A 54,449-nucleotide genomic window follows, 5' to 3' on the forward strand; every position below is an offset into this window, starting at 1 on the left:
ATTTCAACCCACAGCCCTCACGCGAAGGCCGACAGCAAACATAGCCAATTCTCCCATAACAAATCGCCTACATTTCATATAAACTATACAATATACTCTCCTATATTACAATCTATTATCTAATTTCGACTTCATTTTTCTAAAAAATCACAAGAAAACAGGTGCGAATCCCCCGGGCTTTTCATGTGCACTTCATATTCGCACCTACAGTGATAATTTTAATTTTAATATACTTAATAGATGATATATAGAATTTTACTTTCCATTCAGATGTAATAAACCTTAGACCCTTCACTCCATCTGACCGTCAATTCCCACCGCTGTATGTATCATTGACCTACGCGATTCTCTCCGCATAAGGTATAGTAAAAAAGAGACTACGATATCAACTTTACAATCCCCCCATCAATTTCCAAATAGGTATCTAGGTATCTTTATTATGTCTTCTGCTCTCTAAAAAACATCTCTGCTAACTCTCTCCATACTGCAGACTGCCTCCCTATCTCTTACAGCTATTTTCACTGAAACGGCAGTTCTTCCTCAAACAGTGTCAGTTGATGAAATCCATCTTTCCGGTTTTTCTCATATTCCCCCCAAGTATATCCTTTAAGTACTGCAGACGGAAAATCATTGCGCAGTTCCCGAAATAACTTATTCATCCGTTTAGTCAGGGAAATACCATTATCTTTAAAAAAATTAGAAATCCAATCAGAGTATTCTTGTTCCGTCATTCCAATGGCAATGCATTGAAGCAACTGGTCCATCAATTCACTTACATTTTCAGGCTTCCACCTACAATCAAATAATAAATGACTAAACGCTTTTCCATAAATTGGAAATTCCGACTTCCACTCTCCTGATGCCAAGGCATTCTGCAACGAGTCCCCAACCGTATAATACCATTTTACAGGATATTTGTTCCTTTTATGTAAGATTTCCTCTGCTGTTGCATTACAGAAAGAAGTGATGTATGTCTTTCCATCACCCAGTTCCGCAATCTTCCAAAAGTTCCAGCGTCTAAGCCGTTCAATAGTTTCATCAAACTCCATTTAAGAACAAGTTGGAATCATTATATCATCACATGACACACCATAAAAAAGTTCTCGTTCTATCACTCCATAGATTCCAGCCAGTGACAGCAGTGTATTTTCAAACGCACACCGCTTCTGCAAGTTAGCGTGAATACCATATTCTTTCCAGTTCTCTTTTCCGCACCTTACCTTCAGGTTTAAATGTTCTTCCGTCTCGTCTACATCAACCAGTCCAGCTTCTTCCAACCTACGTAATAAAATGATTTCTTCATCTCCAGTCAAGGGTAAATCCTTTTCAACCAGTCTGATCCACATCCGGTGAAGCAGGGCCGGTATCGCCAGCAGCCTTTCAACAACCACATCATCCGATTCATCAACAACTGTGATTACCAAAGCATCCGGTTCATCATAATCATTCTCATCATCAGTATCATCAATATCAGCATCATAAATATCGGTATCATCATAATCAGAATGTTCATCGTCATCAAAATGTTCGTCGTCATCATCGTAACATTCATCCTCTTCCCAGTCCGGATATTGCCACAAATCCCCTTTGCTCTTGATTGTTGAAACAGGTGTTTCCTTTTCAGTCTCTCTAATTCCGGTTACCGTGATATAAAACATCCATTCATCACCAAAATCATATAAATAAAGGTATTTATTTCTTACAACCAGCTTTTCATCCCTCAGGCGAACCTTATCCGCCGAAATATTTCTGTCTGACATCGGATGATAGTAACCCTTCGGATCATATGGCTTTCTGCTCTTGCTGAACATATACAGATGAGAGTGATCAAATTTAAACGCATTTAATATTGCGTCGCTTAAATCCGCAAATGTCCGATTGCCGTCTATCTCTATGACACGATATACCTGATTATTATATACTGGTGCAACTTTTAATTGATAGTATAAATATGGCATGACATTTTATCCTCTTTTCTCAGATTTATATAAATAATTCTGCTCCCATAGTTGAAATCTCCTACCACAAACATTTGTTTGTATTTATTATAATCCGCCACCCATATAAAGTCTATCTGTTCCAAGAGTTTCTTGTTCAAACTTCCTTTCTTTTTCAATATCATCTGGCGCAATAAAGCAAATCATATTCAATTTATATCTTGTTTTTCTTTAGTTAGTTAATTATATAATTGTTTAACGCCTCGTCTATACCGCAAACAAATCACAGCAAAAAGGAAGGCATATACGGGCAACCTCCCAACGCCTTCCTTTTTACTAAATCCTCCCCCATCCTCAATGCTCGATCATATTCTCCACAAATATCCCATACCCCCTGGTCGAATCCTGTATAAACACATGGGTCACCGCCCCAATCAGTTTCCCATTCTGTATAATCGGGCTTCCGCTCATCCCCTGCACAATCCCCCCAGTCAGGTTCAACAATTCCTCATCCACAACCTTAATCACCATTCCCTTGGTCTTATGGTTGTTGGAATAATCCACTTTCTGTATTTCAATTTCATAATCCTTTAACTCCCCTGAAACCGCGCTTCTGATAAACGCCTGTCCCTTCACCACATCCTGGCGGTAGCCGATCTCCATGGGTTCGCCCTGGATCTGCTTTTCAAGCCTTTCATTAGCAATACCAAAAATGCCCTCGTCCGTATTGCTTTCAATGGTGCCCAATGTGGATCCCGGCCCATAATAGATCACTCCGGACATGACGCCCGGCTTGCCTATGGTGCCCTTTTCGATTCCCATGATTTCCGTATCATACAGCGTGCCATTGGTAATCTCCACCACGGATGAGGTGTCCATATCGCTGATTCCGTGGCCCAGCGCGCCAAAATTTCCATTTAAATCCAAATATGTCATCGTGCCGATTCCCTGGGTGTCGCTTCTGACCCAGACGCCCAGTTTGTAGTCGCCTTCCGAAGTGGCGATTGGGCTCATCTTCACTTCTATGGGCTGGCCGTCCCTTCTCACCTGAAGGACTGCTTCCGAATTTCCAATCTTATTGACCGCCTCCACCAGCTCTTCCTTATCCTTTAATGGCTGGCCGTTAATCGATTCAATATAATCCCCGGATTTTAAAATTCCCATGGCCGGTTCCGTTTCCATTCCCTGGGTATCGGTCACCTTGCCGGTACCGATTACCATAATACCATCTGATTTTAAGTAAATTCCAATGGGCACGCCACAGGGAATTGCGTATCTGGTGTCCACCACGTCCACCTGAATCTCCTTGAGCTGAAGCCAGCCAAAGAGCTTAATCCCCAAACGGTAGCTGCCCTGGTTGTTGGAATAGAGGGAAAATGGTTCCTTTCCCTGGATGGTAATCTGATTCGATGGTATATCCGATCCGTTGTTCAGCACCACCTCTTCGCTTTCGCTGAAAAGAGTGGAACTGAGCGGCATCGTAAAATGAAACTGTTCTTCTTCTGAAACTACAATATTCAATTGATCGGGTATTACCCGCATTACATAGTAATATGAAAAAGCTGATAATAGCAGAAGGATCAGACCGCCAAGAGCGATCAGATATCTGCACACGTTCCTCTTTCCCGTCATCCCCACATACCTCCTTTTAAGTTCCTAGTTAGTATGTGTCCGACTTTGGGAAATCAGTCTGTTATTTTTTAGATGTTATTTTTTTGTGGTGCCTGCCAGTATTTTCATCTCTTTCGCATTTTGATAGACCGTATCCGTAATCTGAGCGCCGCCCAGAAGACGGGCCAGTTCTTTCACCATCTCTTCTTCATCTAATGGGCGGATTGTGGTAACTGTCTTCTTATCCGCCACATGTTTCGCGATTTCAAAATGTGTGTCGGCCATGGCCGCGATCTGAGGTAAATGGGTGATGCAGATCACCTGGTGGGTTTTCGAGATATATGCTAATTTTTCCGAAACTTTTTGTGCTGTCCTTCCGCTGATTCCCGTATCGATTTCATCAAATATCAATGTGGGGATTTCGTCACTGTCAGCCAGAACGGTTTTCACCGCCAGCATAATACGGGAAAGCTCTCCGCCGGATGCCACTGCGCCTAAAGGTTTCGGCGCTTCGCCCGGATTGGTGGAAATCATAAACTCCGCCTCATCAAAACCGCCGGACGTATAATGGTCCAGACGTTTAAATGTCATAATAAATTCCACATCTATAAAATTGAGGTCAGCCAGACTCTCTTTGATTTTTTTCGTCAGCGCAACAGAAGCTTTCTTTCTGATTTCTGATAATTTTTGACTAAAACCCTCTAATTTATGCTCTGTTTCAGAAAGTTCCTTTTCCAATTGACGGCAGATCAGGTCATGGTTTTCCAGCTCATCCAGTTTTTTCTTTTTTTCTTCCATACAGGAAAGGATTTTCTCCACCGTGTCCCCGTATTTGGCCTGGAGATTGTGAATCAGGTCGAGACGCTTTTCGATGCGGAAAAATTCTTCCTCATCAAAATTCATATCGTCCATATAGTTCATGATGTCCCGGGCCACATCGCTTAAAATAGCGTCCACATCGTACAACTGGTTCCTGATACTGGAAAGCTTTTCATCATAATCAGCAATCTGGTTCACTTCTTTTAACGCATGGCCGATTCCATCCCCGCCCACCGCTTCATATGCGGCGGAAAGTCCGGCAGTGATCTTCTGGGCATTGTTAAATCTCCGGTACTCCTGGGTCAATTCCTCTTCTTCGCCTTCCTTCAGTCCGGCATTTTCAATTTCTTCGATCTCAAACCGTAAAAAATCCGCCTCCCTCAGCCGGCTCTCCTGATCCATGGACAGGGATTCCAGCCGTTCTTTGATCTGCATGTATTCATGATACAAATCTGCAATATTCTGTTTTACAGGTAGTGTCTGGGATTTGGCATATGCATCCAGAATTTCAAGATGCTTAGATTTGTATAATAGAGACTGATGTTCATGCTGGCCATGGATGTCGATCAGAAGGCTGGTAATTGACCGCAGTTTGGCCGCTGTCACCGTTTCATCGTTGATTTTGCTTACACTTCTGGAAGGCATGATCTTCTTAGAGATGATCACCATGCCGTCGCCGTCGGGAATCACATCCATTTCTTTCAGCATTTCTGTTTTTGCCGGTTCGGTGACAGAAAAAACAAGCTCAATATAGGCATAGTCCTCCCCTGTCCGGATGATGTCGCGGGGCACTTTTCCTCCCAACGCAATATTCACCGAACCGATGATGATGGATTTACCGGCGCCGGTTTCTCCGGTCAGAATGTTCAGTCCATCACCGAATTCAATATCCGCCCGTTCGATCAGGGCAAGATTTTTAACATGTAAGTCCAAGAGCATATCATCACTCCTTCTATTCTGCTATGAGTTTTTTAATTTTATCCATAACAAGGATGGTATCATCCACGCTGCGGACCGCGCACATGATGGTGTCGTCACCTGCAATACAGCCCACAATTTCATGAAAATGAATGGCATCCAAAGCCGCCGCCACAGCCATGGCCATGCCGGAAACCGTTTTAATCACCAATATGTTCTGGGCCATATCCATGGACAGAAAACCGTCTCTCAAAATACGGATGTATTTGTCGCTGGGAGTGCCCTGGTTCTGGAGCACCACATACCGCTGTTTCCCATTGCCGGCCTGGACTTTTGTCAGCTTCAGTTCCCTGATATCCCTGGAAACCGTAGCCTGGGTGACGTTAAATCCCCTTTGGTTTAAGTACTCAGCCAGTTCCTCCTGTGTCTCTATTTCATATTTTCCAATCAGTTCCACAATCATGCTGTGTCTTTCAACTTTCATGCCATTCCTCCATGCCAGAGCGTTTTTCACACGCTTCTCTCCCCGCCGCCTTACACTATGGCCATCTTATTTCTAAGGGTGTCCATGAATGAGACGTCTTTCAGTTTTATCAATGTGGTATCAATCTCTGCCTGCTGTATCTCGATATAATCTCCGGTCAATAAATCCGTGGCCGTATCGCCGTCAAATACCGCCACCTGCCCTCTGGCGTCCGATCCCTCAATCCTGATCTTTATGCAGTCATCGGCAGAGAGCACAATGCTTCTGGCATTCAGGCTGTGGGAGCAGATGGGGGTCACGATGATCATCCGCGAATCCGGGACCACAATCGGCCCTCCGGCAGATAAATTATAAGCGGTGGAACCGGTGGGCGTAGCGATGATCATACCATCGGCCGTATATTCGTTTAAAAATTCTTCATTGACATAGAGCCGGAACCTCAAAACCTTTAACAGGTCTTTTCTGGTGATTACGATCTCATTCAGGGCAATATCCTGATAAACTCTGGCTCCCTCATGGTAAGCCGCCCCTGTGAGCATCATCCGTTTTTCCAACTGGTAATTATCGTCGACCAGGCCGTCCAGCAGGCAGCCGATTTCCTCTTCCCTGCTGATCTGGGTCAGATATCCCAGCCGCCCCATATTGACGCCGACTAAAGGAAGGCTGCTTCCCGCCAGGTCCCTGGCCGCCTGGATCAGGGTGCCGTCGCCGCCAAAGGTTATCACACACTGGGTCTTTGGCGGCAGGGCGGCAAGGTTTGTATATTTGTAGCCTTTCCCGCTCATACCTGTTCCATTCTTCTGGATCACACAGGCCGCCCCCCGTTCCCGCAGATAAAGGCTGACCGCCTCTGCCGCCTCACAAGCGCTCTCCTTTTCAGGATTTACAATCAGGTAAAAATACTCCATCTCTCCCTCTCAATCTGCCGCTTCTACAAGGCGCTGTGCGCCTCTTCCACCACAGCTTTCGCATCTACAGGTATTGTATCATAAGTTCCGGACAAATGATTCTGCAGATATAGTAAGTACTCAATATTCCCCTCCGGCCCCTTAATCGGAGAGAATTCAAGCCCCAGTATTTCGAAACCGATTCCAACCGCAAAATTGATTACAGCCTCTATCACTTCCAGATGGGTGCTCTTTTCACGCACCACACCCTTTTTTCCAACTTTTTCCCTGCCCGCCTCAAACTGGGGTTTAATCAGGCAGACGATCTGTCCATCCTCTTTTAAAAGCTGTTTTACCGGCCCCAGCACTTTGGTAAGGGATATAAATGAAACGTCAATGGAGGAAAAATCGATCCGGTCCCCGATATCTTCCGGGGTCACATAACGGATATTGGTTTTTTCCATGCAGACCACCCGCTCATCATTTCTCAGTTTCCAGGCCAGCTGACCGTGTCCTACGTCAACCGCATACACTTTTACCGCCCCGTTCTGCAGCATGCAGTCCGTAAAGCCGCCAGTTGAAGAACCAACATCCATACAGATCCGGCCCTCCAAAGCCACCCCGAAATGGGTCATGGCTTTCTCCAGTTTCAGACCGCCCCGGCTGACGTATTTCAGAGTCGCTCCCCGGACTTCGATATTCACCGTATCTTCAAATGTGGTGCCCGCCTTGTCCTCTTTCTGGCCGTCCACATATACAATCCCCGCCATAATGACGGCTTTCGCCTTTTCTCTTGATTCTGCCAGATTTCTGCTCACCAGCAGCACATCCAGTCTCTCTTTCATAATTTCCTCGCATCCTGCCGCACAGGCGGCACTTTTGGACTCCCCATCCGGAGTAGATTTTAAAAATCTAGTCTTCTTCCAGAGTATCCAGATATTGTTCTTTTAACGTCCGCAGAACGGAATCGCTGTCGATCTCCAATCCTTCCCTCAGCAGCGACACATTGCCATGTTCCACATAGGCATCCGGCAATGCGATATTGAGCACTTTAATCCCCGGATACTTCCTGTGTATATAGGCTGTAATCTGCAGCCCATATCCGCCCTGAAGCACGTTTTCTTCCAATGTAACAACAACTTTATGATTTTGCGCCAGTTTGTCCACCAATTGTGCATCAAATGGCTTGATGAACCGGCCGTTAGCCAGCGAACAGTGATATCCCTGGGATTTCAGTTTCATTCTCACATGTTCAGCCGTACTCACCATGCTTCCCACGGCCAGCAGCGCGATTTCATCCTCTTCATAGAGCATCTCGCCCTTCCCGTATTCCACAGGGCTGTCAAATTCCTTCAGTCCCCGGTACGCTTCCCCTCTTGGATAGCGCACTGCAATGGGCCCGTTGTATCTGACTGCAAATTCCAGATCCTGTCTCAGTTCCCATAAATTCTTAGGAGCCAGCACGCTCATATTGGGTATGGAAGTCAAATAAGACAGATCAAAAATCCCCTGATGAGTCTCCCCGTCGCTGCCCACCAATCCGGCCCGGTCAACTGCAAATATCACCGGCAGATTCTGGATGCACACGTCATGGAGGATCTGGTCATAGGCCCTCTGTAAAAAGGAAGAATACACAGCTACCACAGGCCGCAGCCCCGCAGCCGCCATACCGGCCGCTGATGTGACCGCATGTTCCTCCGCAATTCCCACGTCAAAAAAGCGGTTGGGAAATAATTTGCCGAAACGCTTCAATCCCGTTCCATCCGGCATAGCCGCAGTAATTCCCACAATTCTGTGGTTTTTCTGGGCCAGTTCGCAGATTTCCTTAGAAAATACATCCGTATAGGACGGGTATTTTTTCTCATTTTTCGCTTTTCCCGTAGCGATGTCAAATGGTTCCACGCCGTGGAATCCGGATGGATTCCTTTCCGCCGGTTTATAGCCTTTTCCCTTTTTTGTCAGCACATGGACCAAAACGGCATGATTCAGTTTTTTAGCTTCCCGGAATGTCTTGGTCAGTTGTTTGATGTCGTGCCCGTCCACAGGGCCCAGATAGGTAATTCCCATATTTTCAAACAGCATTCCCGGAATCACAAGCTGCTTGATTCCATTTTTCGTCCGGCTGATCTTATCCACGATGCTGTAGCCCACAACAGGAATCTTCTCCAGAGTAGACGCCACAAATTTTTTCAGGTCATTATATCCCTCGCCGGTGCGCAGCCCGCCCAAATACCGGGACATGCCGCCCACATTTTCGGAAATGGACATGTTGTTGTCATTGAGCACAATGATAAAATTCCGTTCCATCCGTGCAGCGTTGTTCAGCGCTTCATAGGCCATCCCTCCGGTCAGCGCGCCGTCTCCGATCACGGAAATCACAGAATAATCCTCCCCTAAGAGATCCCTGCCCTGGGCGATGCCCAGCCCTGCGGAAATCGAAGTGGAGCTGTGTCCGGTATCAAAGCAGTCAAATGGGCTTTCTTTTCTCTTGGGGAAACCGCTAAGTCCCCCATATTTGCGCAGTTCATCAAAACTGTCTTTTCTGCCGCTGAGGATCTTATGGGTATAGGACTGGTGTCCCACATCCCAGATCACCTTATCTTTTGGCAGGTCAAATGCCAGGTACAGAGCCATCGTAAGCTCTACCACCCCCAGGTTTGAAGCCAAATGACCGCCTGTACAACTGATCTTCTCTATTAAGAACGTGCGGATTTCTTCCGCCAGTTGTTCCAGTTGTCCGCCGGTAAGCGTTTTAATGTCTTCCGGCTGTTTTATCATATCTAATATCATGCTGCATCCCTTATTTTTCTCTCGTCACCAGCATGAGGATTAAATCTTCCAAAAATTGGTTTTTACCAGGCAGGGCATGAAGATATTCCACGGCCTGCCCGGAGATCTTCTCCACATCGGCTTTCGCTTTTTCTATTCCTTCCAATGTTACATAGGTGGTTTTATTATTCTTCTCATCGCTGAGAACTGGCTTGCCAAGCACGCTTGGATCAGACGTCACATCCAGAATATCATCCTGAATCTGGAATGCCAGCCCCACGGCCGCGGCCATCTTCTCCACAGTCCTAAGCTGCTCTTCGTCAGCTCCGCCCAGACAAGCGCCGATCATCATGGCCGCCTCCAAAAGCGCCCCTGTCTTCAAACGGTAAATGAAATCCAGCTTATCCTTGGGCACCGGCTTACTGGTCAGCTCCACATCCACCGTCTGTCCGCCGATCATGCCGTAAATCCCTGTTTTCTGTGCCAGGATTCCAATACACCTTCCCACCTTTTCCGGATGGGCTGTCATTAAAAATGCCTTGGATGCCGTTTCGATGGCATAGATGAGCAGGGCATCCCCGGCCAGTACCGCCATATCGTAACCGTATTTCACCCATGTGGTGGGCAACCCGCGGCGCAGGGTGTCATTGTCCATGCAGGGGAGATCGTCATGGATTAAGGATGATGTGTGTATCATCTCAATCGCAGCCATAAACGGCTCAATCTCTTCTCCCGTCCCTCCGAATAACCGGTAAGTTTCCCGCATCAAAAGTGGACGCAGCCGTTTTCCTCCTGCATTGACGCTGTAATTCATCGCTTCAAAGATGGTTTTCTGATGGCCCTCTTCTTTTGGAAGATAACGGGCAATCGCTTCTTCCATTTCCTGAGTATAAACCTCTAACTGTTCTTTTGGATTCATATTATCTCTCTTGCTCTCCTTCAGCCAGGATCATGATCTGTTTTTCTACCTTATCTATTTGATCATTGCATGATTTTACCAGTTTCATACCGGCTTCGTAATATTTAAATGATTCTTCCAGTGTGGTCTCGCCGGCTTCCATCTTCCCTATGATCTCTTCAAGGGCTTCAAATGTCTGCTCTATATTCATCTCTTCCCCGGTTGTCTTTTCCTTTTCAGCCATGAAAATTCCTTTCTGTCTCAGATTTTCCTAATTCTTCTTTATGAATCCGCTGTTGTCCCTGGTATCCTCCACCCTGGCGGTTATCACGCCGTCGGACAGCCAGATCTCAACCGGATCGCCTGTTTTTACCTGTTTTACCGTCTCAATCCTCACCCCGTCACCGTCTGTAAGAAAACCAAATCCTCTGCTTATCTTATCGAGAGGAGATAATCCCTGAAGCCTGCTGCTCAAAAGGGCCAGGCGGTGCTTTTGGCTCATCAGGCTGCGGTCTAAAAGGGCTTTCATCTCATCTTCCATATCAGCCAGCCGCTGTCTCTTTTCATTCATCTGCCGTCCCGGGTGATAGAGTTTCAAACGCAGCCGGTACTGTTCCAGCCTGTATTTCTTCTGCTCCAGTTTTCTCGCAAGATTTCTCTCTAAAACCTGCTGGTAAGACTGCACCTTCATCTCAAACTGCCGGTAATCAAATACCGCCAGTTCAGCGGCTGCCGACGGAGTAGGCGCTCTTAAATCTGCCACATAATCCGCTATAGTCACATCGGTTTCATGCCCCACCGCGGATATGACCGGCGTCCCGCATTCAAATATAGCCCGGGCCACCGCCTCTTCGTTAAATGCCCACAGATCCTCGATGGAACCGCCGCCCCTTCCGGCGATGATCACATCCACTCCCATGGCATCCAGCGTTTTTATTCCCGTGACAATGCTCTGCTTGGCGCCTTCGCCCTGAACCAGGGCCGGATACAGGATGAGCTGCACATAGGGGTTCCTTCTGTGTGTGATATTGATAATATCCTGAATGGCCGCTCCCGTAGGCGCGGTCACAATTCCTACTCTTTTTGCATAGGCCGGAATCGGCTGTTTATATTCCGGCGCAAACATTCCCATCTCTTCCAGTTCGTCCCTCAGTTTACAGAACCGTTCATATAATCCTCCGGTTCCGTCCAAAGTCACCTGCTGGGCGTAAAGCTGGTATTTTCCGTCTCTTTCGTAAACGTCCACGGTTCCGCGGACCACAACCTGCTGCCCTTCCTCTAAGCGAAAAGTGAGACCTCTCCGCTGGCTGGCAAACATCACAGCCGACAAGGTCCCTGACTTATCTTTGAGTGTAAAATAAATATGCCCGGAGGTGTGATATTTGCAGTTGGAAATCTCACCTTTTACCGATATGCGGTTTAACATATAATCCTGGGCAAACATATTTTTAATGTATGAATTTACCTGTGAAACAGAATAAACATTCGCCATAGTCTCTATACCAGTTTTGCCAGAATTCCATTGACAAATGCAGGGGAATCGTCTCCTCCGAATTTCTTGGCCAATTCCACCGCTTCGTTAATGGCTACCTTTTCCGGCACATCTTCATCATATAATATTTCATACAGGGCCAGCCGGAGAATGGTCAGTTCCACCTTGCCCATACGTTTCGTAGTCCATCCTTCCGCCACCGCGTTAATCTTTGCGTCCAGCTCAGAAATCTTCCCTTCGATGTCCTCCACTTTTTTGCGGAGATAATCACTGTCGTGAAGGTCAAATGCCGCCTTATGAAGGATTTCACAGACTCCTTCCGGAGACACCTCGTCTTCCTCCGGTGATTCATAATATAATTCTATCTGTTCCGGCTTCTCTTCGGCCGGGTAAAAGTCAGCAGCGAACAACATCTTAAATCCATGTTCACGCAATTCTCTTCTGGTCATGTGACATCCTCCTGATTTGCTAATCTAATGCTTAATTATAGCGTAAATCCATTTTTTTCACAATAGCTAATCCGATAAAAAAGGCTGGCAGGCCGCCAATGGGCCACGTTTCACCACCGTCCTGCCGTTTTCGGGCGCCGGGTACTGGAAACCGGAACTTAACAAGAACAGCCAGCCGCAGCCGCAGCTAAAAACTGCAACTACAACTGGCTGAGCATTACTTCATGTAAAATATGGCGTTTCCGCCTGCTTATTTGTCGCCTTCGATATTCACTCCGGCAATTTTAATATTCACTTCCAGCACTACAAGGCCCGTCATGTTCTCAATGGCTGTTTTCACCTTATCCTGAACTTTTTCACATACCACCGGGATATTATATCCGTATTTCATATTCAGGGATAAATCTACGGTTACATGTTCCTCTGTCACATCGATCTTAACTCCCTTAGACAGGTTTTTCATGCCCAGCTTTCCAACCAGTTCATTGGTAATATTTCCGGCCATGGAATCCACACCTTCTACCTCGGTAGCGGCCAGGCCCGCGATAATGGCTACCACTTCGTCTGCGATCTGAACTTCTCCGATTTTATCTTTTTCATATACTTTATGAGTATTTCTCTCTTCTAAATCTGCCACGGCAATACCTCCTGTGTTTCATATTATACCCATTATAGCAAAGTTATGAGTTTTTGCATAGGGGAAGATGCGGAATTACAGACGCCACCAGACAAGACGTTCTGTTTTCAATATGTTTCTTTTACCTCTTCTGATTATTTTGCTATACGCCTTTTGCCAATGCATACAGCCCACAACTTTATTAATACTTATTTTTCCATAATTTGTATTTATACTTAACAAATGATGCAGAAACAATTATTAGGGATACGGGTACATAAACAGCCAGCGGATAATCTTCTTTCCCGAATACGGCTATCACAAATGCACCTGTTACAATCAGGATAACCGAACCAAGGGCTTTTCTGATTATCGAGTAAATATTATTATCAATAATAATGGGAATAAATATAAAAACCAGCAGTATTGCAGATAGTGAAAATAACGCTTCATTTGATATTCCCAGTATTATACAAACCAGCAATGCAGCGAGGGACATTATAATACCTTTCTTTATTTCATCTCTTAACTTTTTATCTTTTGTATTATTTTCCATAACTTCCCCCATTCCGAAAAAGGGCCAGGCTTAAAGCTGGCTGGCGTTCTCTTGTTTAGTTGGAGCTTCACTTTTGTTATTATAATAATTATATCATACAAATTTAAAATTAACTTTATTTTTTCGCATTGAACCTCAAATTAAACCTCAGAGCATTTTTTATACAGAGCGTTACACAGAGCGTGAAGGCATTTTCAAAAATGCCTTCACGCTCTGTGTAAAAAAAACATTTACAACAGGCAATCCACAGCCGGTAGAACACGGAACGAGCAGCAGACAGCCGGCGGAGGCGGTTTCCATCCGCTCTTGTCCCACGCCCGCAGCGCCAAGCCCGCATTTTAAGGTCCACGGAGCGGCACAGCAGCCGGGAGGGAGCCGGCGGTTGAGGCTGGGACACCGGGAGGCTGGAACGCAGTTTGTGGTTTCAGCGATTTGTGCAGGCCGTCGGCATCTCTTGGGCTGAAAGTAAGGGAAAGGAAGGGGAAATCGCTGACCTCAAAGTCAGCGATTTAGAGAAACTGAATCGAAAATTTCTTCAGAAATTCTTAGATGAATGTTCTCGGTACCCTTTCTTTCCCTTACTTTCAGCCCTAGAGATGCCCCGGCCTAAACCATGAGCTGAAACCGCAAACTGTGTTCCGGCCTCCCGGTGTCCCAGCCTCAACCGCCGGCTCCTTCCCGGCTGCTGTGCCGCTCCGTGGACCTTAAAATGCGGGCTTGGCGCTGCGGGCCTGGGACAAGAGCGGATGGAAACCGCCCCCACCGGCTGTCCGCCGCTCGTTCCGTGTTCTGCCGGCGTTACTCCCGCCAGGAACTAAAATGAATTCTTTACTCCTCCAAATTAAGCAGTGTAATCACAATATTATCCGCCGTAACTTCCGTCTTCCTCTTCACGATATCCTCGATCTGTGCCCGCTGCTGGTCCGTAATGCTGACCGCATTGATCACCACGTCCACTTTTCCGGAAGTAACGCTGACTACAGGATCAGAAAATCCTTTTGCCATGAGCAGGGTTTCTGCTGCGTTCTCTTTCTCTGAAACTTCTGTGAGTTTTAACATATCCTGGATTGCCTGCTGCTTTGCGGCTTCTTCGATGTTGGTGTTGTTGATGATTCCAAGAAGGGTCTCTTTGTTTTTCGCACGGATCTGCTCACGGCTTAACTGCACATTGGCTATGTAGTCGGTCACGCTCATACCGCTGGTGAGAACCGCTTCTCCCGGATTTTCCAGTCCGGTTTCCGTTCCCTGGGACGCATCGGCCAGGCTCTCTCCTGTGGCCTGGGAATCGGCGCTGCCGTCTGTCTGAGCTACGCTTTCCGCCTCTTCCAGATCCACATCCCAACTGGGGATTTCCTGGAGATTATCATTGTTTTTCGAAAGCATTGCCTGGTTCTCAGCCAGGATGTCTTCATCTGAAATTTCCATCATGCCGGCTTCATAAACAGGATCTGCTGATGCCACCTCTTTTTTGCCTGCATAATTTAAGTACCCGGCTGCCGCAATCATAACGGCAAGTGTCGTAATGATGATCTGGTTTCTTCGGAAAAGTTTCTTCATGTTCACATTCTTCGGACTTTTAATATGTTTCATTTCTTACACTCCTTTTTATTCCACCCGCTTTAATACTTTATTTTATGATGGAATATCTTGAATATGCCTGTTCTGGGAAATTTGCTTCTTACTATATGTATTTTAAAAGTCTAGGGTGTGTTTGAAAATTGCTTTTTGGCATCTGTGCGTCACGGTTTGTGGGAGATTTGTCCCGAATGAGGGAGACATAGCGGGCTGCATTGACCGAATCCGGGACAAATTTTCTGTTTTTATTATTTATTTTACCAAGCAACTATGATATCATTTTCTTACAAGGAACCGCTCATATAGCTTCTGACAATGAAACTATAAAAATGCCATCTTATATTTAAAAACGATAAAACCGGCAAAACTATCCTTGAGAATATAGGATAAAATCAGAAAGGAAAAGCCTAATATGCCATTCCCCCAATCACGTACTCATACATCCGAAGACTACTGGAATCTGCCGGAAGGCAAACGGGCCGAGTTGATCGAGGGCGGGCTCTACGCCATGGCTCCGCCAGACTTCATACATCAAAGATTAGCCGCCCAATTAACAAAATTAATTGGAAATTATATCGACGCCCACAACGGAGACTGTGTAATTATTCCCGCTCCATTTGCTGTCAATTTAGATGCCAGTGACAAGAATTGGGTGGAACCGGATATCTCCGTCATCTGTGACAAACAGAAACTGACTGCCCACGGCTGCTTAGGAGCCCCGGACTGGATTGTAGAGATTGTCTCACCCAGCAGCCGTAAGATGGACTACAACCGAAAAAATGCACTCTACTCCGAAGCGGGTGTCCGTGAATACTGGATTATTGATCCAGCAAAAGAAAAAGTTACTGTATATTTCTATCAGGAAGATGCAGATCCTGTAATTTATACTTTTAACCAAGTAATATACTCAGGCATTTATCGTGATTTATCCATCATTGTTTCTGAATTACTTAAATAGACGTCAAAATCTCCCGTTCTGCTATCTAAAACTATCATAAGCTAAAGGGGCGGGTGGTCACTCCGCCCGCTTTAAAACCTTCACCTTATGCGGCGGTACGTCAAACAATGCCTCCATCGCCGCAGAAATTTCTGCTTTTATCGTTGGGCTGCCTCCTCCCTGGGCGCTGATCACAATTCCTGCGATTTCCGGCTTCAATTCTTTTTCCAGCACCGGGGCATTGGCGCTTCCCTGGCCGGTCAGCACTGTGCTCTGGCTCTCTTCCTTTTCATCCGTTTTTCTGGTTCCTCCGCTGCTGTCCGATTCCTCCACCAAAGAAGATGAAATGCTTTTGTCCACTCTGTACACCTTCTCTTCCGACGATTTCAGCACAATCATCACGTCCACCTCCCCCACCCCGTCCACATTGCGCAGCACCTTTTTCACCCGTTTTTCCAGGTCTTCTTCATATTTTACATTGGAACTGCGCCCGGATGCCGCCTCAGTGGGCATCTGGGGCATATCTGCTTTTTTGTTATTACCCGTGGGAAAGGAAAGGATCAGGAAGATCATTCCGACCGCCAGCAAAATCAGCCACCGTTCCTTACCGTTCTTCAAGTTGAATTTCCACATAGGTTCCCTCCAATCCATAATATTCTTCAATCCGTTTCCTCAGTGTGTTCAGCGATGTATTTTCTTTCACCACCTGGTCACGGTTTCCGATCTCAACCTTTTCCACTGGTTCCACCACCGTTTCCTGGGGCCCGGTTTCAGTGGAAACAGTCATGCTGATCCGGGTTACCTGTCCGAAATTTTCCTTTTCCTGATCTCCTTCAATAGTAACGCTGGTGGACACCGGATAGAATCCTTCCATCTGGGCCATTTGTTCCAAATCCCCGGCCACCGCTTCCTGATATTGTTCAATCACCTTGGCAAGGCGCATCGTTTCCATGCCGATCAGATCGTTTTTTAATTCCTCCGCTTCATTTTGAAAACTGATGGATTCAAAATAACGGCTGATTTTATCCTCCAGGCGCAGGCTTCCTGTCAGCGGTTTCACCACCAGAAGGATCAGCACCATACCGGCAAACAGCCGGATGTATTTTTCATATTTTTTATTGGGAAGCAGGTTTACTGCCACTGTAATAAAAATGAGATAACAGGTAATATTTTTTACCCAGCCGTAAAGCTCTTCCATGAACACACCACCGCAATCGTTATAATGAACAATAAGGCCGAGGAAAGCACGATATTTAAAAGCATTTTATGGCCCTGGCCGGTCTTGGATATACAGGATACAATGCGCTTGTCGCAGATTGGCTGCAGAATGGCCGCCACTCCCTGGTACAAAAACATCATGACCACCAGTTTTAATACGGGAACTATCATCATGATCAGGAGCACCACCACACCAGCCGCTCCTATGCTGTTTTTTATGAGGACGCCGGAGCCCATGACGATCTGGGTAATGGCCCCCGCCCCCTGGCCTAAGCCTGGGATAATGCCGATCAGCTTCTGGACGGTAGCGCTTTTCATGGAATCCACATAGGGAAGAACCATGCCCTGGATCATATGGAATCCCAAAACCACCCCGACCAGGGTTTTAAGGCTCCAATCAATGACACTTTTAATCAGATCCGTCAGTTTTGATAAAATATCCTCTTTCGTCACATGACCTGCCAGCACAAGCAGGATATAAACCCGTACAAATGGAACCATCACGTCCATCAAAAGCCACTGTGCCATGGTGATGGCCCACAGGGTGAACTCATAAACTGCCACTGACGACACGCTTCCCCCGGCAAATGCAGCCGCCAGAAAAAAAGACGGCATCAATACCTGCATGAACTGGAGCACCTGGGACACCGCCTGTCCCGCTATCTGAATGCTGGAAAAAAAGCTGGCGGCCAGGCAGGTGAACAAGAGCAGGTAAGTGACGAAAAAACCGGTTTCCGATATCTGGCTGCTGGTGAAAATACCGGAGAAATTGGAAAATACAGCGCCTATAATTCCTAAGGCGATCACCTGTCCCATCAAAAGCGTGCTGCTATTCAGTTCTTTGAACAGATAATCTTTGACGGCCGTTCCCATTTTTCCCATAACCGTTTTCAGATTTCCCGACATCAGGTCGCCGGCCAATTCGGAAAATGACAGGTTCCATCCCGTCTGGCCGCTCTGGGCATTGATAAATTTCTGGATTTCTTCGATGTTGAAGTCTTCCAGCCCGGCTCCGATTCCCGTGACCACGCTTCCCGGATCCGTTTCCGTTCCATAAGAAGTGAAGGCCATGGCTGCCAGGAAAAAAAGCAGAAAAAAGGGAACCAGAAACAGTTTCTGCCGCCTCATGCTAAAAATACCTGCAGAGTTTCCAGGAGTGCCAGGAGAATTGGCATGCTGACCGCCAATATGGTCAGTTTCCCGAAGATTTCCACCTGGGTTCCTATGGCGCCATACCCCGCGTCTTTGCAGATACCGGAAGAAAATTCCGCAATATAGGTAATTCCAATCATTTTCATCAGCGTGGACAGATACACGCCGTTGATTTTTATAAATCCCTGAATCCGCTCCATGGTCTCCAGTATGGTGGACAGTTTTTGGAGGCCGTAGAAAAAGATGAAAATACCGGCGGTTATCACCAGATACGTCCCATACTCCCCCTTGATCCCCTTGAGCTGCACCGCCAGCAGTACAGCCGCGATTCCTACAATTGCAATCGTTACAACAGACACAAGTTTCACCACCTTTTAAACAGCCGGTTACAGCGCAAACAGATTTTTAATTGTTTCAAACAATTCATAAATATAAGGCACCATCCAGAATAAGACCAGAATCAGCCCGGCCAGGCTTGTCAGAAACGCCTGTTCCTCTCTTCCGCTGTGTTTGAGCACCTGGCAGATGACCGACACCAGGATTCCCACAGCCGCTATCTTGAATATTAAATTAACACCCATCCCGATCTCCTCTTAACACATCACTATAGTAAGAAAAAGCCCTCCCATAATACCCAGACTGGTATAGAGACGACTTTTTTCTCTTTGGTGTTCTCTCAGATACGCGATTGTAAGGTCAAGCTGTTCCAAATACAGCAAAATGGTCCGCTCCTGCATTTCGCAGTCCAGATATCCCAGATGTTCTCCAAAGGAGATCAGGCTCTGCCTGTCCTCTTCTGAAAGAAGGATACCGGAATCCATTCCGCTTATTTCCTCTTTCCACATGGTAAAAAAAGGTTCCCCGCACTGGTTCCTGATCCGTTTGGAAACAGCGGTGAACAGGGTTCCCAGCACGCCGCCGGTCTTATTTCCGACCCGTTCAAAGGCCTCTTCCAGAGGGGCGTTGGCATAGAGGATTTCTCCCTTTAACAAAAATATCATTTTGCGGAGCTGTTCTAACAGTTCCAGCCGCTTCTTCCACTGGCTGGCTATGGAGATTCCCAGGCCGCTGGAAGCTGCTATCACACAGGCGCCGCCGATCATTTTTATGAGCATGCGTATTTACTCCCTTTCAAATAAAGCTGAGTGCCTCTGTTGTCATAGATCTGGTCAATATTCCCGATCCGGCCCTTGCTGTTGAGAATGATATAGCGTTCAAAAATCCGTTCCTGAACCAGCTTTCTGAGCACAGGTTTCTGTTTTATATCTTCAATGGAACTTCCGTGAACCGTGGCTATCAGCTTGCATCCGCAGTTCATCACATATTCCATGGCCTCCAGGTCTTCCCTGCTGCCGATCTCATCCACCGCAATGACCCGGGGCGACATGGTTCTGATTAACATCATCATGCCTTTGGCTTTGGGACAGCAGTCCAGAATATCCGTCCTGATCCCCAGATCGTTCTGGGGAACTCCCTGATAGCAGGCCCCGATTTCAGACCGTTCGTCGATCACTCCCACGGTAATGCCTTCATGTTCGTCATTTCCATTGGAAATCTGGCGGATCATATCCCGCAGAAGGGTGGTCTTGCCGCACCTTGGCGGGGAAATGATCAAAGTGTGAAGGATTTCTCCCTGTTCATAGAGATAAGGAAGCACCTCCGTCGCACACCCTTTGATCTGATGGGACATTCTCACATTGATAAAGGATATGAACTTCATGGTGCGGATTCCGCAGTCGTCCACAATGGTCTTACCCGCGATCCCGATCCGGTGGCCGCCCTGGATGGTGATAAAGCCCTGTTTCATCTCCTCCTCAAAGGCGTACAGGGAATAGTTGCTCATATACTCCATGGTCTCTCTCAGTTCATTTTTTGTGACTATGTAAGCTTCATTAATATAATTGCCAAGCCGCCCCTCCCGGCTGATGTAGTATTCCCGGTTGTTGTAAACCATTAAAAGAGGGGCATGTACCCTCAAACGGATTTCCTGAACCTGCTCAAAATCTACCGGGACTTTCCTGAGAATTTCTCTGATGTTTTTAGAAAAGATCTTAATCAGCTCGTCTTTCTTTTCCATTCTTTCCCCTCCTCTTACCTCAATATATGAAGGGGACGGGAATTTATACCAGGAGATTTACATTTACATTGAGCTAGGTTATATGCCAATGGCCAGATAACAGTGCCTGTGGAAATCCGGCGCCTGCTTGGCTTAAAATCGGGCGATAAAATTCTCTTCATACAAAACCAGGATGGAGAGATTGTCGTGACTAATGCTTCTGCAAAAGCAATCCGCAAGGCACAAGCTGCGTTTACAGGTGTTTCTGAAACTATGGGTGTTTATAACGAAGACGATGTCCAGGCACTTGTGGACGAAGTCCGATACGGAAAGGAAAGGCAACAAGGAAACAAGGAGCAGAAGCACTATTAGTGCCACTGCCCCTTGTTCCTATATACATTCAAATCCCCACCCGCTCAAACTGTTCCGCCGGGCAGTCATTCTTCCTCATTTCTTCCCTCATGGCCTCTGTCATCCGTTTCACCACCGCTTCATCCTCAACCGGCTCAAGCTCTCCCGGGTCGCGTTCCAGATCAAACAGCAGGGAACCAAAACCGCTCATATGAAACTTATTCTCCGCCTTCACCTTCAGCACCCGGCAGCCCTTGGTAAATGAAAATGGTTCCCGCAGAACCATGCCCTCAAGTTCCCCGGCTGAAAACCTCGTGTTCATATGCTGAAGCGCCAGAGTATAATTGTATAATTCCCCCTCTTTGTCCGGGAGCGGCGCCCTCATATAAACATAGCGGCCGTCCGTAATATTGATATGGCCGCCGAACATGCCAAAAAGGGCGTATCTGCGGACCGTTTCGTCTGTTTTTATCGTCTGCTCCAGGCATTTCCCTTCCATGTCCGGAGGGATGGGCAGGTGAAAATAATTAAGGATTGTGGGCGCCCAGTCTGTCATCTGAACCAGGGCCGTCCTCCTCTCCCCTTTGATTCTGCTTCGGGGATCCCAGATGAAGAGAGGGGTGTTGGCATTCTCATTGTAATACGGCATCCGGTTTTTGCCCCAATAGCCGTGTTCCCCCAGCAAAAATCCGTGATCGGTTCCCACGATCAGCATGGTATCCTTCCACAGATCATAACGGTCCATTAAATCCAAGACCCTGCCCAGGCTGTGGTCGCACATGGAAACCAGGGCCTTATAGCCCCGGATGCAGTGATCGATCTGGGACTCTTCCTCTTCCACCGTTCCGCATGGCCAGTCAAAATGATTCCCCTGATACTCTTCGGGATACAACTCCAGATACTTTTCAGGCGCATAAAAGGGCTCATGGGGATCAAAGGTTTCCAAATGCAGCATCCAGTTGTCCTGATCCTTATTTTTCTCTATGAACTCACATCCCAGATCAAAACACCTGGTCTGGGGAAAATCCTTTTCTTCCTTTATGTACTGCCGGTTCACCCAGTCATATCTCCAGTGCTTCGATACGCCGGTTCCATTCTGCATGGACGGCACTTTCACCACCGGCGGAATCTTTGGCATGGCCGCCTCCCCTTTCCAGTGGTCCCCTTCCTGGCCCCGGACGATTTCCCAGGACGAATACCGGGGATGATAGGTGGCGCCGCCATCTTCCCAATAATGGAGGTGGTCGCTGATCAGATGGGTGTAAATACCGCTCTGCTTCAGCAGTTCCGGCATGGAATCGTCAAACGGCTCCAACGGCCCCCATTCCCTGTGAAGGAAATTATAGCGTCCCGTATGGAGTTCCCGTCTGGCGGGAATACAGGGCATGCTGCCCACATAACTGTTTTCAAATACGGCGCTGTGCTCCCCCAGCCTTGTGAAATTGGGCGCAGCAGTATCACAGCAGGGGTTATAGGGCGGAAGATATCTTTTATTTAAACTGTCAAAAAATACGATAATCGCTTTCATTCCTGGCCTCTCTTTTCGATTCTCCCAGGCCTCTGGAGTGTGTTGCACACTCTAATCGGCCACGCTGTTTCTTATGGATTCACAGACCTCTTCCAGATGCTGGGTCATCAGTTCCATTGCCAGGGGGCCGTTGCCTTCCGTGATGGCATTTAAAATCTTTTCATGATATTCGTTGGACCGCACCGGCATATCCACCTTTTTTGACGCCTCTCTCTGCTGAATCCTCAAAGTGGTGCAGATCGCATCGATGAAATTGCCGAATACCGTATTATGGGTCGCTTTGGCAATGGCGCGGTGGAATTGTCTGTCATATTCATATAACAGATCATGGTTTGGCTCCGCCTTGGGATCCGCGGTCAGAGCCTTTCTTTTTTCGTGTATCTCCCGCAGTTCCATTAAATCTACCGGCGTGGCATTTTCACTGGCCAGCCGGGCCGCCTCGGATTCCATCAGCTTTCTGACTTCCATGAATTCCAGCACCAGATTTTCATCCAGCACCAGATAAATGTCCATGGCCTTGCTGAGCATATCCGGAATCTTGGAATTGACATAGGTTCCTCCGCCCTGTTTTGTAACTAAAACGCCCATTCGGTTCAGTGAACTGACAGCTTCGCGGATGGAAACCCTGCTGACGCCCAGTTTTTCCGCCATAGCCCTCTCCGTATCCAATTTATCGCCGGGCTTTAAACGCCCTCCTCTAATTTCATCCACTAAATAATCAAATACCTGATCGCTAATACTCTTTCTTACTATCATTCACATCACCTTACTATTACAATTTTTGCCGCTTATTACCAGTATGGAGTTCTCTTTATTATTTGTCAATACTGATTTTATATAGAGCCAGCTCATTGATCTGGCGGTTTGCGGACAGCAAAAAGCTTTCTTTTTCGCCGGATAAAACGGATATCTGGCTGGGGCCGGTCTCCGAGTCAATGGTTTCCTCTTTAAAATCCCCGTCATAATAAATCATCAAAAGCCTCATATCCTGTCTGCGGTATCCCAGTATGAATACCGGTGTTCCATTCACCGTCCCGCCCCATATCACATGGCCGAAATCGATCTCATATTCCTTGACAGGTGACAGCGTCCCGTCAACCTCTTTATAGATAACGGCTTTGCTGCCGTGAAATGGTTCTATGGACGCATATTCCGCCCTGCCGTCCCCGTCGATATCGCAGACCGCGATGTCGCTCACTTCCCCGTCATAGATCTTTTTGATCTTCCATTCCTCGTCCCATGGCCTGCCGGGGACTTCAAAGGCAAAAATGCCCTCCACGCCGGTGACCAGGTATCTGACCGCCCCGTCTGCCTCCTCTTTGCAGAAACCATGGTTTTTCGTTATCCCCTCATACAATTTTTTAAGGGGAAATGCCTGGGCCGGGTCTTTTTGCACCCGCCCTGTATATACGGCACCCGGGCTGCTCCAGTCCTGGGTGAATTCCTTTTTCCCGCAAAGGGTGGAGCCTATAAACCAGACTTCCCCATCCTGCATAAACAGGTCAAACCGGTGGAGGTAGGGTGTTTTCATCACTTCTTTTACAATCCAGCCGCCGTCTTCATATTTTATGTAGTTTAACGTGCATTCCTCAGCGGCGAACACGGGAAGAAACTTTTGGGTTCCGTAAAATTCCCCGTCCCGCCCCGGTATGGGCACCAGATTCATGGTTCCTCCGGGCTGGGTCCAAACCGTGTCAATCCCGCCCTTTGCCGCGCAGACACACTCCCCCGGCCCTTCCGACGCCCCGAAAAAAACAGTTTCCCCGTCCACCCGGCCGATGCAGGCAGCATAAACTTTGTCCACCTGGGCCAGCGTTGTCTTCTCTATTATCATATCATTTCCTTCTCCTTTTCTGCATTTTTCCGGTTCAAATCCCCATAGCGTTCAAAACATTGGAACGCGTATTCAAAGGATTCCCTGGTGGCCCCGATGGCATCCAAAAACCGGTATTCCGCGGCTATGAGCCCCCCTTCTTTGGTCCCCCAGTACCGGATCAGATCCTTTACTTCCTGTTCGATCTTCCCCTTATCCCCTGTAGGCAGCGTCTCCTGTATATCCACGGCCACATCAAAGCAGATCCTGCCCGCAAACCGCTGACCGAATTCCTTCAAATGCAGAAGGTTGGGCTGGTGGATGTTCACGATATCCACTCCGATTTCAATCAAATCTTCCATGATGTCGGTTATGTATCCACAGGAATGGAAATTCATATAGATTCCGTGTTCATGCATCTCATCCGCCAGGATTTTATAGCGGGGCTTAAACACCTTTCTCCACATAGCCGGATTGATCATCAGGGCGTTCTGGGTTCCCCAGTCGTCGGAGGTATCGATGGAATGGATTCTGCCCTTTCCTAATTCTGCGGCCTGCCGTACGATCCCAAGCTGGTAATCCAGAAGCCGGTCACATAGCTCTGTCAGCTCTTCTTCATTGGTATACAGATCCACCAGAGTGTTTTCAAATCCCCTCAGAAAATGGAGCCGTTCAAAAATGCAGTACTGGCTGTTAAGCTGCACCCATTTTTCTTCCCTCCCCGCCGCTTCCAGCGCTTTCTCAAGCCCGTCAAAACGGCCCGGTTCATAGGGATCCGGCATCACATAACTTTGATAGGATTCCTCCCAGTCTTTAATGGGAAACCCCACCGGCTGTCCAAGGCCCAGGCCCGATTTGCTGTCTGAATTTTCCCAGCGGATTCCCCACTCGTCCGTCTCACCGGGAATGGGTACGGCCTTTTTTGTCATATCCGGCTCTTCCCCAGGTTTCCGGCAGGCTCTCGGGCGCTGGAGAAACAGCCGCACCATATCGCCTTTTCCAAGGGTGGGATATTTGAGGGCAATCCGCTCCGGGCTGCCGAAGGTTATGTTTTTCAGCACAATTTCATAACTTGTCATTTAACCCCTCTCCCTTTTCAGCCTGACAACTTCTGCCGCCTGTTTCACGATTTCCTCAGGGGTGAGGCAAAAGCGTTTCCTCAAATACTCCTCTGTGCCCACTTCTCCAAATTCATCCTGTATCCCCACTTTTCTCAAAAGTACAGGCTCATTTAAGGACAGCACGGATGCCACTCCGTCTCCTAAGCCGCCGTTTACGTTGGCATTTTCCGCGGTGACCACGGCCCTCGTCTTCCTTGCATATGAGAGGATCAGGGATTCATCCAGCGGTTTAACGGTGACCGGATCGATCACAGCGGCGCTGATGCCCTGCTCTTTCAGACGCCCGGCCGCTTCTAAAGCCTCCGCCGTCATGATGCCGCTGGCAATGATGGCCACATCAGTTCCATCCGCCAGCACGCGGCCTTTCCCAATCTCAAACCGGCTGCCGGGGGGATAGATCTGCTTCATCTGTTTTCTGGGTGTTCTGATATAGGTTAAACCGTACCGGTCCTTAGTCATCTTCAGCGCCTGTTCCAACTGCACTCCATCGCAGATGTCAAAAATAACGGCTCCGGGAATGGCCCGGTAGAGGGCGATGTCCTCAAAAGGCATATGGGTTCCCCCATTATAAGCGGCGGTCACTCCGGGATCGCTTCCGATAATCCTCACATTGTTCCCGGCGTAAGCTACCGACAGGAACACCTGGTCGTAAACGCGCCTGGATACAAATGGGGCAAAGGAATGGATATAGGGGATTTTCCCCTCCGCGCTCATCCCGGCGGCCACTCCCACCATGTTGGCCTCCTGCACGCCCATATCCATGGCCCTTCCCGGATATTTTTTATCAAATCCGCCCATGCCGATGGAATTCATCAGGTCCGCGTCCAGATAAACCACCCGCTCATCCTGGTTCAATAGTTCTTCCATCACATCAGGGAATACCTGTTTTAATGGGACGGCGCCTAAACTTCCGTCATAGATCGTTTCCAACATTCTCTCCACCTCCTATGCGCCCAGTTCCCCAATGGCGCGGTCTGCCTGTTCCCTGGTTATGGTCATGTGATGGTTCAGCTTCGTCTCTTCAATCCATTTCACGCCCTTTCCCTTCACGGTCTGCATCACGATCATGGAAGGACGGCCTTCTGCCTGTTCCTTGGCCTGTTCTATGGCGTCATAAATCTGTTCCACATCATTTCCGTCTATTTCCCGGGCATACCATCCGAAGGCCTCAAACTTGGCCTTGATATCCCCCATGTCCAAAATGTCCTCCGTATCCCCGTCCAGCTGCCTGTGGTTGTAATCTACAAATGCAATCAGATGATCCGCCTTGTGATGGGCCGCGGATAAAGCCATTTCCCACACCTGCCCCTCATTGCATTCCCCGTCTCCAAGCAGGAGATATACGTAATTATCCCGGCCTTTTAAGGCCAAAGCCATGCCCAGGGCAAGGGAAGCCCCCTGTCCCAGGGAACCGGTCGTCATATCGATTCCCGGCGTTTTTTTCTTATCACAGTGGCTGGGAAGGCTGGTTCCTCCCCGGTTCAGGGTGTTCAGCCATTCCTTAGGGAAAAAGCCTTTTAAAGCCAGGGCCGAGTAAATCCCGGGGCCCGCGTGGCCCTTGGAGGAGACAAAACGGTCCCTTCCCTCCCATCCTGGATTGGCCGGATCATAGTTCATCACCGCACCGTACAGGACGGCGATCAGATCCGTGGCTGACAGCGTTCCCCCTATATGTCCAAATCCCAGGCTGCCGAACATATCCATCTCCGTAACCCTAAGTTTCGCGGCAAACTGTTCCAGCCCTTTTTTTAATTCCTGATCCATTTTGACCTCATTTCCGCCGATCAAATACGGCAATCATAAAATGTTACAGTAAACCAATCTTTTTGAAGAATTCAATCCCCTTTTTGGCGCAGGTTTCTCCATCCGGTTTAGCCAGCGCTTCCAGGCACAAAAATCCATCATATCTAATCTCCTTCAATACCCTGTAAATGCCTTCCATATCCAGATGCCCCATGCCGGGCGCCAGCCGGTTGGAGTCCAGAAAATGGATATGGCGGATCCTGTCTCCGCACAGCCTCAGGCTCCCCAAAACAGACCGGTCTTCAATGTTCATATGAAAGGTATCCAGCATCAGATATAGGGGAAGCCCCGTCTCTTCAATAAACCGGTACGCCTCCTCACTGCTGTTTAAGGTATTGATCTCATAGCGGTTAATGGGTTCAATCACCAGTTCCACGCCGCAGCTTTCTGCAAATGGCAGGATTTTTTCTATGGAATCCTGAAAGCGGCGGAAAAACTCATCATAAGCATCGCCTTTTCCCACGCTGCCCCGCACCAGGCCCAGGGAGACCATTCCCTTCACTTCCGACGCATAGGCAATGATTTCCTTCATCCTCACGATGATCTCATCCCTCACCGCTTTTTCCCTGTCGCCGAGAAACAGGCCCTGTCCGGCCAGCGCCGCAGGCATCACGACCCCGGTTTCCAGACCATGGCTTTCAAGCAGCCCTATGGCCCGGCGGCTGACGGCCGCCCGCGGATCTTCCACAAACAAATCCACGCCCTCATATCCCATCTCCCGGATCAGGGGAATATTGGTTTCAATATCCCCCTGAAACAGCACAGGAGCGTTTTTATCCGCTTTAAATAAAGATAACGACACTGAAGTCTTCATACCTGCCCCCAACCGCGTTCACACGCATTTAATCAAATTTTCATGTTTTATCCTGATAAAAATAGGAATCAGCTCCATATTTTCTCGTATAATGCTTTTTCAGCATATAATCCGGCAGGAAATTGGCGGTTTTGCCGTTGATATCCGCATTCATGATATCCAAAGACAGCTTTGCCATCTTCGCCAGCTCTTCCAGGATTACGCTGTGTTCCACAGCCGCCTTCCCATCCTTTCCCCAGGTGAACGGCCCGTGGCCCGGCGTCAGAACAGCTCCCATTTCCAGCATATTCCGGCCTTTGAACAGCCCGCAGATCACCTTTCCCACGTTCCGCTCATAATCCGTTTCCACCTCTTTGCGGGTCATCTGCCTGGTACAGGGTATTTCCCCGTAGAAATGATCCGCATGGGTGGTTCCCAAAACGGGAATCCCCTTTCCTGCCTGGCACCAGGCCGTGGCCCAGGTGGAATGGGTATGGGCGATTCCGCCCACCTCCGGGAAGTTTTTGTAAATCTCCAGATGGATATCCAGATCCACGGAGGGTAAAAGTCCGTCCAGCAGGGTTCCGTCCAGGGTCACCACCGACATATCGTCCGCTGTCAGCCTGTCATACTCAATCCCTTTGGGCTTTATGGCCACCAGGCCCTTTTCACGGTCCACGGCGCTGACATTTCCCCAGGTATAGATGACCAGGCCTCGCTTCACCAGCTCCAGATTGGCGTCATAGACCTCCTGTTTTAACTGTTTTAAATCCATATTTCCCTCCATTATAAAAATGACTTAAACGGAACATTGGGTTCATCCAGTTCAAAAGCGTCTTCAAATCCGCGGCGGAACATGAACTGCTTTTTCTCCTTATCGTCGGGATACAGATATCCGCCTCCCACTTCCCATAAAAAGACATGGAATTTGTAGTTTAAGCGGTCTTTCCTGTAGTTGTAGACCAACTGGATTTCCTTTGGATCCGCCAGCATATTGGACCAGATATCATAATGGAACGGGATCAAAACCTTGGCATTCAGATTTTCCGCAATCCTCAGGCAGTCCACGCTGGTCACTTTGTCGGAACAGCCGATGGGATTTTCGCCGTAGGAAACTAAAACCACGTCAATCTCATGATCCTTTCCATGTTTCACATAGTAATTGGACATATGGGAGTCGCCGCTGTGGTAAATATTGCCTCCCGGGGTCTTTATGATGAAGTTCACCGCCCTGTCATCCATATCGTCCGGCAGAATCCCTCTGATATCACCGGCAGGAGGGGCCGTTATGAGAGCGGTACGGTCAAAGGAATCCACCGCCACGATCTCCATATCCTTGATTTTAATGGAATCACCCGGCCTCACTTCCCTGATCCGTTCTTCCGGCACTCCCCATTTTCTCCAGATATCGCAGCTGAATTTGGGCCCGATAAAAGGCGCGTCCGTATTGTTCACAATGGCCGCCGCCACATAGGGGTCGATATGATCCCTGTGGAAATGGGTGGACAACACGGCGTCCATCTTCTTAATCGCGAAGGGGTCGATCACCATGGGAACGGCCCGGGCATTGGGCTGCCACTGTCTGCTTCCCACCATGCGCGCCATCTGGAAATCCTTTCCCTGGCCCCATTCCGGCGGCTCCGGGAATTTGGTGGTCTGTTTGCCCGTATCCAGCCACAAATCGATGATGATGTTGCAGTCCGCAGGGGTTTTAATCCAGATTCCAGTGCATCCCAGCCACCACATGGCGAATTTGCCGGGGCCCACTTTAGCGTCCTCAATCTGTTCATTTAAAAAGGTTCCCCATTCGGGAAATACGTTGTCAATCCAAAACTGCCTGTCTATGTCCTTGATATTCACATTATTGATCATTTTTTTCTCCATTCTGAAACAGTTTAATGATGAGGTTTGTTAAAATCCCTCTCTAATTTTTTAAATGCAGCGCTTTTCTTACATCCGGCTTTTTCAGAAGCCAGGAAACTGCCGGCAGCAGCACGGCCAGTATGAAAAATACGGTTCCGATGGAAGGAACTTTCATACAGTTTAAAAATCCCCGCTGGTATATAATCGCCCTTCTCATGTTGTCTTCAATGATGCCGCCCAGCACATTTGCCAGGACAAACGGGGCCAGTGGATAGTGGTTCTTATCCAGAATATAGCCCACAATCATGAATCCCATCAGCGCTGCCAGGTCAAACAGGTTATTGTTTAAACTGATCACCCCCACCACGCAGAACATGGAAACCAGGGGGAACAGATAACGCTTGGGTATCTCAATGATCTTCGCCATGAACCTGATGGTAGTGATCTGGTACAGGAACATAAACACATTGGCGATGAGCACGATCACGATGATGGATTTGAACAGGGACGGCTGGTTCATGCTCAAAAGCGGCCCCGGCGTGATGCCCTGCAGGGTCAGCGCGCCCATGATGATGGCCGTCACCGTGTCTCCCGGCACTCCCAATGCCAGCATGGGGATCAGGGCCCCGCCTGTGGTGGCGTTATTGGCGCTTTCACAGCAGAAGATCCCTTCCGCGATGCCGGTGCCGAACAGTTCCGGGTGTTTCGATCCCTTTTTGGCCTGGGCATAGGATATCAGGCTGGCCGCCCCGCCGCCCATTCCCGGCAGGATTCCGATGGCGGTTCCAATCACGCTGCCTCGGATCATGGTTCCTAAATTCTCTTTTATGGTCTTTAATCCAGGCACATAAAACAGCTTTTTCTTCACCTTCACCGGCTTTGTTTTGACCTTCAGCTCCCCGATGGAATTAAGAATTTCAGGGAGTGCAAAGATGCCGATAATCACTACAACCAGATTAAATCCGCTTTCCAGATTATAATTACCAAAGGTGTATCTGGCCGCAACCCCGTCCACAGGGCTCATGCCCACGGTTTTAAACAGAAGCCCGATAAGGGCGACCGTAAATGCTTTCAGGCTGTCTGAACTCAGCACGCACACGATTACAAGAGACAGGGTAGCCGTTCCGAAATATTCCCACGGCCCGAAGCCAATGGCCATATTGGCCAGCACCGGCGCAAAAGCGATCAGACAGACGGTACTGAACAGCCCTCCGAAAATGGAAGCGAACGCGCCATAGGACAGGGCCTCCGTAGCCATCCCCTTCTGAGCCATGGGATAACCGTCAAATGTGGTAGCTACCGAAGCCGCAGTCCCCGGGATTTTCAGAAGTATGGCAGAAACCAGTCCCCCTGACACACAGCCCATATACAGCCCCATGATGATGCACATGGACGACATCACATCCATCACAAATGTGAACGGCAGCACCAGAGCCACCGCAATCGGAGCGTTGAGCCCCGGTATGGTGCCGAATATGCTTCCCACCACAACGCCGGTCAGAATCAAAAGCAGGTATTGAGGCTGCAATACATTCATAAATATATTTAATAAATCCATCTCTTCCCTCCTTTAACCCTTCAGCAAACCGGCCGGCAGCATAACATGCAGTACGCTGCCGAAAAACCAGTATATACCAATGGTTCCCGCCGTCACACCCACTGCGATCACTGCCTCCGTTTTGGCGGAGGGCCTGCGGTCCATCTGGGCATAGTAAAAGAAATTAATCAGCGCCGTCATATACGCTACGGTGGAGATGATATATCCGAGAGGCGCCATGGCCGCGATATAAACGCCGGTCATCAGTATGTAAACCAGGCGCAGCCCCTGGAACATTTCAAGAAATACGAAATGCTTCCTGGTATCCGGTTTTCTGAAATATTGATACAGCCTCATTAAAATACAGGCCAGAAGCATCACTACGATAATTCTTGGAAACAATCCCGCTCCCCCAGACTGGTCCAGTATGCTGGAAGGAAACTGGAATGTCATGAAAAACATACCCACTGCTATGGCCGATACCACGGCCAAAAATACCAATTCTCCCATGCGTTCCCCCTTAATCCCTATCCGTTATTGTGCCGTAATCCCTTTGGCCGCCTCTTCAAAGGCCGCGTAGGTATCTTTCATAAGGTTTGTATAATCTTCGACCGTAGTATATGTGGTATCATAGGACAGGGCTTTCATCTCCGCGATGCACTCCGGATCTTCACTGGCCTGTTTGATCAGGTTATTCACATAGTCTATGGCTTCTTTCGGAGTTCCCTTTGGCGCCCACATGCCGAATGTCTGTTTCAGATAATCATAGTTGGTAAATCCCAGTTCCTTAAAGGTATCCAACTGCTCATATCCTTCAATATCCGTGTCATTGATCACAGCCAGGCATCTGAACTGTTTTCCGTCAATATACTGTTTCACCGATGCGAACCCGTCAATATATCCGTCCACTCTTCCGCCCAGCAGTTCCGGCGCTTTCGATCCGCCGCTCAAATCCACTTTATGGAACTTCACATCTTTTTGTTTTTCGATCTCCAGAATCGCAAAGAGGGGAAGAGTTCCTGTCACGGAGCCCATTTTAATGGTTTCCGGTTTTTCTTTGGCGGCATTTATGAGATCATCCATGGTCTGATACGGGGAATCCGCTTTTATCACCAGAGCGAGAGAAGAATCACACCAGGTTCCGATCATATCAAAATCTTCATATGTAAAATCCGCAACTCCCATGGCGTACTGCATGGGATAACCCACAGGCTGCATCAAAAGGGTGCTGCCGTCCGGTTCGGTGTTCATAACTTCTTTGGCCCCCACCCTTCCGCCTGCGCCGGTGATGTTCACCACTTCCACGCTCTGGGAAGAATAATTGCCCATATATTTTGCAAATATCCTGGCCGGGATATCACTGTTTCCGCCCGCTTCAAACGGCACTACGAACTGAAAGCTTTTCGTCGGTTCATAGGAACCGGCTCCGCCCTTTTCTTCCGCTTTGCTTTCCGCCGCTGCCCCTGTATTCCCCGTTTCGTCCGCCCCCGCCGGATTTTTCTCTCCTGCATCCGGCTCCGCCGCGTTTGTCTCCGCCGCTTTCGTCTCCGCTGCCGCTTTTGTTTCTGCCGCTGTTTTTGTTTCTGCCGGCTTATTCGCTGCCGTGGAACATCCTGCCATCGCGATCGCCGCGCTCAATCCCATCATTAACATCATGCTTCTTTTCATCATAATCTTCTCCTTCTTTAAAAACTGGTGTTTTTGGTCTATTGGGTAATTGGTGTTACCAATATACCAACATATTATACTATAATTATTTTAAAGTCAATATATTTTTATCATTTATGCACATATTTGTGATTTTTTATTACTTACATGCTATTTTTCCACTCATGCTTTCTGCTTTGAATCCGCTCCTGTATCCGCACCTGTATCCCCATCGCTGATTTCTTTGAAATCCTCTTTCCTTTTGAACCCGGGCCGTAAAAACGAAAAACAAAAAAGATACCGCATTGCAGGCCAATTCCTGCAATACGGTATCTCCATATCAGATCTTATTGAATTTTATTTCCAAAAAACTTTTCCGCAAATGTCACATACATCGCCATGCAGACCGGAAGGCAGTCCTCATCAATATCAAATTCCCCATGATGAAGAGGAGCTGTAATCCCCATCTCTTCATTTCTGGAACCGATATTCATGTAGGTGACGGGAGCCACCTCTAAAAACTCTCCGAAGTCTTCGGCGCCCAGGCTTTCTTCCTGAACCAGCACCGATTCCTCCGGCAGAAATTCCCGGGCCGCCTGCCGGGCCAGGGCGGTCAGCTTTTCATCGTTGTATACCGCCTTGGCCGTACACTGAAACTCTGTTTCCACCGTACAGTGATACGCTGCCGCCGTACATTCGGCCATGCGGGTGATGATCTCCCTGTTTTTTACTCTCCGCTCTTCCCGCAGGGTGCGGACGCTTCCTTCCAGATAAGCATTTTCCGGAAGAATGTTATAAGCGCTGCCGGCATCAAAACGCCCAATGGTGATCACCGTGGGGTCCAGTGGGCTGCTCTCCCGGGAAACCAGGGTTTGAAGGGCCAAGGACAGAGCGGCTCCGGCCAGCAGAGCATCCGCCCCTTTCTGTGGAGTGGAACCATGGCAGCCTTTCCCTTTAACACGGATCACAAACCGGTCGTTGGCAGCGGACATAAAGCCTTCTCTGATGGTAACGCAGCCAGTTGGATGGGAACTGGAAACATGGAGGCCGAAAAATGCCTCAACATCGTCCACCGCTCCGCTCTTCACTACCGAAGCTGCCCCTTCCCCGCATTCTTCCCCCGGCTGGAAGATGCATTTTACCGTTCCTGGAAGCTGATCCCTCTTCTCAGACAGATATTTAGCCGCTGCCAGCAGGGATGCGCTGTGGCCGTCATGGCCGCAGGCGTGCATCACTCCGGGATTGCAGGAAACATAGCCGTTTTGATTCAGCTCCTCCATCTCCAGAGCGTCGATATCAGCTCTGAGCCCCAGAACCGGTCCCTTCTGACTGCCCGCAATAACTGCCACGGTTCCCGTCTCTCCTGCCGGAATCCATGGGATTTTCCACTCTTCCAGCCTGGACCTTATATAAGCGGCTGTTTCAAACTCCCTCATGCCAGGTTCCGGATGCCGGTGGATATGCCGCCTCAGCTTTACAAGCAGGTTCTTTTGACCTTTTGCGTCTTCATAAATCCCCATATTCGTTCCTTTCCGCCTTTTGATCAGTCTTTGATCCCTTTTTTAACCCGTTCCACCCAGTCGTCATAGGTATCAAAAATATGCTGTTTATGTTTTTCATACAATTTATTCAATTCCTGCACCGCCTGTGGATGGTCGTCAATGCGGAAATCGATGTAGGGGAATCCCACGATCTTATCCACCCGGATCACCGCCGCCATTTTCCCTCTGGCGTCTCCGCCCACCCGGTCGGCGGCCAGCATGGCTTTCATAATCCGGTCAGGCAGCGGTTCGTCTGCGCTGTCCAAAAATGCCTGTTCCGCCGCGTAAAGGACATCTTTCGAGGTCAGCAGGTTTCCTGCTATCACATATCCGTCCCCGCGCAGGTGCATCTTCACCGGATCATTGCCCTCTCCGGTAAAGGCGGCGGAATTCCCTCTGCAGTCCACCACGGAAATCTGTCTCAGTTCCTTTCCGTTATCTTCCAGCAAAGCCTTATGAAGGGCCTCTTCCGCGCTGGCTCCCTGCATAATGCTGCGCATTACAATTTCATTCAGAAATGGGTTTACCCATCCCTGGGACGCGATCACGCCGTAATTCTGGCGGATATAGGGCGAAAATGCCCCGAGCCCCGGATAATAGGACGCAGCCGCCCCGCCGATACATCCCGTTTTACTGCATCGGGCTATAATGGAATATGTATTGAATTTCATTGGTTTCCTCCGAAATCATTTATTAAAGTAGTCACACGCCACAAAATGCCCCGGTTCCGTTTCCTTCAAAACAGGGATATCTGCGGCGCATGTCTCCGACGCATAAGGACACCGGGTGCGGAATACACATCCGCTGGGCGGGTCGATGGGGCTTGGTATTTCCCCTTCAATTCCCTTGGCCTCTTTCCTGATTTCCGGATCCGGCATGGGAATGGAAGAGATCAAAGCCTGTGTATACGGATGGCATGGATTCTCATACAACTCATCCGCGTCCGCAATTTCCACCACATGTCCCAAATACATCACGATGATTCTGCGGCTGATATACTGGACGGTGGCTAAATTGTGGGCGATAAATATCATGGATAAGCCGAATTCCTTCTGAAGATCCATCAAAAGATTTAAAATCTGGGCCTGGATGGAAACGTCTAAAGCAGCCACAGGCTCGTCCGCAATAATCAGTTTGGGATTTAAAATCAACGCCCTGGCGATGCCGATTCTCTGGCGCTGTCCCCCGGAAAATTCATGGGGATACCGTTTGAGGGCGTCTAAGGGAAGCCCTGTGACCGAAAGCATCCGCTCAATCAAAGCCTGCCTTTGGTCCGCAGGCACCTTGTGGGCGGCCAATGGCTCTTCTAAAATCTTCTTAATGGTTTTTCTCGGATCAAAGGAGGCATAGGGGTCCTGGAAAATCATCTGGAACTCCCTGCGCCTGTCCCTGAGTTCCTTCTGGCTCAAAGCCGTCAAATCCTCATCTTCAAAGACCACCCGGCCGCCGGTGGGCTCCAAAAGCCGCAGCACCAGCCTGCCCAGCGTGGATTTTCCGCAGCCGGATTCTCCTACGATACCAAGTGTCTCCCCCTTATTCAGGGTAAAAGAAACGTCCTGCACCGCTTTTAAAGTCGCCTTTTTTCCCTTCACTGGAAATTCTTTGGATAAATGCTCTACCCGGAGCAGTATTTCTCTATTCATGGCATTCCCTCCATTTCCAGCAGGCAGTCCTATGCCCTTCTCCGGTTTCAGCCAATGACTGGGGCTTTTCACAGCCTTCGCAGGCATATTTGCAGCGGTCCTTAAATTTGCAGCCTGGAGGCGGGGAAATCAGTTTAGGCGGCTGGCCCGGAATCGGTTCCAGCCGTTTTCTGCTCCCCAGAACGGGAAGACAATCCATCAGCCCCTTGGTATACGGATGGCATGGATTGGCATAGAGTTCCTTAACGGGTGCAGTTTCCACAATCTCCCCCGCATACATGACCGCAACCCGGTCGCAGAGTTCCGCCACCACGCCCAGGTCATGGGTGATCAGCAGTATGGCAACATTCCTCTCCCTGCGGAGCTTAGCCAGAAGTTTTAGGATTTGGGCCTGTATGGTCACATCCAGCGCTGTGGTGGGCTCATCGGCGATGATCATCTCGGGACTGCACATCATGGAAGCCGCGATAATGCTTCTCTGGCGCATTCCGCCTGAAAACTGATAGGGATAATCCTTGGCCCGGTCTGCCGCCGATGGAATTCCCACCGTTTTAAGCATTTCCACCGCTTTTTCCACTGCATTTTTCTTTTTAATGGGTTCGTGGATTTCCAGAACCTCCCCAACCTGTGCTCCAATCTGCATCAGAGGGTCCAAAGACGTCATAGGGTCCTGAAAAATCATGGAAATCTGGTTCCCCCTGATCCTCTGCATCTGCCGCTCGGATTTTTTCAGCAGATCGTCTCCGTGAAAGCTGACGCTTCCGCTGACTTTTTCATGTTTTTTCCTTCCGATCAGCCCCATAATCGTATTTGCGGTGACCGACTTGCCGCAGCCGGATTCGCCTACAAGAGCCAGTATTTCCCCTTTATTCAGTGTAAAGTTTACATTTTCCACCGCATGAACCACGCCTTCTCTGGTGTGGAATTTTACGCTAAGTTCTGTTACATCCAGCAGAATCTCTTGTTCCTTCATGTGTCTCTCCTTATTCTCAATTCTCTACGTTGCGGAGTTTGGGGTCCAGAATGTCCCTGAGACCGTCGCCCAGAACATTGAATCCAAGAACGGCCAGACAGATAAAGACGCCCGGGAATACAGCCGACCACCAGGCCAGCTCCAGCCAGTCTTTACCATTGCTCAGCATGACGCCCCAGGAAGGGATGTCAGGCTCCACGCCGATTCCCAAAAAGCTCAGAGACGCTTCCGCAAGAATGGCAAAAGCCAGAGACAGGGTTACCTGTACAATGACCGGAGACAGGATATTGGGAATAATGTGCTGGAAAATGATGGACCGGTTTGACACCCCAATGGATCTGGACGCTTCGATATAGAGAGAGCCTCTGATGGAGAGCACCGCCCCTCTTGCGATTCTGGCAAATATGGGCGTGTACACGATTCCTATGGCGATTACGATATTATTGAGGCTTGCTCCCAGAATTGACATGATGAGCAATGCCAGCAGCACCTCCGGAAAAGAAAACATGATATCCGTCAGGCGCGATAATACGGCATCCAGGGCCCCGCCAAAATATCCGGCTGACACTCCCAGAAGCAGTCCCAGCACAGTGGCGATGGACACGGATACGATGGAAACCCACAGGGAAATCCTGCTTCCATATATCACCCGGGAAAGAATGTCCCTGCCCATATTGTCGGTTCCAAATGGATGGGCGCTGCAGGGCCCCACTAAAACCGCTGTCCCATCCATAAAATAAGGATCGTAAGGCGCGATTGCCGGAGCGAACAGCGCCATGATCACAAACAGCAGCAATACCGCCGTTCCGATGACAGCCAGCCGGTTATGTATATAACGGTCAAAAAAATCCTTCATATGGGTATCTCCTAATATTTAATCTGTGGATTCACAACGCAGTACAGCAGATCCACAATTAAGTTAATCAGTACAAACATCAAAGCTACAAACAAAACCGTGCCCTGCAAAAGCAGATAATCCCTGCTGGTAATGGCTTTCAAAGCCAGCGATCCGATTCCCGGAAGGGAGAAGATCTTTTCAATTACCACGGAACCGCCCAAAAGAGAGCCCGTCTGCAGCCCTAATATGGTCAGTACATTGACCAGCGTATTTCTCACCGCATGTTTAAAGATAACCCTTTTGCCGGATGCTCCCTTGGCCCTGACCATTTTAATATATTCCTGGTCGATCACCTCGATCATGGCGGACCGGGAGGAACGCATCACCACGGCGCTGACCGCGCTTCCCAAAGCCAGCACCGGCATCACCATGGATTTCAGATTGAGAAACAGCCCTTCCGAAACCGGAACAAATCCGCCGGAAGAAAACCAGCCCAGTTTCAGGGACAGCAAAAGAATCATCATCGTGCCCAGCCAGAATCCCGGGATCGAAATTCCCAGAAGGCCTGTAATTGTAACGATGGAATCCGGCAGCTTATTGCGTTTGCATCCGGCCCAGTACCCCATGGGAATTCCGATAAATACAGCCATTAACAGGCTTAAAAATGTCAGTTCCAGAGTGACAGGCAGAGCGGCGCCTAAAAGAGCCGACACCGCTGAACCTGAAGTATAGGAATATCCCATGTTACCCTGAAGAAGCTGCACCAGCCAGATGAAATACTGTTCCACCAGGGAACGGTCCAGGCCGTACTGGGATCTCAGCACCTGGGCTGCTTCTTCCGTATATTGTGTGCCTAATGCGATTGTAGCGAAATCTCCCGGAATCAGCCGCACAGAAAAGAATACCACCAGGGATATCCCAAAGAGAACGGGAATGATACTTAACAAACGTTTTGCAATATAACGGGCCATGGAACTTCCTCTCCTCGCTTCTGTAAATTATTCAAAATAAATGTCCCTGATGGGCCTTGTGGTTCCTGTCGGATGAACCGTATAGCCTTTTACGTTGTTCCTCATGGCAACCGCATAATTATTCATATAAAGAAATGCCATCGGACTATCGTCTTCCAGAATTGTCTGGATCTTTTTATAAATTTCAGTGCGGGCGTTCTCATCCAGGGTCCGTCTTCCTTCTTCCAGAAGCTCATCCACTTCAGGGTTGGAATACAGCTGCTGGTTATAGGCCCCGCCTGTTTTGAAAAGGTTATACACATATTCGTCTTCATCTACAAATCCGGACCATCCGCAGACCGTCATATCGAAGTTGCCCTTATTCAGATCGTCGAAGAACAAACCGGATTCCATGGCGGAAACTTCCGCCTTAATGCCGATATCAGCAAGCTGCTGTTTGATCATCTGGGCCGCATCCACCTGATACTGCCAGTCCGATCCGGCTTTTATGGTAACGGTGATATCTCCGTCCTTATATCCGGCTTCCGCCAAAAGGCTCTTGGCCTTCTCCACATCCCTTGCTGCATACTTGTTATTGCCCACATATGCCGCATGGGTCGGCGGGATATTGGCATCGGCCAGAACTGTGGCGTTGCCCATTTTCACCGCTTTATTGATCATTTCTCTGTCAATGGCATAGGAAACCGCTTCACGAACCTTAGGATCGCTTAAAAACTGGCTTTCACAGTTCATGCCCAGATACTCCCAGAAGGTTCCCGGCACGGATTCAATGACCACATCCTGAGAATTCTTCATCACCGCCACTTCCTGCTCGGTCACATCCATGATCATGTCCACTTCCCCGTTGCGCAGGGCGGTTGATCTGGCAGTGGCATCTTCAATGGTTTTGAACACAACCTTTGGCACAGTCGTATCTTTGGCATTCCAGAATTCATCAAATTTCACCAGATCCAACTGGCTGCCCGGCGTCCATTTCTCCAGTTTAAATGCGGAAGTTCCGCCGTCGGCTTTCGCCAGGCTGCCTCCGTTGGCTTCCACCACATCCTTGTCCACAACCGCATTCATCGGATGGGCCAGATAGGTCAAAAACGGGGCAAATGGTTCTTTTAACTTGATATCCACCGTATAATCGTCCGCCGCTTCCATGGATTCAATCTGTTCAAAATGAGAGGCTCTGACGCCCTGATCGATAATTCTCTGAATGGAATACACCACATCCTCCGCTTTCATCTCGCGGCCGCTATGGAATTTCACTCCCTGACGCAGTTTAAATATGTAATGGGTATCCCCCTCCACCGTATAATCTTCCACAAGGGCCTTCTCCACATCCCCGTAAGTCTTGGAATATTCAAAAAGCCCGTCGTACATGTTCTCAATACAAATGATCGCCGCCGCGTCTGTCACCACATGGGGATCCAGCCCGCTGGGATCCGACTGCTTGGCCACAATCAGCGTATCTTTTCCCGACGCAGTCCCCGGAGCCGCCGATGAGGCCTCCGCCCCTGCCGTTCCTGCCGCCGCTGCCGATGAAGCCGCCGAAGGCTGGGCCGTCTGTCCCCCGCCGCAGGCTGTCAAAGCCAGGGCCGCAACCGCTGCCACTACCGCATATAATTTTTTTCTTCTCATTCAAACTACCTCCTGTTTTTACATAAATTTCCAGAATCAACACCATCTGCACGCTCCGCCGTTCTACAGCGGCATACCAAATCCGCCATGCAGCAACAGTTCAGACAGGTCTGAATTGTTACGCCATACACACCACCGCAGATCATGCTTAAAATCCGGCCATTGACAGAATAAAAAGGCAAAAATGCACACAGGTTCCCGCCAGTCAGCATCTTTGCCTCTTTATACTTTATTAAATTTAGTGTTTTTGGATTATCACTTTAAAAAATAAAGTGATTCAAGATAAAAACTAAATTTTGGTAACTACATAAATAGACTACCAAAATTTGTTTTTTTTGTCAAGACTATTCTGGTTTAAAGTAAGGGGTGTTCTGGTTTAAAGTAAGGGGTGTCAGAAGTAAAGGGTGTCAAAAGTAAAGGGTGAAGCCATTTTCGAAAATGCCTTCACGTTTTAAAGTAAAAGGTGAGGTCATTTTCGAAAATGCCTTCACCCTTCATGTACGAAAAAAACATGCCACAAAATCTTTATTTCGGCACCACATTCTGCTTCTCAACCAGAGTAGAATACACAATCTGGGTACTTGTTTTCCCGAATCTCTGCATCTCCCCAATAAAAGTATCCAATTCCATGGTCCCTTTAAAAACAGCCTTCATCAGCATCCCGTACTGTCCCGTCAGATTATAGCACTCCAGGATAAATTCCGACTCCATCACCTTTTTTTGAAATTCTTCCTCAAAACCTGGCGTCAGTTCCAGGCTGACGAAGGCCATCACAACATATCCCATCACTTTTCTGCTGATCTGCGCGTGATATCCTGTTAAAATACCTGCCTGTTCCAATCTGAAAATCCTGGTGGAAACCGCCGGTGAGGTCAGGCCCACTTCTTCCGCAATCTTTTTTAACGGCATTCTGGCGTTCTTTTCAAGAAGCATCACTATCTTTTTATCTATCTGGTCCACTGTTCAGCCTCCTAGCAATCAATTACCATTTCATTATATCGGTAAACAGATTTTAAAACAACAAAAGAATGTCCCATGTCAATAAAAAAATGAAAAGACGGGAAATCCGGCCCCTAAAGCCAATATTCCCCGTCTCATAATCATAATTTAAACATGTCCTGCTGCTTGTCTGAAAAATTACTGCATCAGCGCTCCGTCCCCCGCAAAGTTATGGGCAACGCCTTCCACCGTATAGGTCCCGGTCACCATAGCTCCGCTGGCATCGCAGTAGTACTGTTTGTTCTTCCAATTGATCCATCCGGTCTTCATATAACCGTCTTCACCAAAGAAATACCACACGCCATTCACCTGCGCCCATGTGCTGGCTGGGTATGTGCCGTCAGCGTTCTTATACCACCAGCCGTTCTGATCCTGTACCCACTCACCGGCAGTTTCCGTTTCTCCCGGTCCCTTAGCGCCTTTTCCTACGGAAGCCGCTTTATTCCTCTCCCGCTCTTCTTCCAGATTATTGATATAGGTCTGGCTGATATCGATCTCTTCAGAATAAGAAGACCATGGGCCGTCTGAAAATTCTCCCTTTCCTAACGGACGGACTTTAAAACGGTAGGAATCGGCCTTTGTAAAGGCATTCTCAAAATTATATTTTGTGTTTTTCGTCTCTATGGTCTTAACTTTGGAGCTGTTGCGGTACAATGTAACCTCATACTTATATGCATCGTCCACTTCTTCCCAATGGGCAACTTCATCTTCCCACCATAAATCCGAAACTTCCGGCAGCCTTTCTTTCGTCGCTCCGTGAACCGTGATAAGGCTTCCTGCCGCCAGCGCAAAGGATAAAAGCAGTACTGCAAACTTTTTAATTTTCATAACAACCATCTCCTCTTTCCAGAATTATTCTCTTCTTCCATTCTACTCCAAGGAGCCGGAAGGTTCAAGGATCAAATTATTACGAATTCCTTTCTTTAAGCCGGTTTTGGCTGTAAGCAGCAACCCGGTTATGGCGTCTAAAGCCGGCTGCCGGCATTTTGCTTCTTCCATTTTTATCACACATACCCCAACAGCCCCGGCAGCCACATGGAGATGACAGGAACATAGGTGACCAGAAGAAGTACCACAAAAATTGCCGCAAAATAATATAAAAGAGGCCGGATCACATTTTCAATTCTGCTCTTTCCAACCTTCACACCCACAAACAGGGTGGTCCCCACCGGCGGCGTGATCGTACCGATACAGAGGTTAAATATCATCATAATTCCAAAATGCACCGAATTCATTCCCAGCTTCTGGCAGATCGGAAGGAAAATAGGCGTAAAGATCAGGCAGGCAGGCGTCATATCCATAAAAGTCCCCACAACCAGCAGCAAAATATTGATAATGATCAAAATCACATACCGATTATCACTGAGCCCCAGCATGGCTTCTGAAATCGCCCCCGGTATCCCCGTAAATGCCATAACCCATGACATAATGCTGGAAACGCCGATCAGGAAAATGATGATGCCCGTCATTTCCGCGCTCCCCAGAAAGATATCCTTTAAATCCTTCCAGGTTATGGATTTATAAAAGAACAGCGACAGAATCAGGCTGTACACCACCGCCACCACAGAACCTTCCGTAGCGGTAAATATGCCGCTGATGATTCCCCCTATCACGATCACGATCATCAGCAGACAGGGTATGGCCTGAAGGGCCACTTTCACCGCTTCTTTTCCCGTATGGGTATCGGAACTCTGATATCCCCGGCTTTTAGCCATAAAATAGATCACCGTCATGCAGGCAAGCCCCCACAGAATGCCCGGAATATATCCTGCCATAAAAAGGGCGGCCACAGAAGTCCCTCCGCTGACTAAGGAGTAGGTGATCATAACATTGCTGGGCGGGATCAAAAGCCCGGTAGGGGCCGTGGCAATATTGGCCGCCGCCGAGAAATCAGGGTCATAGCCCTCTTCCCGTTCAATGGGCCCGATGATGGAACCCATGGCCGAAGCCGCCGCCGTGCCCGAACCGGAAATGGCTCCAAACAGCATATTTGCCACCGCATTGGTATGAGCCAGCGCCCCCGGTATCCGTCCCGTAAAGAGTTTTGCGAAATAAATCAGCCGTATGGCGATTCCGCCTTTATTCATAATATTGCCCGCCAAAACAAAGAACGGAATGGCTAACAAACTGAATATGGAGATTCCTGAGAAAATCCTCTGGGCCCCCGTCAGCACCGCAGGGCCGAATTCCAGTACCGGCAGAATGGCGCAGATTGAAGATACGGCCAGCGCAACCGCAATCGGTATTCCAAGAAGCAGCATTATCACCAGAAGAATCAGGATAATCCCGCCGGACAACCACGCAATTTCCATCACTCTACCTCCTTTTTCCCTATCATTTCCGCAATATTCATGGCATTATAAATCATAATCAGCCCCCCGGACAGCGGGATTACCAGATAAACATAGCCCATGGGGATCTGAAGTGAGGCTGTAATCTGGGACATGGTAAGCCTGGTAATCTGGATTCCGCCATACAGCATCACCACGCCCGCAAACAAAAAGATCAGGATTTCAATTCCAATCTCCAGCCAGAGCCGCTTCTTCCCGGTTATTTTATCCGCCAGAAATGCCATCCTCATGTGGTCCCGTTTCCCAAACACATATGCCGCAGCCAATAAAGACATCCAGGTAAAGGAATAGGTCAGCAGTTCTTCCGATACCGTACTCGGCCGGTTAAAAAAATACCGGGTCATAATCTGATAAGTACCCACGACCGTCATCAGCGCGAATAAACATACGGTGACAGTTCCCAGTATGCGGTCTAAAAAATCCCGGATTTTTTGTATTCCTTCCATTGCGTTATCCCTCCTTCCTCTGTTCATTTATTTTCTGGATATGCTCATAAACATCCCGGATCGCCGGATTTTCCTTCAGCATTTTCTCATGGAGGGGCAGGACCTTCTGCTTGAATAAATCCACATCCACATCGATGAATTCCACGCCCATTTTTTCTGCGGCCAGCTCTTTTGCCTGTTCCACCTGTTCGTCCCAGGCTTCCAGTTCCACCTGAGTTGAGAGTCGGGCGGCATCCAGAAATATCTTCAGTTCCTCCTCAGAAAGGCTGTTTAAGAAACGCAGGTTCCCGATCAGCATATCCGGCACCATTTGGTGCTTATTATAGGAATAGTATTTTGCCACCTCGCCGTGTTTGTTGTTGGTTAAGGCCAGTTCGTTGTTCTCCGCCCCGTCGATCACGCCCTGCTGAATGGCCGTATAAACTTCGCCGAAACTCATAGGAGCCGCCGCCGCGCCGAATTCCTTCATCATCTGGACGCTGGCCGGGCTCTGCTGAACCCGGATCTTCATGCCCCGCAGATCATCGGGGGTATAGATCGGCTTCTTGGCGTAAAAATTGCGGACGCCCGCATTATACCAGGTGATCACTTCAAATCCCGCTTCCTCTGTGGAACGGTAAATCTGACGCATATAGTCTTCATCCCCCATCACCGCCCGGTAGGTCTCCTCCGAATCGAACAGATAAGGCATGCTGAACACCTCATAAATGCGCGCAAATGTCTCCAGATTGGCGGTTCCGGCCACAACAAAATCAATGGCCCCCGTCTGAACCAGTTCAATTGCCTTCTGGGCAGACCCCAGCAGTTCGTTGGGGAAAATCTGGACTTCATATTTATCGCCTAAATGTTCCTCCACGTATTCTTTAAACGCCAAAAGTCCGATATGTTCCGGATGGGTTTCCGACTGGCCATGGGAAATGCGGATGATCCGTTTTCCTGAACCAAATCTCTGACACCCGCCAAGGCATAAGGTCAAACCTAAAATTACTGCCAGCAGTCCGGCTGCAGCCGGTTTTACTTTCATGCACTTCATCCTTCTTTCCTTTCCAAAAGCTGTCATTCATTTTACCGGCATATTGTGCCCATTTTCAGGCAAAAAAATTCAGGAAAGCATAAGCCTTCCTGAATTGGACTTTTTTATTTATATTTTTTCTGCAGGGTAAACCCTCTTCCTCTCACTTCGCTGACCTGATTGATGATCATAAATGCCTGATCGTCGATTTCCATCACCATTTCGCTCAGTTTTGACAGCTCGCGGCCGGAAACCACCGCCAGAACCGCGTAAGATTCCTTTCTGGAATAGCCTCCTTCGATCTCAAACAGAGTGGTTCCCCGGTCCATTTTCTGCTGGATCTGCCTGCTGATCTCTTCGAATTTTCTGCTGATAATCTTCACCTGCATCTGGTTTCCTCCGATCAGAAGCACCTTATCCAGCACAATCGTATAGATCAGGACCAAAAGCAGCCCATAAAGGATCTGTTCCTTATCCGCAAACAGCATTTGCAGCAATAAAATGAGGCAGTCAAAGGCGTACATGGTGACGGAAACCGGTAAGCGGAGCTTTTTGTTGAGAACCAGCGGCGGAATATCCATTCCTCCGGTAGACGCCCCGGCCCGGATCACCATGCCGATGGCCCCGCCGATCAAAAGTCCTGCAAATATGGTGGCCAGCATCTTATCTTCCGTTATCACAAAATCCCCGATCAACCTTTGAAGCTGACCCAATATAAACGGATAGTAAAAACTGCTGATCAAAGTGGTCACCGCAAACGCTTTCCCCAGCACGAATAACCCCAGAAAAAACATCAAAAGGTTAAATACCCCCACAACCCCCGCAATGGGGATTCCCATATGGTAATTGGCCACTAAAGCTAATCCGGTAGTTCCTCCGGTAATTAAATGACAGGGCAGTACAAACAGCGCCACCGCCAGGGCATACAGGGTATTTCCGGTTATAATAAGCGCGATTTTCTTCATGTGTTAATCCTCTTTATCATGTTCTTCTTCCGCCCCATAGCCTTGACCCAAAATTCACCACAGATTTCTGTGCGGATTCGTCGCAGCGGCACGGTTTAACGCATTTGATTATCCCACATTTGCTTCATTCCTGCAACCCCTGAATACCGTTCCAATCTGTTAACCCCAAAGCATTTTCTTTCCATTTTCAAAGAAGATCATCTCTTTTTGTCCTTTTGAAAGTTTCTTCGTATCTTCCAACGCCTTTGCATTCTTTGCCACCGTCATCGTGCCCGTATGGGGAAAATCACTTCCATACAACAAATGATCTGCCGAAGCCACTTCCAATACAAGTTCCAGCTGCCTCGGCTCCACATATCCGGCCAGGTCAAAATATGCCTGTTTTAATGCAAAATCCAAATCCGGCCGGTCGTCCGCATACCGCTTAAAAAATACATCCAGCCGGTCCGACAGGATTGGCGCCAATGCCCCTGCGTGAGAAAAGATAAACCGGATATCAGGATAGCGTTCAAATATATGATTCAGACACATATTGACAAAGGTCCTCGTCGTATCAAAGAAAAACTCCATCGCCGGTATGGGAAAGCCGTCGCAGACGCCTTCCGGTATGCGGGCCGGCTGGGTTGGATGAATGTGTACAATGCTTTTTTGACGGTTCATCTCTTCCATAACCGGATCCAATGCCGGATTACCCAGGTAAATGCCATCTGAGTGGGTATTTACCGAGAACCCTTTTGCTCCTTTCAAAAGCGCCCGCTCTGTCTCTTTTAAGGAATGATCCCCATCCGGCAGCGGCAGTGCTGCCAGAAAACCCAATTTTTCTTCATGCCCGGAAAGCATTTCAGCGATTTCATCATTATTTTTTCTCACCGCCTCTATGGTCTTCGCTGTATCCATACAGCAAAAATAAGGAGATGAAATTCCCAATAGGGCGTACTCAATCCCATTTTCCTCCATCACCTTCAACTGTTTCTCCACATCCCATTCCGGCGTTTTAAAATGCTCAGGCTCAGGTCCATAATGTTCCATCAGAAAATCCCTGTAACTCTTTGTAAGATAGTGAACATGAAAATCCATTTTTTTATACATCCGCTTTCACCTCCTTGATTATTTTCTCATACGCGTTGCGGCTGCATATCTTTTCATATGCCATTTGTGAAATCCTTCCCTTCTGCACCTGTTCGTCCAGCCAGCCTCCAAACGGGAAATTCATAGCCACATTGGCCATGTCCGTTCCGAAAAACAGACGGTCCTGATATTTTTCCAGAAACTTTATTCCAAAATCAGGATCCCGCATCATCGCGTTTCCTCCACTGTTGGCGGAAAGATCACAATATAAATTCTTGTAGTTTTCCATCAGATATGGCAGTCTCCCTCCAGGCTCTACCAGACCGGACGGATAACCGCCGCGCCCTTTTTCCGCGCAGGGATCATTATTACTGATCTCATACCAAAAGGCCTGAGAATGGCCGATCAGCATTAGTTTGGGAAATTTCTTCAGAGCCTCTTCTAAAAGATAAAGTCCCGGTTCATCGATTATTCCATACTGATTGTCAGGATCAGGGCTCAGATGAAAGAGAATTGGCAGTTCCAGTTCTTCGCTCGCTCCCATAATTTCTTCCATATAAGGGTGGTCAAGAGGCAGATGTGTCACCCACTCTCCCAGCCCCAGAGCCCCCTGTCTCTTCATTTTCTTTAACAGGTTATATGGATCTTTCTCTCCCTGCGGTATATTGCAGAACCAACAGTAAAATTCCGGGTATCGCTTTACAATCTCGGCGGCGGCATGATTAGACGTAAACATATCGTTCTGATCCTCCAACGACATGATAACCGCCCGTTCAATCCCCAGTTTCTCCATATGATTCTTCATTGCCGAACAACCGCTGAATTTTACATGATTAAATTCTATATCAGAATCATTTAAGGCAACATGCGCATGAATGTCTACTTTCTTCAATGCTTTCCCCCCTTAATTTTGATTCCTCCCACATACACAGATTTCACCATTATCTGATCATCAAATATAATGAGATCCGCATCCGCTCCAGCCGTCAGCTCTCCCTTTTTTCCCTGGAGGCCCAAATGCCGCGCAGGATTTTTCGCAGCCATGCGGACTGCCGCCCACAACGGCAGTTCAGCTTCCCGGTAACAGGTTCTTACGAGAGTATCCGCACAGGCAATACTGCCTGCAAAGCAGCTCCTGTCAGGCATCTTCGCCACGCCGTCTTCTATGATGATCTTCATCCCCAGCATCTCCTGCTCTCCCGTTAAATCCGTTCCCGCAAAAGGGCCGGAATCCGAGATGAGCATAATTTTATCATAACCCTTGCATTTTACCGCCAGTTGTATCAGTTCCGGCGGTAAATGGCAGCCGTCACATATCAGTTCCACGTCAAGATCATCACACAGCAGACCTGCTTCCGTTAATCCCCCATGGCGGAATCCATACTTACGTGTCACTGTGGACATCGTTGTAAATAAATGGATAACACAGGAATACCCATTTCTTTTGGCTTCCAGAACCGTTTCATAGTCCGCCATGCTATGTCCCATACAGCCTATAATTCCCTTTTCTCTCAGGAATCGGCCAAATTCCATGGCCCCCTCTAATTCAGGAGCTGCCATCCATCTCACTATGCTGCCATCGGCTGCTTCCCATAAGGCTTTATAATCAGATTCTTTTATCTCGTTTTTCTTTAGTTTCAAACCTACCCCCACACCCTTTGCTGCCTGATTAGAGGAAGTATACGGACCTTCAAAAAACAACCCCGGAACAAACGGCAGACCGGGGGTTTTTGATATTTTTTTCCATATATCCGCCATAGCCGCAGCTTCGTCTATGGATCTCGCAAGAGAAGTGGGTACGATTGTAGTTGTTCCATGATCCAGATGTGTATGGAGCGCAGTCTGATACTGCTCCCAGGAAGGTTCCATAAAACTCGCCCCTCCCCCTCCGTGTGTATGAACATCAATAAATCCCGGGGAGAGATAATTTCCTCCGCACTCAACCACCTCAGCACTGCCCGCAGCCAATTCCAATTCTTCTCTTTTTCCAACGCACACGATCTTTCCGTTATCTTCCAAAAGGCCTCCATCTTTTAAAATCCTGTCCGGCAGAATCAAGTCACATGACCGGAAAAAACGCATATTTACCGCCTCCTCTTTTCTTCATCTGAAATATCTATCCTGATGCTGATTTCAGCGTTCAGGCTCTCTCCCGCTCCAAGGCATGTAAGCGTATCCGGCGCTATATGAAACGCGTCAGCCGGAGCGGACCATGGCTCCAGGCAGACAAAGTGCTTTTCTGGTCGTGACCAGAGCAGCGCATATGGAAATTCTTGTGAAAATGCCACCTCCACCATGTGCCCGTTTCCCTTATCCAGAAAAGAAACGCTCTCCTTACATCCGGACATCATTGCCCCGTATTCCCGGATTCCTTTCCACGGAAACAGAAACCTCTCAGGCGCCGGATTCCTTGACTGTTCGGAAGGAATCCATATTTCACGGGCATGAAGCCGAAATTCTGTCTGCTGCAGTGACGAAATATAGAAATAGGGATGGAAACCGAAGGAAAAGTACATAGGTTTCTCAGACTGGTTTTTATAAGTCTGGAATACATAAAGCTGATCTCCCTTGATCCTGTACTCCAGCTCTACGCAAAATTGATATGGAAATGACCGCTCTGTGAACGCGTCCGAAGTAAACCTCAGCCTTAGATATGCCCCGTTCTGCCCCCAGCCAGTATCCAAAATCTCCCAAACCTCTTTTTGCGCAAGTCCATGCATGGGCATAGGATATAGGGTTCCATCAATCGGGCAGACATCTTCTTTGAGTTTTCCGCACACCGGAAACAGCACCGGCATCCCGCATTTTGGCCGGTCTTCCGATAAAAGGTTATCAGGATCACAGTAGATAAATTCCTCCCCATCCTTTTTCAGACTAACCAGCATACCGCCCCGGGCAGGAAGGATGGCGGCCCTAAGGCCGCCGTCACTGCTTTCCAAAACCAGTTTCTCCTGCTCCAAAATTCTGTATGTTTCTATTTCATGCATTGCAGACTTTATCCCCGCTTTCTTTCCGCTATCACCCGCTGGACTTCTTCCATCTTTTCCTTAGTCAGATCATAGTACCGCATCGCAATCAGTGTTGCGACGTGTCCAAGAATCGGCACCACGCAGAAGCAGATTAATATTACTGAGTTAAACGTTCCATTTACGGGTTCGTTCGGAGTGATCTTTACAGCCCCGACGCCGGCATAGGCCAGCGCAAATCCAACGATAAGAGTTGACAGTGAGGATAATAACTTATCAATAAAAGAAAAAATGGTCGCCACCATGCCCGGAACATATCTGCCGGAACGGTATGTCTCATAATCACTGCAGTCCGCGATCAAAGGTGTTAGCGTGGACATGGATACGTAAGTGATGCATTTCTGCAGCATATACAGACCTAAAAATATAAATGGTACTTCCGGATTCGGCTTAATAACATACATTAAAGTCAACAATGCCAGAGATAAACAGGTGGTTGTTAAAAAACATCTCTTCAAGCCGACTTTTCTTGCCAGCATGACCCCTAAAAATGAACAGATAATTGAGGGGACCAGTACCATCATGGAAAATTTCCCCTGTAAGGAGGAGTTCAGCAGAATATTGGCAAAAATATAGGTCAATGTTCCGCTCATCAGCATAGAGCCCAGCTTATCCGTAGCCGCGGAGACGATCAGCATTTGCAGAGGACGATTATGTAACGCGATGTCAAGATACGCGGACACCTTGACCTTCTCAGCTTTTCCTCTGTTCGTAAAATTCTCAGACCGGTCTTTACTCCAAATGCCGGCCACCGCCAGAATTGTCAGAAATGCCGATAACAAAATAATAATCAAAGAGGCCATTTTCCAGAGTTCCGGGTTCACCATTCCCTTATTTGGTGCATACTCGCCGACTGAATAGATTCGGGCCAGATATGTGGTAATTAAAAACGGAATAATGGCTGATATAATCTGGCAGCCAAATCCGTCAAAAAATGTAAAAATTGGACGCTGCTTCGGATCATTGGTCAGAATTGTCTGCGCTCCCTTTGTACAAATCGTCTGAAAGGTATAGCCGATAATATAGAGGAAATAAAAAACTGTCGTATAGATATATTTTCCGGTTATGGAAAGCGTTACAGGAGTCCGGAACAGTGACAACAGACAGACGCCGATTATTATATTTCCAGCTATCATAAAGGGCCGGAATTTTCCAAATCTGCCGTCGGTACGATCAATCCAAAAACCTACAATCGGATCTGTAATTCCGTCAAACACCCGGGTGAATGTAGCAATCATCCCTACAATTACTGCCGCCAGCCCTAATACATTCTGAGTATAATAGGCATAATACGCCATTAAAAAGTTGGCACAGTTTGTTGCCACGTTATTCATAGAGAAACATCCAATCTGCCACAGTTTCGCTCTGTCATAATTTGTTTGGTTATCCATTGTATCCCCCTAAATATTTTCATTTCAGTACGCGTTCCTGATAATCAAATTATAACAGGAACTTCCCGTTGAAGTTAGGATTATCTTATGATATACTGGTACTATCTTATTCTCATAGGGGGCGTATAAATGGCTGAATACACGGTATTTCATATGATTGCGGATATGATTGAAAAATCGACCGGCATCGCTGTCTCCTTTCTTCCCAATACAAAGGGACAGCTGAGCCATTATGATCAATTTCTCTCTTACGGATTATCCCGCCTGGAGTTTGATAATTTCCAGGAAGGGAAGATGTACTGCCTGGAAGATTCCCTCCATGTTCATACTGTGATTATCAGAAGACGCCTTCCAGACGATATTTTAATGATCGCAGGTCCCTTTTTGACGGAAGAGCCTGCCAGTGAACGGGTGATTCAGGTAATTGCAACGAATGGAATGCATCCTTCCATAAAGCCGGCCTTACAGGATTATTACCGTTCACTGCCCCTTGCTTCTCTTCCACAGGTACGGTATTATGTGGGCAGCGCCGGCCGGTATCTTTATGGAGAAACGATAAAGTTTGACATCGTTATGCTGTCCTTGGGTAAAACTGACGCTGCCAAACTTCATAACGATCAGAAAGAGCAGCTGACCGCTTTTCGCCAGATTGAAAAAAATTATGATTTAGAAAAGAAAATGCTGTGGGAAGTAACCCATGGGAACCGCAAGGAGGCCCTCGAAACTTATGAAACTCTCTATCTTTCTATTTGCAAGCAGTTAGCCGGTGAAAGGCAGCTCCAGTCTTCCAGGTGCTATAGCCACACATTTAACGCTCTGATCCGGAAAGCGGCTCAGCAAAGCGGTGTACACGTTTCGCTTCTGCATACAGTATTTCAAAAACACATGGACAGAATCGAGCACTCTATGACCGCGAAAGGGCTTCATGATGGGAATCTTATTATGCTGGGGGATTATATGACACTGGTTCAGAAATTATCTATGGAACGCTATAGTAAATCCATTCGCCAGACCGTGGCATTTATCCTGAACAATCTCAGTTCCGAATTAAATTTATCCGCCCTGGCCAGTCTAAGCAATCTGTCCCCTACTTATTTAGCGTCTTTATTCAAAAAAGAAACGGGTGTCACCATCATTCAGTATATTCTACACAAGCGTATGCAGCTCGCGGCTAACCTATTGATTAATTCGGGAATGCAGATTCAGGAAATCGCATTGTATCTGGGTTACCAGGATACCAGCTATTTCTCCCGGGTATTCCGAAAGGAAATGGGAATGTCCCCTCAGGAATATAGGAAAACACAAAAAATCCTGGAGCCCACCCCCCATCCATTCCTACCCGATGTCCGTCCTCTGTAAAATAATGCCGGAAACCTACAGATATTTTTTTCTGTATACCAGAAAACATCCCGCCGCAGCTGAGAAAACCACTCCTAAAATCACCAAGACAATTTGCATAGGGTATCTTTCTTTTTGAAGTAAAATAAGCCTTTCAGTTGTTCCCGCTTCAAAAATCAGATATTCCCCTTTTCGTTCTGTCCCAAGGATACGGAGTTTTGGCCCATCAATTGTCTCATCGATTATGGCGGCGCTCATGTACCCGCTGCGATTTCCGGTATATACCCTCATGCGCACTGTTTCCGCCTGAGCCGCAGCAGTTTTATCCGCCCAAAGGATCTGATAGTTTACGGTTTTTATCTCTTCTCCATCGGACAGAAAAACAGCCTGAATCCTGTAAAATTCCGCCGGTATACTGCTTAACTGTATAAATTCCCCATAAGCAAGGCCATCCGCCTCATCCCGGTGTGTAATTCCATCGTTGGCCCCTAATCCATTGTCCACATAGATATTGGCAGTGATCGTTCCTTCCTCATCCCCCTCCCCTACAATGCTTCCATGGTACTCACCCGGAATATCTTCTTTTTTACCGTCCTCACTCCTTTGAATGACCGTCATACCGTAATTGCCCTCCACCGTCTTCGCGTATCCCGCAATTCCACCTACATAATCACCGCCGGTAATGGTTCCTTTCACATAGTTCCCCTTCATTTTTCCTTTTCAGTATCCTGCGATTCCGCCTGCATAATGCTTCTGGACCAGAATCTCTCCTGTATTGTTACAGAGCCGGACGACTGCCCTTGCATCCCGATGAACATTGAGCGTCCGGCCCTCGTCAGTATCAATATTCTGCTCTGTGCTAAAAGGCGTCTCTAAGCAATCATTCCTGTAATGCCGCCGGTCTGATAGTCACCGGTTATCATCCCCGTATTGGAACAGGAAAGAATCAGCCCCTTCCCTTCTCGTATAATAAGTTTATAGCCAAATAAAACAGGCTATAGACTTATTTTTTTTTGGTATAGATATAAGGATATTCTATGATGTCATGTCAGGAGTGCTGGTTCCTCCTTATCCCATCTATACCACTTACAAGTTACTTTATACCAGAGATTCCCGATGCTATAATGATTTCCAGTGGAATCTTAGCTAAGGTCACTGCTGCTGCCCGTCCTCAAAGCCTATGGCTATTGCTCAAAAAGCTTGCAGCCCAGACGGTGTGCCCCTGACTGCTTACACAAATGCTGCATCTCCAGTTCTAGCCTCCAGCAGGGTATTTCTACTGGAGCAATGCTGATAACGCGAGACTTCAGCGGGTGCATCGAATCGGGATAAGCTTTGGCTCTGCTTCCCCATCCTTACCTGAAAGGTGGTGATTACACATGAAGAAAATCGATTACCTGTCAACGCTTTTCGTTGGGATCGACATTGGGT

Annotated in this window: 58 protein-coding genes and 1 pseudogene; 5 read left to right on the top strand and 54 right to left on the bottom strand. The window is 48.1% G+C overall.

The genetic code is table 11. From position 1 onward, the window contains the following. Nucleotides 1-518: 518 nt before the first annotated feature. From GPL15_RS27615 to GPL15_RS28160, 16 genes are all read right to left on the bottom strand, one after another. Nucleotides 519-1,049: a hypothetical protein gene (locus GPL15_RS27615; RefSeq protein ID WP_252198537.1), complete on the bottom strand. Its 531-nt coding sequence runs from the start codon at nucleotides 1,047-1,049 to the stop codon at nucleotides 519-521. Next, nucleotides 1,050-1,958, bottom strand: coding sequence for a plasmid pRiA4b ORF-3 family protein (locus GPL15_RS27620; RefSeq protein WP_252198538.1), 909 nt, complete (start codon nucleotides 1,956-1,958; stop codon nucleotides 1,050-1,052). It lies immediately after the preceding gene. Between the two features lie 333 nt (nucleotides 1,959-2,291). Next, complete coding sequence (spoIVB, locus tag GPL15_RS20730; protein WP_215700577.1) at nucleotides 2,292-3,569, bottom strand: SpoIVB peptidase; 1,278 nt, start codon at nucleotides 3,567-3,569, stop codon at nucleotides 2,292-2,294. A 75-nt stretch (nucleotides 3,570-3,644) separates the two neighbouring features. After that, nucleotides 3,645-5,306, bottom strand: coding sequence for a DNA repair protein RecN (gene recN / locus GPL15_RS20735; protein WP_215700578.1), 1,662 nt, complete (start codon nucleotides 5,304-5,306; stop codon nucleotides 3,645-3,647). 13 nt (nucleotides 5,307-5,319) lie between these two features. Continuing rightward, the gene (argR, locus tag GPL15_RS20740) at nucleotides 5,320-5,769 is read right to left on the bottom strand and encodes an arginine repressor (protein ID WP_215700579.1); all 450 of its coding nucleotides are present in this window, start codon (nucleotides 5,767-5,769) and stop codon (nucleotides 5,320-5,322) included. 50 nt (nucleotides 5,770-5,819) lie between these two features. Further along, nucleotides 5,820-6,677, bottom strand: coding sequence for an NAD(+)/NADH kinase (locus tag GPL15_RS20745; RefSeq protein ID WP_215700580.1), 858 nt, complete (start codon nucleotides 6,675-6,677; stop codon nucleotides 5,820-5,822). Between the two features lie 23 nt (nucleotides 6,678-6,700). Next, nucleotides 6,701-7,501 carry a TlyA family RNA methyltransferase gene (locus GPL15_RS20750; RefSeq protein ID WP_215700581.1) on the bottom strand — a complete coding sequence of 267 codons (801 nt, stop codon included), beginning with the start codon at nucleotides 7,499-7,501 and terminating at the stop codon, nucleotides 6,701-6,703. Nucleotides 7,502-7,568: 67 nt separating this feature from the next. Next, a complete protein-coding gene (gene dxs, locus GPL15_RS20755; RefSeq protein WP_215700582.1) occupies nucleotides 7,569-9,446 on the bottom strand; it encodes a 1-deoxy-D-xylulose-5-phosphate synthase in 1,878 nt (625 codons plus the stop codon). A 10-nt stretch (nucleotides 9,447-9,456) separates the two neighbouring features. Beyond that, nucleotides 9,457-10,344: a polyprenyl synthetase family protein gene (locus tag GPL15_RS20760; RefSeq protein ID WP_215700583.1), complete on the bottom strand. Its 888-nt coding sequence runs from the start codon at nucleotides 10,342-10,344 to the stop codon at nucleotides 9,457-9,459. A gap of 1 nt (nucleotide 10,345) precedes the next feature. Then, nucleotides 10,346-10,567, bottom strand: a complete 222-nt coding sequence (xseB, locus tag GPL15_RS20765; RefSeq protein ID WP_215700584.1) for an exodeoxyribonuclease VII small subunit — start codon at nucleotides 10,565-10,567, stop codon at nucleotides 10,346-10,348. Between the two features lie 27 nt (nucleotides 10,568-10,594). Then, nucleotides 10,595-11,815 (bottom strand): exodeoxyribonuclease VII large subunit, encoded by a 1,221-nt coding sequence (gene xseA, locus GPL15_RS20770; protein ID WP_215700585.1) that lies wholly within the window; start codon nucleotides 11,813-11,815, stop codon nucleotides 10,595-10,597. Nucleotides 11,816-11,820: 5 nt separating this feature from the next. Then, on the bottom strand, nucleotides 11,821-12,264 hold the full coding sequence (gene nusB / locus GPL15_RS20775) for a transcription antitermination factor NusB (protein WP_215700586.1): 444 nt from the start codon (nucleotides 12,262-12,264) through the stop codon (nucleotides 11,821-11,823). Between the two features lie 250 nt (nucleotides 12,265-12,514). Then, nucleotides 12,515-12,901 (bottom strand): Asp23/Gls24 family envelope stress response protein, encoded by a 387-nt coding sequence (locus GPL15_RS20780; RefSeq protein ID WP_215700587.1) that lies wholly within the window; start codon nucleotides 12,899-12,901, stop codon nucleotides 12,515-12,517. 181 nt (nucleotides 12,902-13,082) lie between these two features. Beyond that, entirely contained in the window at nucleotides 13,083-13,436 is a 354-nt protein-coding gene (locus GPL15_RS20785; protein ID WP_215700588.1) for a hypothetical protein, read from the bottom strand. Between the two features lie 828 nt (nucleotides 13,437-14,264). Beyond that, nucleotides 14,265-15,026 carry a SpoIIIAH-like family protein gene (locus tag GPL15_RS20790; protein WP_215700589.1) on the bottom strand — a complete coding sequence of 254 codons (762 nt, stop codon included), beginning with the start codon at nucleotides 15,024-15,026 and terminating at the stop codon, nucleotides 14,265-14,267. A 91-nt stretch (nucleotides 15,027-15,117) separates the two neighbouring features. Beyond that, nucleotides 15,118-15,204, bottom strand: a complete 87-nt coding sequence (locus tag GPL15_RS28160; RefSeq protein ID WP_346345015.1) for a DUF6783 domain-containing protein — start codon at nucleotides 15,202-15,204, stop codon at nucleotides 15,118-15,120. On the opposite strand from GPL15_RS28160, the gene GPL15_RS28165 reads away from it, so the two are divergent. Together GPL15_RS28165 and GPL15_RS20795 are read left to right on the top strand one after the other, a co-directional pair. After that, nucleotides 15,169-15,285: a DUF6783 domain-containing protein gene (locus tag GPL15_RS28165; protein WP_346345016.1), complete on the top strand. Its 117-nt coding sequence runs from the start codon at nucleotides 15,169-15,171 to the stop codon at nucleotides 15,283-15,285. The two genes, GPL15_RS28160 and GPL15_RS28165, sit on opposite strands and share 36 nt — an antisense overlap. A 138-nt stretch (nucleotides 15,286-15,423) precedes the next feature. Beyond that, nucleotides 15,424-15,969 (top strand): Uma2 family endonuclease, encoded by a 546-nt coding sequence (locus GPL15_RS20795; protein ID WP_215700590.1) that lies wholly within the window; start codon nucleotides 15,424-15,426, stop codon nucleotides 15,967-15,969. Between the two features lie 57 nt (nucleotides 15,970-16,026). On the opposite strand, the gene GPL15_RS20800 is transcribed toward GPL15_RS20795, so the two are convergent. From GPL15_RS20800 to spoIIIAA, 7 genes are read right to left on the bottom strand one after another with little or no spacing between them, the layout of a single operon-like run. Continuing rightward, complete coding sequence (locus GPL15_RS20800; RefSeq protein WP_346345013.1) at nucleotides 16,027-16,581, bottom strand: stage III sporulation protein AG; 555 nt, start codon at nucleotides 16,579-16,581, stop codon at nucleotides 16,027-16,029. Further along, nucleotides 16,553-17,146: a stage III sporulation protein AF gene (locus GPL15_RS20805; protein WP_215700592.1), complete on the bottom strand. Its 594-nt coding sequence runs from the start codon at nucleotides 17,144-17,146 to the stop codon at nucleotides 16,553-16,555. Before GPL15_RS20805 ends, GPL15_RS20800 begins: the two co-directional genes overlap by 29 nt. Continuing rightward, on the bottom strand, nucleotides 17,122-18,294 hold the full coding sequence (locus tag GPL15_RS20810; protein ID WP_215700593.1) for a stage III sporulation protein AE: 1,173 nt from the start codon (nucleotides 18,292-18,294) through the stop codon (nucleotides 17,122-17,124). The genes GPL15_RS20805 and GPL15_RS20810 overlap by 25 nt, the downstream gene beginning before the upstream one ends. After that, entirely contained in the window at nucleotides 18,291-18,677 is a 387-nt protein-coding gene (spoIIIAD, locus tag GPL15_RS20815; RefSeq protein WP_215700594.1) for a stage III sporulation protein AD, read from the bottom strand. The genes GPL15_RS20810 and spoIIIAD overlap by 4 nt, the downstream gene beginning before the upstream one ends. 27 nt (nucleotides 18,678-18,704) lie before the next feature. Then, nucleotides 18,705-18,899 (bottom strand): stage III sporulation protein AC, encoded by a 195-nt coding sequence (gene spoIIIAC, locus GPL15_RS20820; protein WP_103228610.1) that lies wholly within the window; start codon nucleotides 18,897-18,899, stop codon nucleotides 18,705-18,707. 12 nt (nucleotides 18,900-18,911) lie between these two features. Continuing rightward, nucleotides 18,912-19,433 carry a stage III sporulation protein AB gene (locus GPL15_RS20825; protein ID WP_215700595.1) on the bottom strand — a complete coding sequence of 174 codons (522 nt, stop codon included), beginning with the start codon at nucleotides 19,431-19,433 and terminating at the stop codon, nucleotides 18,912-18,914. Continuing rightward, nucleotides 19,424-20,395, bottom strand: a complete 972-nt coding sequence (spoIIIAA, locus tag GPL15_RS20830) for a stage III sporulation protein AA (protein ID WP_215700596.1) — start codon at nucleotides 20,393-20,395, stop codon at nucleotides 19,424-19,426. Before spoIIIAA ends, GPL15_RS20825 begins: the two co-directional genes overlap by 10 nt. Before the next feature lie 93 nt (nucleotides 20,396-20,488). On the opposite strand from spoIIIAA, the pseudogene GPL15_RS28170 reads away from it, so the two are divergent. Further along, nucleotides 20,489-20,575 (top strand): annotated as a pseudogene (locus tag GPL15_RS28170) (AbrB/MazE/SpoVT family DNA-binding domain-containing protein); the annotation flags it as partial. 6 nt (nucleotides 20,576-20,581) lie between these two features. Beyond that, nucleotides 20,582-20,746, top strand: coding sequence for a hypothetical protein (locus tag GPL15_RS28175; protein ID WP_346345014.1), 165 nt, complete (start codon nucleotides 20,582-20,584; stop codon nucleotides 20,744-20,746). A gap of 28 nt (nucleotides 20,747-20,774) precedes the next feature. On the opposite strand, the gene GPL15_RS20840 is transcribed toward GPL15_RS28175, so the two are convergent. The 30 genes from GPL15_RS20840 to GPL15_RS20985 all read right to left on the bottom strand — a co-directional run bounded on the left by GPL15_RS20840 (nucleotide 20,775) and on the right by GPL15_RS20985 (nucleotide 51,680). Beyond that, a complete protein-coding gene (locus tag GPL15_RS20840) occupies nucleotides 20,775-22,253 on the bottom strand; it encodes a sulfatase (RefSeq protein WP_215700597.1) in 1,479 nt (492 codons plus the stop codon). Nucleotides 22,254-22,304: 51 nt separating this feature from the next. After that, nucleotides 22,305-23,009: a FadR/GntR family transcriptional regulator gene (locus GPL15_RS20845; RefSeq protein WP_215700598.1), complete on the bottom strand. Its 705-nt coding sequence runs from the start codon at nucleotides 23,007-23,009 to the stop codon at nucleotides 22,305-22,307. 58 nt (nucleotides 23,010-23,067) lie between these two features. Then, complete coding sequence (locus tag GPL15_RS20850; RefSeq protein WP_215700599.1) at nucleotides 23,068-24,087, bottom strand: hypothetical protein; 1,020 nt, start codon at nucleotides 24,085-24,087, stop codon at nucleotides 23,068-23,070. Beyond that, complete coding sequence (locus tag GPL15_RS20855) at nucleotides 24,084-25,145, bottom strand: uroporphyrinogen decarboxylase family protein (RefSeq protein WP_215700600.1); 1,062 nt, start codon at nucleotides 25,143-25,145, stop codon at nucleotides 24,084-24,086. Before GPL15_RS20855 ends, GPL15_RS20850 begins: the two co-directional genes overlap by 4 nt. Beyond that, complete coding sequence (locus tag GPL15_RS20860; protein ID WP_215700601.1) at nucleotides 25,146-26,120, bottom strand: transketolase C-terminal domain-containing protein; 975 nt, start codon at nucleotides 26,118-26,120, stop codon at nucleotides 25,146-25,148. It abuts the gene before it with no gap. Between the two features lie 12 nt (nucleotides 26,121-26,132). Beyond that, nucleotides 26,133-26,951: a transketolase gene (locus GPL15_RS20865; protein ID WP_215700602.1), complete on the bottom strand. Its 819-nt coding sequence runs from the start codon at nucleotides 26,949-26,951 to the stop codon at nucleotides 26,133-26,135. Nucleotides 26,952-26,994: 43 nt separating this feature from the next. Further along, nucleotides 26,995-27,804, bottom strand: a complete 810-nt coding sequence (locus GPL15_RS20870) for a sugar phosphate isomerase/epimerase family protein (RefSeq protein ID WP_215700603.1) — start codon at nucleotides 27,802-27,804, stop codon at nucleotides 26,995-26,997. 40 nt (nucleotides 27,805-27,844) lie between these two features. Continuing rightward, entirely contained in the window at nucleotides 27,845-28,558 is a 714-nt protein-coding gene (araD, locus tag GPL15_RS20875; protein ID WP_215700604.1) for an L-ribulose-5-phosphate 4-epimerase AraD, read from the bottom strand. 11 nt (nucleotides 28,559-28,569) lie between these two features. Further along, nucleotides 28,570-29,655: an L-ascorbate 6-phosphate lactonase gene (ulaG, locus tag GPL15_RS20880; RefSeq protein ID WP_215700605.1), complete on the bottom strand. Its 1,086-nt coding sequence runs from the start codon at nucleotides 29,653-29,655 to the stop codon at nucleotides 28,570-28,572. Between the two features lie 52 nt (nucleotides 29,656-29,707). Continuing rightward, nucleotides 29,708-31,204, bottom strand: a complete 1,497-nt coding sequence (locus tag GPL15_RS20885; RefSeq protein ID WP_215700606.1) for a tripartite tricarboxylate transporter permease — start codon at nucleotides 31,202-31,204, stop codon at nucleotides 29,708-29,710. Between the two features lie 12 nt (nucleotides 31,205-31,216). After that, nucleotides 31,217-31,693, bottom strand: coding sequence for a tripartite tricarboxylate transporter TctB family protein (locus GPL15_RS20890; protein WP_215700607.1), 477 nt, complete (start codon nucleotides 31,691-31,693; stop codon nucleotides 31,217-31,219). 24 nt (nucleotides 31,694-31,717) lie between these two features. Further along, nucleotides 31,718-32,854: a tripartite tricarboxylate transporter substrate binding protein gene (locus GPL15_RS20895; protein WP_215700608.1), complete on the bottom strand. Its 1,137-nt coding sequence runs from the start codon at nucleotides 32,852-32,854 to the stop codon at nucleotides 31,718-31,720. A 323-nt stretch (nucleotides 32,855-33,177) separates the two neighbouring features. Continuing rightward, complete coding sequence (locus GPL15_RS20900) at nucleotides 33,178-34,350, bottom strand: amidohydrolase (RefSeq protein ID WP_215700609.1); 1,173 nt, start codon at nucleotides 34,348-34,350, stop codon at nucleotides 33,178-33,180. A gap of 23 nt (nucleotides 34,351-34,373) precedes the next feature. Next, nucleotides 34,374-35,042 (bottom strand): DUF1028 domain-containing protein, encoded by a 669-nt coding sequence (locus GPL15_RS20905; RefSeq protein ID WP_215700610.1) that lies wholly within the window; start codon nucleotides 35,040-35,042, stop codon nucleotides 34,374-34,376. A gap of 15 nt (nucleotides 35,043-35,057) precedes the next feature. Then, on the bottom strand, nucleotides 35,058-36,014 hold the full coding sequence (locus GPL15_RS20910; protein ID WP_215700611.1) for an oligopeptide/dipeptide ABC transporter ATP-binding protein: 957 nt from the start codon (nucleotides 36,012-36,014) through the stop codon (nucleotides 35,058-35,060). Next, complete coding sequence (locus GPL15_RS20915; protein ID WP_215700612.1) at nucleotides 36,007-36,987, bottom strand: ABC transporter ATP-binding protein; 981 nt, start codon at nucleotides 36,985-36,987, stop codon at nucleotides 36,007-36,009. The genes GPL15_RS20910 and GPL15_RS20915 overlap by 8 nt, the downstream gene beginning before the upstream one ends. 16 nt (nucleotides 36,988-37,003) lie before the next feature. Further along, nucleotides 37,004-37,843: an ABC transporter permease gene (locus tag GPL15_RS20920; protein WP_215700613.1), complete on the bottom strand. Its 840-nt coding sequence runs from the start codon at nucleotides 37,841-37,843 to the stop codon at nucleotides 37,004-37,006. An 11-nt stretch (nucleotides 37,844-37,854) separates the two neighbouring features. Further along, on the bottom strand, nucleotides 37,855-38,796 hold the full coding sequence (locus GPL15_RS20925) for an ABC transporter permease (RefSeq protein ID WP_215700614.1): 942 nt from the start codon (nucleotides 38,794-38,796) through the stop codon (nucleotides 37,855-37,857). Between the two features lie 27 nt (nucleotides 38,797-38,823). After that, on the bottom strand, nucleotides 38,824-40,422 hold the full coding sequence (locus tag GPL15_RS20930; protein ID WP_215700615.1) for an ABC transporter substrate-binding protein: 1,599 nt from the start codon (nucleotides 40,420-40,422) through the stop codon (nucleotides 38,824-38,826). 525 nt (nucleotides 40,423-40,947) lie between these two features. After that, nucleotides 40,948-41,382, bottom strand: coding sequence for an Lrp/AsnC family transcriptional regulator (locus GPL15_RS20935; protein WP_215700616.1), 435 nt, complete (start codon nucleotides 41,380-41,382; stop codon nucleotides 40,948-40,950). A 177-nt stretch (nucleotides 41,383-41,559) separates the two neighbouring features. Next, entirely contained in the window at nucleotides 41,560-42,249 is a 690-nt protein-coding gene (locus GPL15_RS20940; protein ID WP_215700617.1) for a hypothetical protein, read from the bottom strand. A gap of 176 nt (nucleotides 42,250-42,425) precedes the next feature. Then, nucleotides 42,426-43,733 carry a TRAP transporter large permease gene (locus GPL15_RS20945; protein WP_215700618.1) on the bottom strand — a complete coding sequence of 436 codons (1,308 nt, stop codon included), beginning with the start codon at nucleotides 43,731-43,733 and terminating at the stop codon, nucleotides 42,426-42,428. After that, nucleotides 43,733-44,218 carry a TRAP transporter small permease gene (locus GPL15_RS20950; protein WP_215700619.1) on the bottom strand — a complete coding sequence of 162 codons (486 nt, stop codon included), beginning with the start codon at nucleotides 44,216-44,218 and terminating at the stop codon, nucleotides 43,733-43,735. The genes GPL15_RS20945 and GPL15_RS20950 overlap by 1 nt, the downstream gene beginning before the upstream one ends. Before the next feature lie 4 nt (nucleotides 44,219-44,222). Continuing rightward, nucleotides 44,223-45,251: a TRAP transporter substrate-binding protein gene (locus GPL15_RS20955; RefSeq protein WP_252198539.1), complete on the bottom strand. Its 1,029-nt coding sequence runs from the start codon at nucleotides 45,249-45,251 to the stop codon at nucleotides 44,223-44,225. Nucleotides 45,252-45,355: 104 nt separating this feature from the next. After that, a complete protein-coding gene (locus GPL15_RS20960) occupies nucleotides 45,356-46,195 on the bottom strand; it encodes a YitT family protein (protein WP_215700620.1) in 840 nt (279 codons plus the stop codon). 159 nt (nucleotides 46,196-46,354) lie between these two features. Beyond that, a complete protein-coding gene (locus GPL15_RS20965; protein WP_215700621.1) occupies nucleotides 46,355-47,284 on the bottom strand; it encodes an amidohydrolase family protein in 930 nt (309 codons plus the stop codon). Further along, on the bottom strand, nucleotides 47,277-48,155 hold the full coding sequence (locus GPL15_RS20970; protein WP_215700622.1) for an amidohydrolase family protein: 879 nt from the start codon (nucleotides 48,153-48,155) through the stop codon (nucleotides 47,277-47,279). Before GPL15_RS20970 ends, GPL15_RS20965 begins: the two co-directional genes overlap by 8 nt. After that, nucleotides 48,152-49,345, bottom strand: a complete 1,194-nt coding sequence (locus tag GPL15_RS20975; protein ID WP_215700623.1) for an amidohydrolase family protein — start codon at nucleotides 49,343-49,345, stop codon at nucleotides 48,152-48,154. The genes GPL15_RS20970 and GPL15_RS20975 overlap by 4 nt, the downstream gene beginning before the upstream one ends. 2 nt (nucleotides 49,346-49,347) lie before the next feature. Further along, nucleotides 49,348-50,250 (bottom strand): hypothetical protein, encoded by a 903-nt coding sequence (locus GPL15_RS20980; protein WP_215700624.1) that lies wholly within the window; start codon nucleotides 50,248-50,250, stop codon nucleotides 49,348-49,350. An 8-nt stretch (nucleotides 50,251-50,258) separates the two neighbouring features. Continuing rightward, nucleotides 50,259-51,680, bottom strand: coding sequence for an MFS transporter (locus tag GPL15_RS20985; RefSeq protein ID WP_215700625.1), 1,422 nt, complete (start codon nucleotides 51,678-51,680; stop codon nucleotides 50,259-50,261). Between the two features lie 129 nt (nucleotides 51,681-51,809). Between GPL15_RS20985 and GPL15_RS20990 the strand changes: the two genes are divergently transcribed. Next, nucleotides 51,810-53,039, top strand: coding sequence for an AraC family transcriptional regulator (locus GPL15_RS20990; protein ID WP_215700626.1), 1,230 nt, complete (start codon nucleotides 51,810-51,812; stop codon nucleotides 53,037-53,039). 15 nt (nucleotides 53,040-53,054) lie between these two features. On the opposite strand, the gene GPL15_RS20995 is transcribed toward GPL15_RS20990, so the two are convergent. Continuing rightward, nucleotides 53,055-53,714, bottom strand: coding sequence for a hypothetical protein (locus GPL15_RS20995; protein WP_215700627.1), 660 nt, complete (start codon nucleotides 53,712-53,714; stop codon nucleotides 53,055-53,057). Between the last annotated feature and the right edge of the window lie 735 nt (nucleotides 53,715-54,449).

The organism is Clostridium sp. MCC353, assembly GCF_018785315.1.
GTDB lineage: Bacteria > Bacillota > Clostridia > Lachnospirales > Lachnospiraceae > CHH4-2.

Bases quoted from the DNA above. Each gene is read 5' to 3' on its own strand.
- GPL15_RS27615 (WP_252198537.1), bottom strand. From the start codon at position 1,049: ATGGAGTTTGATGAAACTATTGAACGGCTTAGACGCTGGAACTTTTGG.
- GPL15_RS27620 (WP_252198538.1), bottom strand. From the start codon at position 1,958: ATGCCATATTTATACTATCAATTAAAAGTTGCACCAGTATATAATAAT.
- spoIVB (WP_215700577.1), bottom strand. From the start codon at position 3,569: ATGACGGGAAAGAGGAACGTGTGCAGATATCTGATCGCTCTTGGCGGT.
- recN (WP_215700578.1), bottom strand. From the start codon at position 5,306: ATGCTCTTGGACTTACATGTTAAAAATCTTGCCCTGATCGAACGGGCG.
- argR (WP_215700579.1), bottom strand. From the start codon at position 5,769: ATGAAAGTTGAAAGACACAGCATGATTGTGGAACTGATTGGAAAATAT.
- GPL15_RS20745 (WP_215700580.1), bottom strand. From the start codon at position 6,677: ATGGAGTATTTTTACCTGATTGTAAATCCTGAAAAGGAGAGCGCTTGT.
- GPL15_RS20750 (WP_215700581.1), bottom strand. From the start codon at position 7,501: ATGAAAGAGAGACTGGATGTGCTGCTGGTGAGCAGAAATCTGGCAGAA.
- dxs (WP_215700582.1), bottom strand. From the start codon at position 9,446: ATGATATTAGATATGATAAAACAGCCGGAAGACATTAAAACGCTTACC.
- GPL15_RS20760 (WP_215700583.1), bottom strand. From the start codon at position 10,344: ATGAATCCAAAAGAACAGTTAGAGGTTTATACTCAGGAAATGGAAGAA.
- xseB (WP_215700584.1), bottom strand. From the start codon at position 10,567: ATGGCTGAAAAGGAAAAGACAACCGGGGAAGAGATGAATATAGAGCAG.
- xseA (WP_215700585.1), bottom strand. From the start codon at position 11,815: ATGGCGAATGTTTATTCTGTTTCACAGGTAAATTCATACATTAAAAAT.
- nusB (WP_215700586.1), bottom strand. From the start codon at position 12,264: ATGACCAGAAGAGAATTGCGTGAACATGGATTTAAGATGTTGTTCGCT.
- GPL15_RS20785 (WP_215700588.1), bottom strand. From the start codon at position 13,436: ATGGAAAATAATACAAAAGATAAAAAGTTAAGAGATGAAATAAAGAAA.
- GPL15_RS20790 (WP_215700589.1), bottom strand. From the start codon at position 15,026: ATGAAACATATTAAAAGTCCGAAGAATGTGAACATGAAGAAACTTTTC.
- GPL15_RS20795 (WP_215700590.1), top strand. From the start codon at position 15,424: ATGCCATTCCCCCAATCACGTACTCATACATCCGAAGACTACTGGAAT.
- GPL15_RS20800 (WP_346345013.1), bottom strand. From the start codon at position 16,581: ATGTGGAAATTCAACTTGAAGAACGGTAAGGAACGGTGGCTGATTTTG.
- GPL15_RS20805 (WP_215700592.1), bottom strand. From the start codon at position 17,146: ATGGAAGAGCTTTACGGCTGGGTAAAAAATATTACCTGTTATCTCATT.
- GPL15_RS20810 (WP_215700593.1), bottom strand. From the start codon at position 18,294: ATGAGGCGGCAGAAACTGTTTCTGGTTCCCTTTTTTCTGCTTTTTTTC.
- spoIIIAC (WP_103228610.1), bottom strand. From the start codon at position 18,899: ATGGGTGTTAATTTAATATTCAAGATAGCGGCTGTGGGAATCCTGGTG.
- GPL15_RS20825 (WP_215700595.1), bottom strand. From the start codon at position 19,433: ATGCTCATAAAAATGATCGGCGGCGCCTGTGTGATAGCAGCTTCCAGC.
- spoIIIAA (WP_215700596.1), bottom strand. From the start codon at position 20,395: ATGGAAAAGAAAGACGAGCTGATTAAGATCTTTTCTAAAAACATCAGA.
- GPL15_RS20840 (WP_215700597.1), bottom strand. From the start codon at position 22,253: ATGAAAGCGATTATCGTATTTTTTGACAGTTTAAATAAAAGATATCTT.
- GPL15_RS20845 (WP_215700598.1), bottom strand. From the start codon at position 23,009: ATGATAGTAAGAAAGAGTATTAGCGATCAGGTATTTGATTATTTAGTG.
- GPL15_RS20850 (WP_215700599.1), bottom strand. From the start codon at position 24,087: ATGATAATAGAGAAGACAACGCTGGCCCAGGTGGACAAAGTTTATGCT.
- GPL15_RS20855 (WP_215700600.1), bottom strand. From the start codon at position 25,145: ATGACAAGTTATGAAATTGTGCTGAAAAACATAACCTTCGGCAGCCCG.
- GPL15_RS20860 (WP_215700601.1), bottom strand. From the start codon at position 26,120: ATGTTGGAAACGATCTATGACGGAAGTTTAGGCGCCGTCCCATTAAAA.
- GPL15_RS20865 (WP_215700602.1), bottom strand. From the start codon at position 26,951: ATGGATCAGGAATTAAAAAAAGGGCTGGAACAGTTTGCCGCGAAACTT.
- GPL15_RS20870 (WP_215700603.1), bottom strand. From the start codon at position 27,804: ATGAAGACTTCAGTGTCGTTATCTTTATTTAAAGCGGATAAAAACGCT.
- araD (WP_215700604.1), bottom strand. From the start codon at position 28,558: ATGGATTTAAAACAGTTAAAACAGGAGGTCTATGACGCCAATCTGGAG.
- ulaG (WP_215700605.1), bottom strand. From the start codon at position 29,655: ATGATCAATAATGTGAATATCAAGGACATAGACAGGCAGTTTTGGATT.
- GPL15_RS20885 (WP_215700606.1), bottom strand. From the start codon at position 31,204: ATGGATTTATTAAATATATTTATGAATGTATTGCAGCCTCAATACCTG.
- GPL15_RS20890 (WP_215700607.1), bottom strand. From the start codon at position 31,693: ATGGGAGAATTGGTATTTTTGGCCGTGGTATCGGCCATAGCAGTGGGT.
- GPL15_RS20895 (WP_215700608.1), bottom strand. From the start codon at position 32,854: ATGATGAAAAGAAGCATGATGTTAATGATGGGATTGAGCGCGGCGATC.
- GPL15_RS20900 (WP_215700609.1), bottom strand. From the start codon at position 34,350: ATGGGGATTTATGAAGACGCAAAAGGTCAAAAGAACCTGCTTGTAAAG.
- GPL15_RS20905 (WP_215700610.1), bottom strand. From the start codon at position 35,042: ATGAAATTCAATACATATTCCATTATAGCCCGATGCAGTAAAACGGGA.
- GPL15_RS20910 (WP_215700611.1), bottom strand. From the start codon at position 36,014: ATGAATAGAGAAATACTGCTCCGGGTAGAGCATTTATCCAAAGAATTT.
- GPL15_RS20915 (WP_215700612.1), bottom strand. From the start codon at position 36,987: ATGAAGGAACAAGAGATTCTGCTGGATGTAACAGAACTTAGCGTAAAA.
- GPL15_RS20920 (WP_215700613.1), bottom strand. From the start codon at position 37,843: ATGAAGGATTTTTTTGACCGTTATATACATAACCGGCTGGCTGTCATC.
- GPL15_RS20925 (WP_215700614.1), bottom strand. From the start codon at position 38,796: ATGGCCCGTTATATTGCAAAACGTTTGTTAAGTATCATTCCCGTTCTC.
- GPL15_RS20930 (WP_215700615.1), bottom strand. From the start codon at position 40,422: ATGAGAAGAAAAAAATTATATGCGGTAGTGGCAGCGGTTGCGGCCCTG.
- GPL15_RS20940 (WP_215700617.1), bottom strand. From the start codon at position 42,249: ATGAAAATTAAAAAGTTTGCAGTACTGCTTTTATCCTTTGCGCTGGCG.
- GPL15_RS20945 (WP_215700618.1), bottom strand. From the start codon at position 43,733: ATGGAAATTGCGTGGTTGTCCGGCGGGATTATCCTGATTCTTCTGGTG.
- GPL15_RS20950 (WP_215700619.1), bottom strand. From the start codon at position 44,218: ATGGAAGGAATACAAAAAATCCGGGATTTTTTAGACCGCATACTGGGA.
- GPL15_RS20955 (WP_252198539.1), bottom strand. From the start codon at position 45,251: ATGAAGTGCATGAAAGTAAAACCGGCTGCAGCCGGACTGCTGGCAGTA.
- GPL15_RS20960 (WP_215700620.1), bottom strand. From the start codon at position 46,195: ATGAAGAAAATCGCGCTTATTATAACCGGAAATACCCTGTATGCCCTG.
- GPL15_RS20965 (WP_215700621.1), bottom strand. From the start codon at position 47,284: ATGTATAAAAAAATGGATTTTCATGTTCACTATCTTACAAAGAGTTAC.
- GPL15_RS20975 (WP_215700623.1), bottom strand. From the start codon at position 49,345: ATGCGTTTTTTCCGGTCATGTGACTTGATTCTGCCGGACAGGATTTTA.
- GPL15_RS20980 (WP_215700624.1), bottom strand. From the start codon at position 50,250: ATGCATGAAATAGAAACATACAGAATTTTGGAGCAGGAGAAACTGGTT.
- GPL15_RS20985 (WP_215700625.1), bottom strand. From the start codon at position 51,680: ATGGATAACCAAACAAATTATGACAGAGCGAAACTGTGGCAGATTGGA.
- GPL15_RS20990 (WP_215700626.1), top strand. From the start codon at position 51,810: ATGGCTGAATACACGGTATTTCATATGATTGCGGATATGATTGAAAAA.